Source organism: Chryseobacterium sp. CFS2 (assembly GCF_036543225.1).
Classification (GTDB): Bacteria; Bacteroidota; Bacteroidia; order Flavobacteriales; family Weeksellaceae; genus Chryseobacterium; species Chryseobacterium culicis_A.
Map to the genome: position 1 here is coordinate 1 of NZ_JAZHQU010000006.1, position 57,671 is coordinate 57,671.

Here is a 57,671-nt window from a genome sequence, read left to right on the forward strand (position 1 = left end):
TTCAAGAATTTAAAAACAACCCCTGCTGTTTCAAATGAAACAGCAGGGGTTTATCTATTTTAATTCCTGCTTAAAAGCGGGCTATTATTAAAATTTAAGATCTCCATTCTCCGCTGGCGCGAGCGTCCTCGCTCGTGTCCCTCATAATAATTTAATTCAAAATTCACTTAACATCCTCCCTCGTGAGCCCCTTAGATCTCTAAAAAATATATAACACAATAATGACAATGAGTTTTTAGTATTTTTATAATATGAGCAGAAAACACAAATTTCATGAAAAAGAAGGAGCTTATTTTATAAGCTTTGCCACAGTATTCTGGATAGATATTTTTACACGAATGGAATATTTTGATATTCTTATTGAAGCATTAAGATATTGTAGAAAAAACAAAGGAATGATTATTTTCGGATATTGTATCGTGCCTAGTCATGTACATCTGTTATTCCGGTCAGAGAAATGCCAACCTTCAGAATTAATAAGAGATTTTAAAGGTTTTACAGCTAAAAAACTACTACAAGCTATTGAAGACAATACTCAGGAAAGCAGAAAAGAGTGGTTATTGTGGATGTTTAAAAAAGCAGGAAGCCAAAATTCTAATATAAAAAAGTATCAGTTTTGGCAACAAAATAATATGCCCATAGAGATATGGTCATTAAAAGTATTTGAACAAAAACTAAATTATGTTCATCAGAATCCTGTAGAATCTGGATTCGTTATGGAACCTTGGGAATGGAAATACAGCAGTGCCAGAAATTATTGTGACGATTATGAGAGGATTCTTGAAATAGATGTTAATTTATAATGTGGACACGAGCGGGACGCTCGTGCCAGCGAATCCTCAAACGAAAGACCTAAATGAAGTCGTAATGCATAAAAAAACCGCACCAAAAGGTGCGGTTTTTTTTATATAAAATCCAGTAAATTAAAATTTAAGATCTCCATTCACTTCTCTAACTGCATTAGCAGCTTCAGCGAATTTCAATTGCTCTTCAGCAGTCAAAGTTACGTTTACAATTGATTCTACTCCGTTTGCTCCGATAATTGCTGGAACACCAAGGCAGATATCATTTTGTCCGTATTCTCCTTCAAGCATTAAAGAACAAGGGATCATTTTCTTCTGGTCACATGCAATAGCCTGAACCATTACAGAAACTGCTGCACCTGGAGCATACCAAGCTGAAGTTCCTAATAATTTAGTAAGAGTAGCTCCTCCTACTTTAGTTTCTTCGATTACATATTTTTGTTGCTCATCACTCAAGAATTCAGTTACAGGAACCCCATTTCTTGTCGCTTTGCTCAATAATGGAAGCATACCTGTATCACTGTGAGCAGCGATTACCATACCGTCAACATCAGAAATTGGAGCTTCCAATGCTTCAGCCAATCTGTATTTGAATCTTGCAGAGTCTAATGCACCACCCATTCCGATGATTTTGTGCTTAGGAAGACCTGAAGTTTTGTGAACAAGGTAAGCCATAGTATCCATTGGGTTAGAAACCACGATGATGATTACTTCCGGAGAATGTTTTACTAAGTTTTCAGTAACTTCTTTCACGATACCAGCGTTGATACCGATCAATTCTTCTCTTGTCATTCCAGGTTTTCTTGGAATCCCTGAAGTGATTACTGCTACATGAGAACCTGCAGTTTTGCTGTAATCTCCTGTTGTACCCGTAATTTTTGTATCAAATCCGTTAAGAGATGCTGTCTGCATCAAGTCCATTGCTTTTCCTTCAGCAAACCCTTCTTTAATGTCTACCAAAACTACTTCTGAACAGAAGTTCTTCATTGCGATGTATTCTGCACAGCTTGCTCCTACAGCGCCTGCACCTACTACAGTTACTTTCATATTGTTACTTTTTAAAAATTATTTTTTGTTAGTTAAGTTTAAATTTGAAACTCCCCAAATTTAACAATTCCTGAAAAATTGAGCAATTTTTCAGGAATTTAATTAGATTTAAAATAAATTAGTTGACGTTCAGTAAAAACGTATATAATTTTTTCGCGCCGGAAAGCACTTCATTGTAGTTTTCTTCAGTTACCTCTGTATCCAGAACTTCTTTAAAATTCTTCCACATAGGCCCTGTATTTTCCTGATAACATCCGAAAAAGTTGAAGGTAACCTCATCAAATCCTTCCGTTTTAGAAAGCTGTTTTGCAATTACATTTCCACCAAGGGTAGAACCTTCAATCACATACATGGCTCCAAGTGCTTCATGCTCGTTATTGAAATCCAGAGGATGAGATACTTCCTGATTTTCCAGAGAAAGGCTTTTCAGGTCTTTTTCAATAAGGGAGAGTTTTTTTCTTGCATCCAGCTGAAGTTTCTCTGCATACTTACCGGAAAGGCTGTTGAATATTTTATCTTCACTGTGAAGAAGCATCAGGTAATTGGTGTGGATAATCTTTTTATAATCCTCTAAAGTGAAAGTTTTGTTAAAGATCTTTTCAGAATTAAAAAGTTTTTCTGCTGCATCGTGATAATCTGCTGTATTCTGTTTAAGATATTCTGATACCATACATAACGTTTTAAAAGTTTCTCAAATATAAGGCTTTTTGAACGTTAAAATAAAGGAAGTACCCTCACTGTTGCTTTCAAAATCCACATTTCCTCCCAATCTTTTCATAATGCGGTGTACAATAGACAGCCCTACTCCGTTTCCTTTAAACTTCTTGGCATTATCCATTCTGTTGAAGATTTTAAACATCTTATGTTTCTCCTCTTCAGGAATACCAATACCATTATCAGAAATCCTGTAAATAATAGTCTGGCCGTCTTCAATTCCTTCAATTTCCACTTGCGGAAGATCTTTATGGGACGAATACTTAACCGCATTATTGATGATATTCAAAAATACCTGATGAAGCATGGTTTTATCAGCCATGACATCCGGGCATTCCTTAATGATAATTTCACTGTTCGGACTGCCGTAGGTCATCTTGGCGTTTTCGGAAATTTTCTCAATTGTATGAGCCGTTTTAAGACTTTCAAGCTGAATTTCGCTATGTTTCGCACGGCTGAGCTGCAGTACATCATGCATCATTTCTGCCATATTGTCGATTTCCTCGATAATCGAATTAATCTTGGTCTTGTTTTTTCCAGAATCATCTCTAAGATTTCCCAAAAGCATTTGAGCATTCAGCTTCATTACAGTCAAAGGAGTTCCCAGATCATGGGAGATGGTATAAGAAAAACTGTCAAGCTCTTCATTTACTTTTTTAAGCTCATCATTAAGCCTTTTGATTGCATTATAATTTTTATGAGAAGTTTCTAAAATGAGGTCCCTTACAGCCTGTACAGCACTCACATTTCTGGAATTCCATCTTTTAGAATAGCCTTTGATATTTTCAGTAAAAATACGGAAGGAAGTTCTGGGTGATATCATCTGTCTTTCTTCGCCGTTCTGAGAAAACACACTTATTCTTTTCTCCGGATTTCCAGCCCAGTTGATGTGTTCATCAAACTCTTTCCGAAACCAGATCAGCATTTCATTTTTATCTCTTTCAATAAAGTAAATAACAATTCCTGCTGCATTTTCAGACAGATCCAGCTCTTTACCATGGTCTTTAAGGAAGTTTCGGCTCACATAAATCAGATCACTGGTATTTTCAAGTGCCCATTTTGCAATGGTACTGATACTTTCCAACCCTGGAGTATTTCCGTCTGTCACAATATTCTCATCGGAAACAATGGCAAGCCCGTCTGCTTCAGGTAAGTTTCGGATCTCTTTTTTGCATTCGATAAGAGAATCAAACAGGTTATGGTGCTTTAGAAATTCCGTTTTCATCTGAGACATTTTCTCATTCAGTTCCAAACGGTAGTTCAGCTCACTTTTAGATTTAAAAGATGAATAGGCATTCGCAGCCAGCGTGGTAAAAATTCCGGCCTGTACTCTATCCTCAAGGTCAATATGCTTGGGTTCTACATTCTGGCAGGTAACCAGCCCCCAAAGATGATCATCAATAATAATAGAAACACTGAAGCTTGAAGCCGCTCCCGAATTTTTAAGATACTGCCCATGAACAGGCGACATCCCTCTGGAAGCTGAAAAAGTAAGATCAATACTTTCCGCACTTTTGCTTAAAATAGGAACAGTATCAGCATATACATTACTGAAAATTCTTTTTCTTTTTTTCAGATAAAGATCCCGTGCCTGTTTCGGAATGTCAGACTCCGGATAATGAAGCCCCAGAAAACTTTCCATATTTTCATTTTTCCTTTCGGCAATTACCTTTCCGGAACCGTCCATCATGAATTTATAGACCATCATCCGGTCATAGTTTACCACCTTTGACAGCGTTTCCAGAAGATGATTCCAGAGTTCTTTTTCGTTATCAATGATGTAAAAATTGTCATACTTATTGGAAATCCTCTTGTCAGGATTGAGCAGGACTTCTTCGAATTCAAGAAAAATGGAAGATTCACTCCTGAAAACAGAAAAGTGATACTCTTTTTCGTTGATAAAAATTTTATCGAAATAGGTTTCGTTTTTACGTCTGGTAAACCTTTCCAGAGAAGTATATATTTCTGAATTGATAATACTCTGAAAGCTTTCGGGAAAGTCTGTAATCTTCTTTTCGAAAAGCTTTTCCGGGTTTTCGATGGTAAATATATCCGAGATATTCCTGCTAAAAAAAGTGATGGTGTGGGATTCCGCATCAATGCCAATCAAATAGCCAAAACTTTGTATAGAACCCGGAATATGGATAGGTTCTTCATGACATTCTACAAAATTCATATATCTCTTCAGTCTATTAATCAAATATAGCGTTTTTTTGAACAGTGTTTACTTTTGTGGTATATAATTTCAAAGTACACTCTACGACGCATTCATGGGAGATAACAGATAAAAATGTAGTAAAAATGCATTTAAATATTCTTCATTTTCACCCCTTTTTTATGCCATATCATTAAAATATACGAAAAAAAATCCAATAATAAGGTTATGCACTCTTTAATCATGATTCATAACATGGATTACAGATTATTAACTTTAATAATTGTTTTATTTAAACAATTTTCGCTAAATTTATATCACCAAATAATGAATATGATCAAAATTAATTGAATTATTCACAATAAATTCAATATAAAATTTAAATTCAAATAATACTATTATGAAAAAGTTCCCATTAATTTTATTTTCTCTGATCCTCTCTGTAGGATTGTGGAATCCATCAGAAGCATGTACAAGGGTAGTTTACAAAGGACCGCAGAACACCGTTATTACAGCCCGTTCTATGGACTGGCGTGATGAAATCCCGGCCAATTTATGGGTTTTGCCAAAAGGTATAGACCGTAACGGGCAGGTAGGTTCTAAATCAGTAAAATGGACTGCCAAATACGGAAGCCTCGTCAGTACGTCATGGGATATTGCATCATCAGACGGAATGAACGAAAAAGGATTGGTTGCTAATCTGCTTTGGCTGGGAGAATCCCAATACCCGAAATTCGATGGAAAAGGAAGTAAAAAGGGAATTGCCATCTCATTATGGGCACAATATTATCTTGATAATTTCGCCACCGTAAAAGAAGCGGTAGAGCATTCACAAAAAGAACCGTTCGTGATTGTAAGTGATTATATTCCGGGAACAGAGAGATTTACAACCGTTCACCTTTCCATTTCCGATGCTTCAGGAGACAGTGCCGTATTCGAATATATTAACGGAAAACTGGTGATCCACCATGATCCTTCTTACACTGTTATGACCAACTCTCCTATTTTTGAGGAACAGCTCGCTCTTAACAATTACTGGAAAGGGATTCCCGGAACAGTTATGCTTCCCGGAACCAACCGTGCTGCAGACCGCTTTGTGAGAGCTTCATACTACATCAATGCAATTCCGCAGACTGCCGATACCCGCACAGCAGTAGCCAGTGTTTTCAGTGTCATCAGAAACTGTTCTGTACCTTATGGAATCTCTTCCGCTACCGAACCCAATATTTCATCCACAAGATGGCGTTCTGTTTCGGATCAGAAAAACCTGGTATATTATTTTGAAACCGTTTTCACTCCCAACACATTCTGGGTAGATCTTAAAGATTTCGACCTAAGCGCTAAGGGAAAAGTGATGAAACTGGATTTGAGTAATAATAACACCTACAACGGTAAATCCAATGCAAGTTTTAAAGAATCTGCACCCTTCACATTCTTGGGATTAAAATAGATATTTCGCCACAAAAAATGCTTGCGCTTAGTAAACAATGCCCTAAGTATGCCCCATTATGATTTTATGAGATACTAAAACGGGCTGGATAAGCAGTTGTGGTAAAATAGAGTTCACAATAAAAAAACAAAAAATAGATATGGCCTTTTTTTCGATTAAAAAGAAAAGCCTGATCCTGTGCATGCTGGCTTGTGCGTTATCAGCCCATGCACAAAATCAGGATTCTCTGAAGACCACACCTCCTCCACAGGAAGAAGACAATGTAAAATATCCACAGCTGCAGATCAAAGGCCTTTTTCAGGCACGTTATCTGGTAGGAATGTCTAAAGATGTTGATGTAAACGGGCTTCATCATACCGATGGCTCCGGAACCGATAATAATTTCATGCTCAAATACATGAGGGTTCAGGTTCGGGCACAGATCAGTAAACGAACGGAAGTTGTTGTTTTGGCCAACCTTGCCGATTTTAAAAATGACCCCAAAAGCAGAGTTCTTGAAAATGCTTATCTGAAGTATACTTTCAATCCTAAATTAGCCATTACTGTAGGACAGTTCAGACCTTGGTTTGGTATTGAAGAGACTTACCCTATTGATATTATTAAATCTTTAGACTGGTCCAATCAATATACGGAATTTGGAAAACTGGGCTGGACAAGCTTCCAGATCGGGATGTCTGCTACTGGACAACTTCAACTGGGAGAAATACCCTTCCAATATGCAGTTTCCGTGGTGAACGGAAATGGAAAAAATCAGATTAACGATAATGACAACGGAAAGCAGTACTCTACCCGTCTTGTTTTCGGATTATCAAAAAAATATCATTTCAATGTAGGTCTGAATGGAGGTACCGGAGAAGTTTTCAGCAAAAAAGTGTATGCCTTAGGTATAGATCTAAGCTCACTGATCCAATTTGATCCAAAATGGAGCCTTGATATGCAGTTGGAAGCCAAACAGGCAACCAACCACGTTCTGTATAACTCCATTGCCCCGGAATTACGTCCTGACAATCCTGATCAGTATCTTATCCGTGGAGCCTACTTCCTGCCGAACCTGAGATATGAGATCAACCACAAAAATCTCAGTGCTTTCGAATTATCCTGCCGCTACGAATATCTTGACACCAATTTCAGAATGGCTTCTAACCCAAGACAAACCATTACCCCAATGTTCGGATTGGAATTCCTGAAAAATTACGGAGCAAGAATTCAGCTGGGAGTACAGTTTGACCGCTACAAATATCAGGTGGAAAACACCTCACAATACAACAACAATCTATTTATAGTGCAAGTTCAGAGTAGATTTTAACGATTAAATAGTTAGTATCATGAAAGAAATTAATATCAAAAACGTAGCGATCACATTTGTTGTTGCGTTAATCATATGGTTCATCCCTGCTCCAGAGGGTGTTGCAGAAAATGCCTGGCATCTTTTTGCCATCTTTGCGGCAACTATTTTAGGAATCATTCTTAAAGCTGCTCCAATGGGTACAATGTGTATGATGGCCATTGGTTTTACAGCCCTTACACAGGTAGTTGCTCCGGGAGATGCCGGAAAATCCATTACCAAAGCGCTTTCCGGTTTTGGAGACAAAGTAATCTGGCTGATCGGGATTTCATTCTTTATTGCCAGAGGATTTATCAAAACAGGATTGGGAAACCGTATCGCCTTTTTATTCATCAGGGTCTTTGGTAAAAGTTCACTGGGACTTGCGTACGGATTAGGGCTTGCTGATGTTTGTCTGGCTCCTGCTATTCCGAGTAATACAGCAAGAGGTGGTGGGATTATCTACCCTATTATGAAATCTATGGCAATAAGCTTCGATTCCGTTCCTGAAAAACCGGAAACCCATAGAAAACTGGGATCATTCCTGACTTTAAACAGCTACTATATGAACCTCATCGCTTCTTCCATGTTCCTTACCGGAACAGCAAGTAACCCGATGTGTCAGAAATTTGCAGCCAATCTTGGGATTGATATTACCTGGATGTCATGGGCTGCAGCAGGTTTCATTCCGGGTGCGGTAGCATTCTTTGTCGTTCCTTTGGTATTGTACAAATTATATCCGCCTGAACTGAAAAAAACGGGTGATGCTCCGAAAATGGCCGCTCAGAAATTAAAAGAAATGGGCCCTATTTCCAGAAACGAATGGCTAATGCTGCTGGCATTTTTTATTCTGTTAGCACTTTGGATATTTGGGGGAGCACTTTCTATTGATGCTACCACTACAGCATTCATCGGATTAACACTATTGCTGTTAACTTCAGTGCTAACCTGGGAAGATGTAAAAGGAGAGAAAGGAGCATGGGATACTATCGTTTGGTTCGCTGTACTGGTGATGATGGCAAGCTCTTTAAATGAATTAGGTTTCATTGGATGGTTCAGTAACCTTATCAAAGTACAAATTGGAGGTTTGAGCTGGCAGGTAGCTTTCCCGGTTATTATTATAGTCTATTTCTTCAGTCACTATATTTTTGCCAGTGCTACCGCTCACGTAGCGGCTATGTATGCAGCATTGCTGGGTGTTGGGGTTTCTTTAGGAATTCCTCCTATGCTGTTGGCAATGATGCTTGGTTTCATGGGTTCTATTTATGGAGTGCTTACCCATTATGGCCACGGTCCGGCTCCTGTATTCTTCGGAAGTGGATATGTAGATCTCAAAGCCTGGTGGGTAAGAGGTCTTGAAATAGGAATCGTCCTATTGATCATTTATATGGTTGTAGGAGGATTGTGGATGAAAGTCTTAGGATATTATTAATCAATAAATCAAAAATATGTTATCAACACTGTCAAGAAAAATGCTGATGTGTCTTACAGGACTCTTTTTGGGATTCTTCCTGTTGATTCATTTCCTTGGAAATCTTCAGCTTTTTCTTCCACAAGAACAGGCACACCTGCAATTTAATGCCTATTCGCATTTTTTATCAGGAAATATTATCATCAAAATAGTTTCTTACGTTTTGTATGCCAGTATTATTCTGCATGCTGTAGACGGACTGATCATTACGCTAAAAAATAAAAAGTCTGGTGGCGGTTATCAGACAGACAGACGTGGAAGAGCCAGTAAATGGGCTTCCAGAAATATGGGAATCCTCGGGACATTAATTCTGATTTTCCTGGTGATCCATTTCCAGAACTTCTGGTATATCTACAAATTCGGAAATCCGCCTTTGGATGAGAATGGAAATAAAGATCTCTACATTCTGGTAGTGAATGTCTTTAAAGAATGGTGGTATGTTATCATTTATGTTTTATCAATGATTGCTTTATGCTATCACCTGATTCATGGGATACACAGTGCAGTAAGAACGCTGGGACTGTATCATCCTAAGTTTGTACAATGGTTCAAAACGATTGGGATTGCCTATTCAATCATTATCTGTGTAGGTTTTGCATTGATGCCGGTGTATGTATTCTTTACTTATCATTAAACAGAACGGTCATGATTTTAGATTCAAAAATACCACAAGGCCCATTGGAACATAAATGGGAAAATTATAAAAAGAAAGCAAGACTCGTTAATCCTGCCAACCGTAAAAAACTGGATGTTATTGTTGTAGGAACAGGGCTGGCGGGAAGTTCTATTGCAGCTTCTTTGGGAGAGATGGGCTATAATGTCAAATCATTCTGTTTTCAGGACAGCCCGAGAAGAGCACACTCTGTGGCAGCGCAGGGAGGTGTAAATGCAGCAAAAAACTATAAAAACGATGGTGACAGCGTATACAGAATGTTTGTAGACACGCTGAAAGGCGGAGATTTCAGAGCCCGTGAAGCCAATGTATACCGTATGGCAGAATGTTCTCTGAACCTTATTGACCAGGCTGTAGCTCAAGGCGTACCTTTCGGTCGTGAATACGGAGGCTATCTGAATAACCGTTCTTTCGGTGGAGTTCAGGTGAGCCGTACTTTTTATGCCAGAGGACAAACCGGACAACAGCTTCTTCTAGGAGCTTATCAGGCTTTAATGCGACAGGTTGGAAAAGGCTCCGTACAATTATTTTCAAGACATGAAATGCTTGATCTGGTTACCGTTGACGGGAAAGCCAGAGGAATTATCGTTAGGAATTTAGACACAGGAGAAATTGAAAGACATGCAGCACATACTGTAATACTGGCAACAGGTGGTTACGGAAAAATCTATTACCTGTCTACCCTTGCCATGGGATGTAATGGCTCGGCCATATGGAGAGCCCATAAAAAAGGAGCTTTAATGGCTTCTCCAAGCTGGATTCAGGTACACCCTACTTCTCTTCCGCAATCCGGAGATTATCAGTCTAAACTGACCTTAATGTCTGAATCATTGCGTAATGACGGACGAATCTGGGTTCCGTTGAAAGAAGGTGAAAACAGACCACCCAATGATATTCCGGAAAATGAAAGAGATTATTATCTGGAAAGAAGATATCCGGCTTTCGGAAATCTTGCACCAAGGGATATTTCTTCCCGTGCGGCAAAGGAAAGAATTGATGCCGGTTTCGGAATCGGACCTTTGAAAAATGCAGTATATCTTGATTTTTCAAAAGCAATACAGGAACAGGGAAAAGATAAGATCAGCGAAAAATATGGAAACTTATTTGATATGTATCTTAAAATAACAGGATATGATGCCTATAAGGAACCTATGATGATCTCTCCTTCTGCACACTTTTCAATGGGCGGGCTTTGGGTAGATTATGAACTGATGACCACTGTGCCGGGACTTTTTGCTTTAGGTGAAGCTAATTTTGCAGATCATGGTGCCAACAGATTAGGCGCAAACTCTCTTTTACAGGCTTCAGTAGACGGATATTTCATTGCTCCCTATACGATTGCCAATTATCTGGCCGATGAAATTCATACCGGAAAAATTTCAACGGATACTCCGGAATTTGAACAGGCTGAACAAGCAGTGAAAGAACAGATCCAGGACTTTATGAACATCAAAGGAACCAAAACTGTTGATTATTTCCACAAAACATTGGGAAAACTCCTGTACGATTATTGCGGTCTGGCCAGAAACGAAGAAGGATTGAAATATGCCATTCAGGAGATCAGAAAACTGAAACAGGAATTCTACAAAGATGTAAGAGTTTCCGGACAGGGAGATAAAATGAATACCGAACTGGAAAAAGCAGGCCGTGTTGCCGATTATTTCGAAATCGGAGAACTGATGTGCTATGATGCATTAACCCGTAACGAATCCTGTGGAGCTCATTTCCGGGAAGAGTTCCAGACAACGGATGGAGAAGCGATGAGAAATGATACCGAATATCAGTTTATCTCTGCCTGGGCATGGACGGGTGAAAATGGCGAACCAGCATTGATTAAAGAGCCTTTAATCTTTGAAGAGATTCAGCCAACGGTAAGAAGTTACAAATAAAAAACAGAAAATTATGGATTTACATCTTAAGATATGGAGACAGAAAGACAGAAAAAGTGAAGGAAAACTCGTTGGTTATGACCTGAAAGGATTGAATTCCCATATGTCTTTCTTAGAAATGCTGGATACCCTGAATGAAAAACTGATCACTGAGGGAGATGAACCTGTAGAGTTTGATCACGACTGCCGTGAAGGAATCTGCGGACAATGTGGGATGATGATTAACGGTATTGCCCATGGTCCCCTGAAAAATACAACAACCTGCCAGCTTCATTTAAGGTCTTTTAAAGATGGGGAAACGATTCTGATAGAACCATTCCGGGCTGAAGCATTTCCTGTAAAGAAAGATTTAAAAGTAGACCGTTCTGCTTTTGACAGAATTATATCTTCAGGAGGTTTTGTATCTGTAAATACCGGCCAGGCTCCTGATGCAACGGCCATTCCGGTGACTCACCAAACGGCTGAAGAAGCTTTTGATTCTGCTGCATGTATCGGATGTGGAGCTTGTGTGGCTACCTGTAAAAATGGAAGTGCCGCCTTATTTACCTCTGCAAAGATTACCCACATGGCACTTCTTCCTCAGGGGAAAGAGGAACGAAGTAAAAGAGTGTTGGATATGATTGCACAAATGGATACGGAATTATTCGGGCACTGCTCCAATACGGAAGCCTGTGAAGTAGAATGCCCTCAGGGAATTTCCGTACTCAATATCGCCAGAATGAATTTTGAGTATAACAGAGCTTTGTTTTTCAGAAAGAAGAATTAAATGAGACCAAAGTCGAAATGATACTATTTAAAAGGACGAATTTGCTTATTGACAAATTCGTCCTTTTTGTTTTTCTATAAAATTCACATTCCTATGCTTCTATCATCGCTACTACTCTCGCCGGAGCTGCAGATCCTCCGACAATTTTAAGAGGAAATACACAGATCTTAAATCCGGACGGAGGCAATGCTCCAAGATTGGTAAGCTGCTCGATATGTAAATATTCTTTCTCAATTCCTACGCGGTGGCCTTCCCAGAAGAATTCGGGATCATTCAGTTCTTTGGCTTTTTGAGCCATATATTTTAGAGGAAGATCCCAGCCCCACTGATCAATTCCCATTACTTTCACGCCCTGGTCAATCAGCCACTCTGTAGCTTCTTTGCTCATTCCTGTTCCTTTTTCTACAAAATCAGGAGTTCCCATCATCTTATCACGATCCGTTCTGATCAGTACAATATTTCCTTCCTGGATAGTGATTCCGTTTTTATTCAGATCATTTTTCAGATCATCTACCGTGATGGCTACAAAATCTTCTTTATGAGTACAGTCGATCACAATTCCTTCTCCATAACACCACTCCAATGGAATCTGGTCTATTGTTTTAGCAGGTTTCCCTTCTACTACAGGGCCGTAATGCCATGGAGCATCAATATGGGTCGTAGCATGAAGTCCCATATTTTTGATGGTATCATCTGCCCAACCCGTCCAGTTTTTAGGAAAAAGTCTTGAAGGAAGTCTCAGTGCCAGACGAATCAGCCAATGTGATTTTCTGTGTGCTTTATGTTTGATTTTCACCCGCATGAACCATGGGTCGCCTGCATTATACTGAATAGGCTTTGTTAAATCGACAAGTGTTGTTTTCATATGATTTAGCTAAGGAAGCAAAGATAATGAATAAGGTAAAAAGTACGAATAGATATTAGCAAACGAAAAAAGATTAGCCTTTACTAATCTTTTTCCAATTCTATCGGGTTTTCATATTTTTTATTTTCTTCTCTTTCTTTTTGTCTCTGCCTTATCATTTCTTGGCCTTGTATAATAGTGGTTTCAGAACTTTGAAGTACACCCATTAAATTGGCATTAGCATCTTTTACCGCTTTTTCAAATTTCGGTCGAGTTGTTTCAAAAGCTTCATTATATCGATTTTCGTTCATCTTAATTAATTTACCTTTTAACTTAAATGCAGGTGTAGATTTTACAAGCTCAAAATCATACTCTTCTTTGTCATCTGTTATTTTAACAATCAATCCAGGCAATCCGCTAAATTTATATGGCCCACAGGGTAAAGGAATTTCGGGAGAATACCAGGCGGTCCAATTTCGCCCCTTAAAGGTAACTTCTGCTTTTTTACAATTTATTGTGTTTATTATTTTTGTATCATTACTTAATTTCCAATTCTTAATGACCGGTTCTTTATAGGTGAGTATTGACATTCCAACTAAGTTAAAATACTGTATATTTTCATTTGATTGTATTATGGTAAAGGCAAATTTTGTTTTTGGAACGGATACTCCCTTCGAACTTAACAGTTTTGCTCCATTTTCCAACGTTTTTATCGGAAGTGCTTGAAATACTGAATCTCTTTTCAGTGATTGAATACTTGCAAAAAAAGAACGTTTATCACCTACCTGTAATGAAAAAAGTTCTTCATGTCTATAATCAGGAGTTAATGTATTCAATTTGGCTTTTAATAAATAGGTAAACTCACCACGCAGAGTATCTTTTTTATGTAATTGAGAAAAAAATAAGACGCTAAAACATAAGCTTAATAATTGAAATATTTTTTTATAGTAATACATAGAATTATTTTGGATTACAAAAAAATTTGCACTTATAACTTTATTTTGCACTTATAACTTTATAAGGTCATAAGTGCAAGTAATTAAATATGAAACATTATTTACAGTAATTTGCTTCGAGATTAGCAAGCCACTGATTTGCTTGTTCAGCAGTCCAATCTTGAGTTGTAGTAGCAGTCTGACCACAAAATTCTGCAATCCACACCTGTTTAATACCTCCTTTTACAGTTTTAAGGTCTTCACGAGTCAATTTTTTTAATTTTTTCATAAAATATGTTTTTTGGTTAGATCATAAATATATATAACTAACTCTTATCCATAGCATGTCTTTTATTATGTTAAGTAGCTATTTATCTGAGTAAAACATATTTTTCACTTAAAGATTTTCCGTATAAAACTGAATGGGTTTTATCATATTAGTTAAACAAAAAAGCATTTATTAAAAAATACTTTTGGGTATTTTTTAATATGTTAAATAATTAATTTCAAACAGAGATTTTTAGAGGTAAAGTGTAAAGGTTCTTTAATTATTTTGATGCATCATTATCCTTTTGCTTTGTTCCTTTGTTCTTAAATTCCTTTAGGAATCATAATCTTCTTCGGATCGTTCTCATCATACATGATCTCAATGTTTCCATATTTAGGGACAGAAGAAAGATTTAAAAGGCTAACAACTTTCTTAAAGACTGCAATATGTTCAGTTCCTCTGAAATCTTTAAAACTCACCTGAAACATAATCTGCGGCTGATCATTTACCATAAGACCAGTCTGGCTTACACTAATGATATGGGCTTCCGCATTTCTTCCTGAGAAGAGGATCCGTTCTTCTTTTTTATTTTTAAAAAGCTTACTGATCAACAATTGGAAAACCAATATATAAATCAGAGTCATCACTCCACTGAAAATAATCGGGTGCATGAAGGTCAGAAACCTCCAGCCAAAATCGAAGGATTCCCGCATGTAGAAATAATAATATAATCCAGTCACATAAGCAAGTAAGAATACAATGAATGCAACTCTTAAAATGATTCCAAAGGAATTAAAACCAACTTTCTGATCGCTTAAAATAAAGTAAGGTTCCTGTGACACTTTGGGATTCAGCAATACTTTCACCTTATTTCCGACAGCAAATCTTTTTTCCTGTGGTTTGGAATCGTGAAACATCATTTGATGTTCAATTAATGTATTTCTAAGATTAGGAAATGAAAGAACGATCTGAATGACATTCATATTGGTTTTCGGAATGTATTTCAGAAGTTTATAATCAATGATTTTTCCTTCTCTCGGAATTCCATTCCTTAGTATAGACTGGATGGTACTTTTCTCCTTAAAGGTTTTGATGAAAAGAATATTAATAAAGAAGGCAATCACATACATCCATATGAGCAAAGAAAAACCGAGATACCCATAGCTCACGGCTAATGAATTTCTCGGTTCTGTTGCGAGTTCCTCCCCCATCATATAAATGAAAATCGGAAAAGGAGCGCAGAAAAAAAAGAAAAAAGCTCCCCAGAAAATGATCATGAATTTCATAACTGTTATTTTGTGTGGTCTGATAAAGTTATGATATTATTATGAAATGACTTCTTTTTATACCTCTTTTTCGAAATAAAGTCTGTAATATTTTCCTTTATCATCTTCACCCATTTCAATTTTTTGTCTGTCTCCGTGGATGTATATGTGGAAGTTCTTATCTAATTTAATGATACTCTTAAAGTGTCTCTGTGTCTTTTTTACCGCTGCTTCACTGATCGGGAATTCTTCAGCGATATTCACCTGCATATCCTGTTCGTAATCTGTTTTAAAGTTCACGAAACTTTCAATTACATGTTCGTCACCCAATACTTCACTGGCAAATTCATCCAGTTTAAACTCTTCTTTTTCTTTGAAGAAATTGATAGATTTATTAAGGAAATCTGCCTGATCCGCTTTGGAAACTTCAAATTCCTGAGGAAGCTGTTTTGTGATATAATCTTTATAAACCATCAAAGCTTCCTGCGTGTGGAAATATTCGTCATCACGCTGTTTTACTTTCAGGAAATCTTCGAACCAGTAGTACATATCTCCGTTTTTGTTGTTGTCAACTACAGAAAGTATGTATCCGGTTTCTTTATTATTGTTATAAATCAAAGCGGCTTTATCAATTTTGGATAAACCAATTCCCTGATCTTTTTCAATGTCAAATGTTTCTTCTGCAGGATTTATTTTCAGGAAAGATTCTCTCTTCTCTGTTTTAAAGATCCCGATTTTATCTACCTTGTCCGGACGGTCACTTTCATCTTCAAAAAGAACGATAAAAAGCTCTCCACTCTGAACTCTTGGGTTTTCTGCGGCTTCAAAAAGATGCTTTGCAATATTCTCAGATTCCCAGATGAACTTGGACTTGTCATCAAAAATCTCAGATACAGCACTGTACACCGGATTATTGACCAGGTAAGTATCACTATAAAAATGGAAGGTTTCTTCCGATTTAAAAGAACCTAAAAAGTAGTCTTCAAGCATTTCTGCCATTCCTTCTTCCAGTTTCAATTCCTCCTGGGAAATCGTCAGGGAATCCCCATTGATCTTATTTCCTACTCTGTGTACTATTATTTTTGAAAACATTTTTCTGAATATTTGGACTGCAAAGATATTCATTCTTATCCTTATTGCGAAACTTAAAAAATGTCATTTTAGAGAGAGCTGAGTTTTTAACCACCCCGTCAAATCTTCAATTTGCCACCCCTCCAAGGGAGGGGAATTATCAGTCAGTCATTTGTAATAGGTTTGTGGAAGAAGTTTTGGTGACTTTTATTTTCCAAATTGATAAAAACCTTATCATTTTGACATACTTTATTGTTTAAAAAATTCAACAATAAAGACACAACGCACTTAATATCAACACATTAATTCTATTTCTTTTCTAACGGAATATCATTGGTATCATCATTTGAAAACATAGAAAAATGGACTTAAAAACTTTAAACAGAATAGACAAGCTCAGAAGATTAAAAAGCAAAGGACCTGAAACTCCAAAATGGCTGAAACCTTATCATATGCTCTTTTTTGCTTTTTTAACCATTTTCATCTTTGGTGCGATCATTAAACTATTAGAACACAATCCAAATTAAAATATAATATTATGAATTATCTGCAAGCCGTAAAGGAAATCACAGACGTGGTTCCCGACTTTGAAAAAGAAGTAAAAGAAATTAAAATTCAAAATTCATACAGCATCATCAGAACTTTTACGGAACGTATTAAAAATATGATCCGCCAGAATGACAGAAATCTGCTGTTCAGAAGTTTACAGAAAATGGACAAAATATACACTGACGGAGATACGGTATTAAAGAACGCTATTGAAACTACTTTTATCTATTCTCTGGACAATTGTACTGCTTTCTGCAGTGAGGAATACAAAAAAGTGATTTTTAGTCACATTTCTGCCAACCTTCAGAAGGTGTATTCAAGACAAATTTACAGTCATGGCATATAACGGGTTTGTTACATTTTTCATCCGTTTCATTACAAAGTGTTTAAATTAAACAAAAATTAAAATAACTCACAATCAATAGATTATGAAAAATAAAATAAGAAGAATTTCAGACTGGAAAACCTGGAAAACTACGTCAAACAGACACAATACAGAGATATTACTCACTCACATAGCAGTGATCCTAGGAGTTTTTATTTTTGCAGCCTGTCTTTAGATTTTGGTATACATTTCGCTGCACTAAAAAGTGTTTGAAAAATTCTTAATTATGATGAAAGTAAAAATGCAAACTATTAATAAAAAAATAGCTGTTGAATACTTAAAATTTTTCTATCCGCCACTTCGCAATGAAATCACCCAGTTGTCTGTTCAGGACAATTTCGCTGGAATCATGCAGGCTACCGTGAATTATCTGAAGAATCTTTTACAGGAATCTAAAATCAGCATTATTGCCCATCACCTTAAACTGATGGACTCAATCTATAAAAACGGTGATTCTTATGTAAGAATCATGATTGAAAATCTGTTTGTAAGATCTTTTGAAAGTTTCAAAAAACACGCAAAGATTCAACATTGGAAACTCCTTTATCAATATATGCCTGTAAGCTTCCAGATCATTTATAATGAGCAACAGAAGCAGGATATGATATATTTTGGAAAATAAATTAAAGCAAAAGGCGAAAGGGTAAATCGAATATTTACCTTTTCACCTTTTTATTTTTTCCCTATTAAATATAGCTTCCATTTTATTTTGTTTCACTGTTACGTGTGAAACCTCTATATTTTTGTAACAATATACCCATGAAATACTCTTTTTATGCCCTGATGATGGCACTCTCATTGATCTCTTGTGAAAATAATGACACTACGATTGATGATCCAAGACCTGTTGATAAAAGTCTTTACCAGTTTCAATTTAAAAGCTATGCTGTAAAAAATACAGTTTTGTACAAAGGATCAAATGGAGAAAAATCTACACCGGATGAATCTTACCTCAACAATTATTGGAGCTTATATCAGGAACCTGCCTGGAAAAAAATAAGCCTTGATCTTAAAAACAAAACCATTAAATTGTTTTCCGAAACCTCATCTACGGATTTCACTTATAGTTTTACGATCGTCAATGACTCTGTACTGATCAAAGAGAATAACAATAATAAGCCAAGTTACATTGGCGATTTCAATAAAAACACCTCTTCATTCACGTTAAAAAGAACGTACAGATACGTTAAAAAAGTACCCCGAAACGACCAGGACGCACTATTAATTACTAAAAGTGCCCATTTTGGGACCACCCAATTCGAAAATATTTTTGGAAATATATTTACGACTCCCTCCGAAATGATAAAAGCAGGAGATCAGGTTTTGTGGACTAATATTGAATATTCTTATAAAGAATTGTAGTTACCCTCTCATTCCTTAATTATTAAACTCTAAAAAACTTCCCGCTTATTAAGATCCGGGAAGTTTTAATTGATGAACTTTCTATAATAATATATTTCAAAGATCGTTTATTGGTAAACCATACCATGAAAATAAGATTTTCACTATTCCTTCTGTTACAAATATACTTACTCAATGCCCAGACTTCTGACCAGCTAAAACAACTTATTGACCCTATTGATAAAGGATATTTCGACTTAACACTTAAAGAGGATTATAATACAGAAGAGTATTCCAAATTATCCGAAATGTATAATGAGATTGATAAAACAGCAACCAATGATGAACTATTTTATTTGGCATTTAACGGAAGTACTTTTATAAGAATCAATGCAATATCTTCTCTTATAGATAGAAATGACAAAAGGATTGTTGATTTATATCGTTATTATTCCAAGTTTACATTAATCTATTATCAAAAAATGGGATGTATTATTATGCCTCAGGATATGGCATTAAGCAACATACGGGGAAATGTTATGTCTAAAATCAAATATTATGAAGACTATGAGTATATGAAGGAACAAAAAGATTTGGAACTGTTTTTTTCCAATGAAGACATTGAATACTATAAAAAATTCAAGGTGAATGATTTTAAATCGTACTTGAAAATATTTGATGAAATTGACAAAAAATTTATTCCGTTAAGAATAGAAAATAATGATTCTATTAAAGAAATATGGAAAGATAATAAACTTCAGATGACCTCATTCTAAAAAGTAAATCCCGGGTAATATTCCCGGGATTTTATTTCTTATTTCTTCACAAATACTTTCTCTATGGTCTGTGATTCTTCATTGGTAAGTTTTGAGGTTTTTCCCAACTTGGCAATGAAAGACTTTACTTCTTCAGGGGTTGCCGGCGATCCCAGATTTTCTCCTTTATCATCAAAGGAATCTGCCAGTACTTCTCCTTTTGGATTGAGAACCAGCCAGAAAGGAAGTCCTGCATTTCCGCCTTTATATTTATTCATAAGTTCCTGTCCGCCTGGATTTTCAAGGCTCTTCTTATCTCCCCTTTCCTGAACGTCTACATACGCTGTGACAAATCTTTTATCAAAAATAGGTTTGGTTTCAGGAAGATCCATATTTTTTTCCATCATTTTACACCATTTGCACCATGAAGCATGGAACACCAATAAAACATTCTTCTTTCCTGCTTTAGCTTCCGTGAAAGCCTTATTTAATACAACATCTGCTTTTTCCTGTGCTGCTCCCAACTGAAACAGTAAAAGGCTGACAACGATAATAATTTTAGAGTATTTCATTCTGAATTTTCATTTAAAATCAACACGAATTTAGGTATTTAATCCTTCAATTATTTTATTTAACTTTAAATATTTATAAAATGATTGAAATAAGAAAATATTATAATCAGGCAGGACATACTGAGCCTAGACGGGTCATTAAATATACCTTGTTCTGGTGCCATCACGGAAGTGCTGAAATTTTGATTGATGAAAATATCTTCATCCTTAAGACAGGGCAGACTGTAACCATTACTTCGGGACAGTTTCATCAGTTAAAATCTGTGGAAGGAGAACTTACTGCATTAGAATTTACCCTGGACTTTTTCTGTAAAAGCGACAGTGATATTGAACTTATTTTTCACAACGGGCTTTTTTGTCATTTCGGAATGAATGAAATCATTACCATACAACATCCTGCATTTTTCTATGAAACGCTGAATACTATTGAAAAAGAAATTCAGGAGCAGCCTTATCAGTATCTGATCTCCACCCATTCTCTGGTGGAACTGCTACTGGTAGAAATCAACCGCAGTAAGATTGCCAATGGTGATGAAATTTGGAAACCGGATGCTTTATTTTTAAAATTCCTGGAAAGTGTGAGGGATAACTTTAAAAACAATTATCAGGTCTTTCATTTTGCAGATCTTCTTGGAACCACTGAAGCCAAACTGAATGAGGTTTCAAAACTTCACACCAACAAAACCGCTCAGAATGTGATCTACAGTCTTATTATTTCTGAAGCGAAGAGACTTTTACTTTATGAAAAACTAACCGTAAAAGAAATTGCTTACCTTCTTGGTTTCAATGATCCTTTCTACTTTTCCAATTTCTTTAAAAAACATACTTCCCGTTCTCCAAAAGATTATCAGAAGATCGTAAAGGAAATTTAAAAGAAGCCAGATAGAAATCAGGTGCAAAGTTGGGGCTAGGCAAAAAAATGTAGTAATCACCTTATGAAGCAATATAAATATCCTGTTGCTTAGAAAGAATCAATGAAATTGATTCCGCCTTTGCCTCCTTAAAAGTATAATATCAACTTCTTAAAACTTTGAATCAGTCTTAAAAGTTGGAGAGGTCTGTAATTCTGGATTTTTATAACACGCAAAGATTTATTTTCAATTCCGTTTTATCTTAAGTGAGCAAAGAAATGAATCGATATTCAATCGATTCTGATGAAGCATGTGTTTAAAGCTATACTATAATTTATAACTAAATGTCAATATACTGAATTCTCCACAGCATTTGAGACTCGTCCAGAATTTTTATACATCATCACTTCCAGCTTCCAGCTTCCAGCCTCCAACTTCCATCCTTCTGCTTCCCTCTTCCATACAAATATTACATTCTTTTCCCGGAATTGTCTATTCTTTAGATAACGGCTTTCGCTGAACTTTGTACTGTAATTAAGACCTAAAAATTATACGTATGAAAACTCAACAGGATGCCGCTATTTTTTTATTAAGAATTACCTTGGCTTTCGGATTTTTATCTGCTGTGGCAAGCAGGCTGAATCTTTGGGGAAATCAGTCTTCCGGCTGGAACAATTTTGTTAAATATACTGCTGAAATAAATTCATTTTTACCACAGTCGTGGGCAGCTGGTATTGCCGTAATATCTACCACCGCTGAATTGTCAATTGGAGTGCTGCTTCTTTTGGGATTTCAAATAAAAAAGACAGCATGGTCTGCCTCTATTCTCACCCTATTTTTTGCGGTTGCGATGAGCATTTCTTCGGGTATTAAAGAGCCTTTGGATTATTCTGTCTTTGTTTTCAGTGCCGCAGCATTTCTCCTGAGTACTTTTTCCCGTTACGCCTGGAGTTTAGACCATTTTTATAACAATAACAATTAAAATTTACATAGTATGAACACCAACATCCACGATTACATCGTAAAAACAGAACAGAAAGAATGGCAGCCTTTAATTGAAAAAGGGATTCATTATGAAGGTATTTTTGTAAAATCTTTAAAATTTGATCCTGAAAACAATCGCTCAACCAGTATTCTTTTAAAATTTGAACCGGGAGCCAGCTACCCTTATCACAACCATCCTGCAGGTGAGGAACTGTTTATCATGGAAGGCGATGCCACTATTGCAGGAGCCACACTTGAAAAAGGAGATTATTTATACACTCCACCTAGCTTTAAACATTCCGTGAAATCGGAACATGGATGCACCATTCTTTTTGTGATCCCTGAAGAAGTGGAAATTCTTTAACCCGTTATTAAAAACAAAACCACCGTAAAAGATTTACTGTGGTTTTGCTATAAAATATTTTTGGTCTTGAGCTGAAATATTTATTTCAACACTGTTTTGTTTGATGATATGGGTGTGAAATCAAATAAAGTTTTTTTCTTTCTTATGATATCCAACAAAGTCTGCACTGAAAAGGTGAGAATAATATACAGTACGATGAGCACCGAAACATAACCAATTTCATGCTGTCTATACCCAAAAATACCTTTTCCCCAAGAGATCAGTATCCATTGAATCATATACATTGAGGTTAAATTTTTGCTGCAGTATTTTAGAACACGCATGAAGCCATTTTCTTTACTATTTGTCGTTATTGTATTGATCAGCCATAAAAATAGTAATGTCCAGCCTGCAAAATAAATAACTCCTCCAGGTCCCATATGATAAAAACCGTTGTAATTATAATCACCATACAGAAAAACCAGCGGTGCTCCTATGGCAATGAACAACAGCCCCACATACAGCATATTTTTAAATATCTGTTGGATATTGTAGTTTAATTCCTGAAACCATTTACCGAAAAACATTCCGATGATAATAAAAGCCATCCATGGGAAAACAGGAAAATAGACATATGCCGGATAATCCGTATTGAAAAGAAGATCCAGAACATAATTGATCACGGGATAGTCCAGATTAATTCCGCTCACTTCTCTGGATATCAGGGCTACAAATAAGCCTATAGCCAGCATAATATATTTATTTTTCACATATTCTCTGATAAACCCAACGAATAATAAAGACATCCCTGCAAGCTGTAAAATATCACCCAGCTGTACCAAATATACATACTGTTGTTCTATAGGAGCATGCCATCCGTATTTTTGGATAAAATTATCGGGAGCAAAATTAAAAATAACAGGGACCATAAACTTCATAAAATTCATGAACAGACCTGCAAACACTAATAAGACACCTCTTTTTAATGCACTCTTAAGGCTTTGATGGCTGGAAGTCATAAAGGTGATTCCCATACAGATCAGGAAGATGGAGGTTCCTCTTCCGAGAAAAACAATAAAACTGCCAATGGCTGTTTCATATTGTGATTTGACATTGGCATACACCAATAAGGTATGTATAATGATCATTCCGAGAACACTTATACCTTTTATTAAATCCAGAGTCAGGATTCTTTTGTTTTGTTGTTCCATAGTTTTTAGTGGAAATTGTGGATTAGATGGATAAAATTGTAGTCATTATTATTTCTTTACACTATATTTTTATTTATTCTAAATAAAAATCAAATATACAAATTAAAATCACTTTTTATAATCCATTATGTAATTTTCATAAACAATTAATAATTAAACACTTAACCCAACAGTAAAGAACAATAATGATCTAATATTCATCCCTATTCTATCTTATAATTATCCATTAAATCTGTACAAAAATGAAATGATTAAAGCACTTTAAATAAAAAAACTCTTCCAAGCGGAAGAGTTTTTTTATTACAGTTATGATTTAGGCAATTCCGGCGGACGCATTTTGTATTTGTAACTGTTCAGTGTTTTCAAAAATGCTACGATATCAAAAACTTCGTCATCTGTCAGATTCAGTGTTTGCTTTAATCGTTACAAAATCATTGGCAGAAAACATTTATTTCAGAGTATAAAGCAATAGGATGTAAATAACATGTCATTTACTAAAGTTTCAATAAAAAAAATAAACCGCACAATAGAGTAATTACTCCACACAAGAATGATAAAAACACAGAAACCGTAATCAAATAACATATGATGTATATGTGATGTACGTATGATGTATATCAAAACATGCAACAACCTGGAGTATATCCTTACTTTTATTTGAAGAAATACGATTCAACAAAACGCAAGGATATACTATTCTTTTTATGAAATACTCACAGAAAAAGAGATATTAATTTATTTTAATTCTAAATTCTTATATATTATGAAAAAAAAATTATTACTAGCAGGCTTGCTTACCACCTTTTCCCTGGTGGCTAAATCACAAGTGGGGATCAATACAACTAATCCTCAGGGAGTATTTAACATTGATGGAGTAAAAAATAATCCAACAACAGGAACCCCGACAGCAGCTCAGGCTACAGATGACCTGGTAATGACTTCTAATGGTAATCTGGGACTGGGGCTTACCACTCCCGGCACCACCCTGGATGTGAACGGAGCCATTACCAACCGTGAAACAACACTGGTTGTTACTGGTAACGCAGCTACTATTCCAGCTAATATAAGCCAGGTACAGCTTACCGGTGCTGCTACTGCAACAATTGCTATTACGGCGCCTGCTGCCCCCAATGCAGGTCAGCGAATCGTTGTTTTTAATAATACAACGGGAGGCTTTGGTGCTGCATTAGGTGGTGTTACCATTCCCAATGGTAAGGCTTTGGAATATGTATACAGTAACTCTGGCTGGAGATCTACGGATGGTGGTGCTGTAGGAGCTACTTCCATTAATATTTATAATACAGATGGTACACTTACCAGTAATAGAACGGTAACACAGGGTGCCAATACTCTGGCATTTACCGGAACCCAGACCAATGCATTTTCCGTGGATGGAAATACCTTATCAGTAGATGCTGCCAATGACCGCGTAGGGCTTGGTACCAATACACCTGATACTAAACTTACCATCAGTACACCCGATAATAGTTTCGGTTTGAATCATACCAATGGTACAATCAATCTGAAAACGTATATTGGGGGAGGATCCGCCTACTTTGGAACTACCACACCCAACAACCTGCATCTAGTAACCAGTAATAGTATAAAGATGACAATTACTCCTTCTGGCAATGTGGGGGTAGGAACAAGCATTCCGGATAATTCAGCTTTACTGGATCTCAATTCGGCTACTAAAGGATTTTTGCTGCCAAGAGTATCGTTAACATCAATGACAGATGGAGCAACAGTTCCTTCACCTGCAAAAGGATTGATGGTTTACAATTCTAACACAGCATTAACTCCTTATGGAGAGGGACTTTATTATAATTCAGGAACTTCCGGAGCACCCAACTGGAATAAACTATCCCCTCAGAAAAGTGATTATATCTTATCACAGGTAGTAGCGGTTGCAGCAACAGTTCCTGTAGATCAGGCTGCTGTGGGAGCAGGCAACATTATAGATAATATAGATCTTGGCTTAAGCGCTACCGTAGTGGTTCCTGCCAATTCTACCGCCAAAATATTAATGACCTACACTGTTCCTATGGGCACTTTTCCTATAAATAACAGTAATACAGTTGTTAATGGATACTTTGGGATTCGTTTTGTTAAAGACGGAGTAGAAGCACCGGAGGGTTCCCGAAAATATTCTGTTCCCTATTCTTCTTCCGGTTCGCATATGATAAGTGTTTCAGGGAGTTTTTCTGAAACCGTTGTTAATAATGGATCATCGCCTCTGAATATAGTATATACATTGAATGGCTATGTGGAAGGGACTGCAACTGGTACCAGGTTTAATATGTTCGCTTCATCCGGATCAAACTTCAACTGGGGTAAGGGATCTTTAAGCGGGACCATATTTGCTAAAGGGAACTAATACAAAGATTACCTATAAATTCTATTTTCACAATGGAATTCTACAAAAAAACTCTTCCGCTTGGAAGAGTTTTTTATTACAGTTATGATTTAGGCAATTCCGGCGGGCGCATTTTGTACTTGTAACTGTTCAGTGTTTTCAAAAATGTTACAATATCAAAAACTTCGTCATCTGTCAGATTCAGTTTTTCTACCATTCCTGATTTGTGAGGAAATTTCGGATCATTGAGCTGATCTGCTTTGGGTATTTCTCTGCCCATTCCGGCGTTATACATCATGACGATATTGGCCAGTTCAGGGAAAAGTCCGTTATGCATATAAGGTTTATTTTCAGAAACCTCTCTCAGTGTAGGGGTTTTGAATTTTCCTACATCTTCATTTTTTTTAGTAACGATATATCTTCCCAGATCTTCATATTTCCTTCCGTAGTAGGTGAGTCCAAGATTATGGAACTTCTGGTCAGAAAAATAAGGGGTGTTATGACAGTTGATACAGTTTGCTTTTGTTCGGAATAAATGAAGCCCGTTAATTTCAGAATCCGTTAAAGCATCTTTTTTTCCGGAAACGAATTTATCAAACTTTGATGGCGGACTGATGAGCGAACGTTCAAAAGTAGCAACAGCCTTTGCAATTTTCTCTTCAGTCACTTCCCCATTTCCAAAAGCTTTGACAAAGAAAGGTTTATAATCTTTAATTTTTCGGATATTTTTTGTTGCCATTGACATATGAAGATTCATTTCTACAGGATTTTCAATGGGAGCTTTTACTTGCTCTTCCAAAGTTGATGAACGACCGTCCCAGAAGAATGTTTTGGCATATCCTATATTCACCAGAGTAGGTGCATTTCTGGTTCCAGTCTGCCTGTCATGACCAAAAGAAACTCTGCTTCCGTCTGACCAGCCTATTTCGGGATTGTGGCAGTTGGCACAGGAAATCTGTCCGCTTTTAGAAAGTCTCGGATCAAAGAACAACATTTTCCCCAGTTCCATTTTATCTTCGGAATAGGGATTATCTTCAGGAAAATTCATTTTAGACAAAGGTCCGATATCCTGAAAACCTTCTTTAGCTTCATCAAATAAGTGAGCAGCCGGCCATTTGCTCTGGTCTCCACTGCTGTATAGTGTACGAAGTTCTTCCACGGTATATCCCGTAGGGTCATTAGAACTATAACTTAGTAAACATATTATCCCGGCAATTGCCAGAAAAGCAATATATCTGTCTTTCATTATTTTTTAATAATAAACATTCAATCCTACCAGGGCAACATGATTAGCTCTGCCATTGTAGTCAACTTGATTTTTATAAGTACTGTTCATCAGCCAGATCTGGGAAAAACTTGCAAACAATTCATACCTTATTTTGTTCTGATCAAAAATATAATTTGCATTAAAATTAAGACCAATTTTAGGTGTTGCATCATACGCAAAGTCCGGCTGTGCTATTTTAGTTGCAAAGATATTCTCTTTTGTGCTTTGATAAGGCTGATAATTGAATTCTTTTTCCAAAGGAACATAAAGATTTTGAGAAAGACCAATAGCCAGTTTATGAGAAGATTTTAAAGCAAATTCCTTTTCAGCTCCGAGTCTGTAATTGAAAAAAGACAGTTTTCTATCCATTACTACAGACAAATCTTTTACACGATTTTTCCCATAGGCTGCATCGAAAAGAACCTTGAACGCCTCATTTTTATGATTAAACCAGATCAGGCTATTCTGCCAGGAAAGATTCTTCTGCTCCAGACGGTATGATGTGTAATCCAAAGGATAATTGTAATTGGTATTCAGCTGATCCTGATACGTCATCATAGAAGCCCATTTTTTCCCATTATAATTTTCTAAAAAGTTAAGGTAGAAGCTATGCAGCTTTGTTTTCAGCCCGGAATATTTTGTATAGTCTTTCTGCCAGTTATAGTTTGCATCCTGATATTCAAAAACTCTGTAGAAGCGTTCAATAAGGTTTTTGTAATCATATCCGGCAGAAAAATGAGTATTATTACTATTAAAGGCATATTCTCCGCCCCAGATATAGCCTCCCATTTTATATTCAGAAGTTTTATATTGGGTAATTCCGATATACTGATTACCGTAGCCTTCGTTATAACGGATATAAATACTGTCATTCGCAGGTACATTTCCTTTCATATTCACAAACATGATATCATTTCCTTTGTAATGATGCACATAGCTCAGTTTTCCAAATAGAACGTGCTGCTTCCAGTTCAACCCTAATTTTGCAAAAGCTTTGTATTTATAATCATCTACTTTGGGTCTCGGATCTGCATTCTGACGATAAGATTTAGCATACATTCCTTCTCCTCCCATCTGAAGAATGACTGGTTTTACCGGATTATAGGCAAACTGTCCGTTGATAAGATAACTCTGTTTCTGCCATTTTGCCGAACGGGAAACCCAATAATAAGAGGGATTGTAAATAAAGGAAGAATTGTTCGTTCTTTCATCACTGAGGATATAAGGAACATTGTCTTCGGTTGTTTTGTCTGCTTTAAGTCTTCCTGATAAAGCGATCTTATGATTAAGCTTATATACTCCTTCAGACAGAAAAGTAAAACTTCCGGTCTCTTCAGGAGTCTGAACTCTTTTAAAATTTTGCTTTGTTGAAGAATATTGAAAAGTTGTCCTGGAAAAATCCAAGGGCTGAAAAAATGAAATATAGGGATCATTGATTCTGATATTCTTTTCTACAGCACTTATATTAATACTGTCTAACTGAGTTGCCTGAGCATGAAAGAACTGAGTGCCTGCTACAACCAATCCCAATATACTGTATTGAAAAACTTTAATTGTCTTATTTTTATTATTGTGCATATCCTCTAGGGTTTGCTTTAATCGTTACAAAATCATTGGCAGAATTATTCGTATCCTGCAATACTACACGTCCATTGGTAATTTCCTTTGTTTTTCGGATTACAGAAAATCCGGTAAAAGTAGCTTCAGCCTGTCCCGCAGCATTAACAATAAATGTTCTTGAGGCATCTATATCTGCCGGAAAGTCTTTTGGTGCTTTTTGTTCTTTGTCTGTAATATCAATTCCGTCTATGATATAGTTCTTAGGAATTTGCAGAAATAAAGTTCCGGTTGGAGCTTTAGGTGACGCCACTTTTTTCCAGCTTGCCACTTCTGCATCGGTTGCTCTCAGAATTCCCAGCCCCAGCATTGAAGTTACATTAAGGATTAAATCATTGGATGCAATACTCCAGTATGATACCAGCATATCCGGCACCAAAATATTCTGGATATCCCATGCAAAAGGTTTCTTACCAATACTTGTATTATAATCACCCATATAGGTTTCAAAATCTGCATGGCTCAGGTCTACTGTTCTGTCAGGTTCCTGTATCGCTACACCAGTACCGTTGATATCATCAAAAGGCATTTTATGGTTGATAGCGGTTTGAGCAACCACAATACTTTTCCCAGGCAAAATAGGATACTGATTTCCGTTTCCTGGTATTTTAATGAATATATTGGAATATACATATGCTGTGTTTGCCTCAGATCCGCCGCCGGCAGTTTTGCTCCAGTCGTACTGGCCATTCGATAAAGTATAAGTAGTTGGATTATTATTCGTATTCCCCTCCAGAAATACCAGATATAAACCGTCAGCATAAATAGTCTGATCAGAATTGTTGTGAATTTCAATAAACTGATCTCTGAAATTGGCTCCTAATTTCGTATCCGAGCCTGCATAATAGTACTGTTTGATTACAAGATCTCCTAAGTTTCCACTGGTGATTCGGACCAATTTTGAAGAAGTATTGGCATTAATGGTTACTTTTTCATCAAAACCTCCGAAGTGTACAATTTCATAGCTGGTTTCTTCTCCAATCTGTTGCTCATATTCATTCTGCTTCAGTTGCAGTTCAGCCTGAACACTATAAGTTCCCGGTAGAACAGCATCCAAAATCAATTCACCGTCTGCATTTGTCTTTCCTATAATCTGATCTTCTGTTGCAGAGTTTTTCAGAATCACGGTTACATTGGCAACTCCTTTATCGGAAACGGAAGGATATTTTGAAGCATCATATTTTATATTTATGGTAAACGGAACAGGTTTAATCTCATTATTACCAAAGTCATCATCTCTGTTGCATCCTGTCAGAACAAGGACAGGAAATAGGAGTAATAGTATGAATTGTTTCATTATGTTCAAGTTTATTTTTAGTAGTATTAAAATCGGTATGAAATATTTCCTCCAAACGAGGTAGATGTAAAGTTGCCGTATACAGCTCCTCTTTCGTCGTATGCTTTTAAGTTGAAAACATTACTCACATAGATTGAAAGTCTGAAGCCGCTCAGGAAATCCTTGGTAACTCTTAAATGAATATTATGCAGGGTTTTGTTATATAAACCTGAAAGTTTTTCATCGGAAGGTTTCAGGAAGAGTCCCTGATATTTTGGATTAGTACGGTCATTTTCCGGAATCATCTGTGTCTCTCCGTCATGTTTGATATACCCTATCGGATAAATATCATTAACACCATTGAGGGTTCTGTCTGAAAGGAAATGATCTGTTCTCAAACCAATAATCAATCCTGATGAGGCCAGGTGATAGTCAAAACTGAAACTTGCTCTGGCCATAGAACTTTTGTTTCGGGAATCGTTATAAATTCCATATTCATAGTCTTTATCTGCAATCTTAGGAGCAGTGATCTTGTAAAGACCTTCATCTTTATGACCGGAAGTTTCTACATAACTGGCATTGAAACCTATAACAAGATTTAAAGCTTCAATCTTTTTGAAACTTGCCATCAGCTCCAGTCCTTTATCTACGGACTGATATCCGTTAACGATTCTGTTTTGGAGATAATTAAATTTTTCTGTTCCTATCACTTCAAAAGTAGGTACTTCTGTTCCTGAGACATTGACATTTACTTTCGCTTTATCCATAATTTTATGAACACTTGCTGTGGTAAATCCATCAAATAATCGGTTGTAATAAGCTGTAAGGTTAACTGTTGCAAAAGGAAATCTGTAATCCATTCCTACTTCAGTTTTCCAGCTTCGTGACGGTTTCAGATTGGCATTATCTCCCGGCGTAACAACAGTTTGCATGATCGCAGCTGAATAATATCCCGGCAGACGATAATCACCAAGAAGGAAGTCAAAATATCTTGGGGCTGTGTAAATCTGATTCAAAGAAGGAGCTTTAGAAGTGAGCCCAAATCCTCCTCTTACAGAAAATTTTCCCATTTGATACGAAGTATTTACCCTTGGGGAATAGGTAGAATATGAATTCTGCAGATCGTAACGAAGTCCCAGATTGGTTCTTAAGATATGTTTATTCGCAAAAGCTTTCGTAATATTATCCTGGATATAGAATGCATATTGTTTGGATGCAAAAACATGATCACGATAATTAAAGTCTCTCATTCCGTTTGATCCCTGACCTGCAGCATTAAATGTTGTAAACTGTCCTGCAGTTCCGTAACGGCCTTTTCCGAAGTTGTTTCCATATCTGAAGTTTGCTCCGATGCTGTACATATGAACCCATTTGGAAGCTGTCACTTTACTTCCGTTCACACTTAAATCAGTGAAAATAGTAAGTGGTTTACCGTCTGAGAAGGCCTGATTTTCATAACTTGGGGGTGTATAAGGAGCGTAATAAACACCATCAGTGGTTGAATTTCCATAAGGACGGGCTCCCTGGTTAAGCCAGAATCTTCTCTCCGTAAGCTGCGTTGAATAGCTGACCCCTACATCTGCACTGACCGTTCTGAAAAATGGTTTGCTTCCGTTTCGATTAAAGTTATAACTTATATTATTTCCTAATGAAAAACTCTTGTTATCTACATTGATAATCATTCCGTCCAGATCATCGGGATCTCTTTTCCCCTTGCTGGTATTGGTAGAAAACGAAGCGGAGAATTTATTACTGAAACCGTTTTTATTTTTTGATGACCAAAGGAAATTGACATTTGTTCTGTCATATCCTACCAGACTGGTTCTTGGATCAGAAAGTGAATTCATATAGCCCACAGATACATTCAGGGCATTGTTGTTTTTAAGCTTAAATCCTTTTGTAACCCCTACCTGGTAAGTTCCATCTCTGAGCGATGCATCCAAGCGGAGTGGGGATGCTTTGGCAATGGTTGTAACCTTGATAAGTCCTGAAGTTAAATCTCCATATTTAGCATCCGGAACCCCTTGTATTACTTCAATACTTTCAATATTTTCAGTCGAAATTTCTCTTAAATCGACCCCGTAATTCGGTTGGCCTGGTGTTAAATTTCCTCCATTGGTAGAAGTACTAAAACTTATCCCGAAGGGGCCGCTGTTTGCAGAATCATAGCTCTGCATATTTTCATTATTGGATAAGGCAATATCGTTGACCATCAACTGTACACCAAATGCTCTGTTTCCAAAATCATCTCCACCGGGAATATTACCGGATCCTGTTACAGATGATCCGCTTGCTGTTCTGAAAACGATATTTTTAAACTGGGTATTGTCAAATTGTTGTACATATTGACCTGGTAACTGTTGTAAAACATCTCCGATAGAAAATGATTGTAAATTTTGAAGGGCTTCCTGCTGGATAGCAATTTCAGAAAACTGTTTTTTTCTGGCGGTAAGCTGTACGCCTTCAATTCTAATCGCTGGTTTTTCTAAAAAATTTTCTTTGGATGAAATGAATTGTATTTTAAGCTCTTCTCCTTCTTTTAGAGTGATTTTTTCTTTTTTATTGTCGGCATTCAGAAGGGTTATCTGACAACTTCCTTTAAAAGTCAGAGTCTGATCTTTGTAGACCAAGCCTTTACATTTTTCCATTTCTCTGGTCAGAAGTTCTCCCTTTTTAAGTTGTCCATCATGATAGAACTCTACATTCTGTGCAGACAAGAAACCTCCTGCTGTTAAAAAAACAGCACCTGCTAATAACGATACTTTCACCCTTAAAATATTTAGGCCGCAAAATTAATTATAATTATTCTAAATAAAAAGTAGGTTATTGAAATTATTAAAGATATTTTAATGTAAAATAAAATAATATTCATCCGATCTATTTTTATGAGTATTTATATACGAAAAACCCCGCGGTAAACTTTGTTTACCGCGGGGTTGATTTATAATTAAATGTTAGTGTTTACATCTATTATTTTACTTCTTCGAAGTCTGCATCCTGTACATCCTCAGCTCCAGCGTTTCCACCAGCATTCTGAGCTCCAGCACCTGCATCAGCACCTGGCTGTTGACCCGATGCATATAATTCTTCAGAAGCGGCCATCCATGCTGCATCTAATGCTTCAGTTTTAGCTTTAACATCATCAGCGTTTTTAGCTTCGAAAGCTATTTTTAATTCTCCATGAGCTGCTTCGATTGCTGCTTTTTTGTCAGCAGAAAGTTTCTCACCGAATTCTTTCAATTGCTTTTCAGTCTGGAAGATCAATCCGTCAGCTTTGTTGAAGATTTCAACTTCTTCTTTTCTCTTAGCATCTGCTGCAGAGTTTTCCTGAGCTTCTTTCTTCATTCTTTCGATTTCTTCGTCAGAAAGACCTGAAGAAGCCTGAATTTTGATAGACTGTTCTTTACCTGTTCCTTTATCTTTAGCAGATACGCTTAGGATACCGTTAGCATCAATATCGAAAGTTACTTCAATTTGAGGAACTCCTCTTGGTGCTGGCGGAATATCCTGAAGATCGAATCTACCGATTTCCTTGTTATCGTTGAACATTGATCTTTCACCTTGTCCTACTCTGATGCTTACTGCTGGCTGGTTGTCAGATGCAGTAGAGAATACTTCAGATTTCTTAGTTGGAATGGTAGTATTCGCTTCAATTAATTTAGTGAATACAGAACCCATTGTTTCAATACCTAAAGAAAGCGGAGTAACGTCAAGTAGTAATACGTCCTTTACATCACCTGTCAATACACCTCCCTGGATAGCGGCACCAATTGCTACAACCTCATCCGGGTTAACTCCTTTAGATGGTTTTTTACCGAAGAATTTTTCTACTTCTTCCTGGATGATTGGGATTCTTGTAGAACCACCTACCAAGATTACTTCGTCAATATCAGAAGTTGATAAACCAGCATCTTTTAATGCTTTAGCAACAGGCTCCATAGATCTTCTTACAAGATCAGCAGATAATTGCTCGAATTTAGCTTTTGTTAAAGACTTCACTAAGTGCTTAGGGCCAGTAGCAGTAGCTGTGATATAGGGTAAGTTGATTTCAGTCTGAGGAGAAGAAGATAATTCAATTTTAGCTTTTTCTGCAGCTTCTTTCAATCTTTGAAGAGCAATGGCATCAGATTTTAAATCTACACCTTCTTCAGCTTTGAACTCGTCAGCCATCCAGTTGATGATCACATCATCAAAGTCATCACCTCCTAAGTGGGTATCACCGTTTGTAGACAATACTTCGAATACACCGTCTCCTAAATCAAGGATTGAGATATCGAAAGTACCACCTCCAAGGTCATATACTGCGATTTTCTGATCTTTATGGTTTTTATCAAGACCGTAAGCTAATGCTGCAGCTGTAGGCTCGTTGATAATTCTTTCTACTTTAAGACCAGCAATTTCACCAGCTTCTTTAGTAGCTTGTCTCTGTGCATCATTGAAGTATGCAGGAACAGTAATTACCGCTCTTGTTACTTCCTGTCCAAGATAATCTTCAGCAGTTTTCTTCATTTTCTGAAGAGTCATTGCAGAAATTTCCTGTGGAGTATATTCTCTATCGTCGATTTTTACTTTTACTGTATCGTTTGGTCCGGCAACTACTTTATATGGTACTCTTGTGATTTCAGAAGCATCATCTTTAAAATGAGTTCCGATAAATCTTTTAATAGAGTAAACAGTCTTTGTTGGATTCGTTACAGCCTGTCTTTTTGCAGGATCACCTACTTTTCTTTCTCCATCTTCCGTAAAAGCTACGATAGAAGGAGTAGTTCTCTTACCTTCTGCGTTAGGAATAACAACAGGGTCTTTTCCCTCCATTACAGCAACACAAGAGTTGGTTGTTCCTAAGTCAATTCCAATTATTTTACTCATAATATTTTATATTTTTTCTATTTTTAATTTAATTTACACTCTCAATTTCTCAATATCTGTACCATTCGAAGAATTATGACAAAATGACACAATAAAAATAAAAACCCCGATAAATTGAGGTTTTTATATGGTTTAATATGGAAATTTTTTCCTACAAGATTTTATCAGAATGCCATAAATAAGCTTTCCAGGATTTCAATAACTATTTTGAGATTTTTTCTGGTACGTTTCTATAGTACCACAATAAACTGTCATGACTGATCAGAGGTATTCTCTCATTTTTCTTCATAAAAATAAAATTTGATCCATATCAATCCCGTAAAAAAGTATTGATTATCAACATGATTATATTAGTCCAACAGAGTAATTCACCAATCTTTAAAAATTAATCAAAGTTTAACCTAAGAAATAAGGTGATAGTCTTTGTGAATTATTATTTTTGATAAAATATACACACATTTAGAATGTCAATACACTTTAATCCAAGAGATATTACATGGCTTGCCTTTAACGAAAGAGTTTTGCAGGAGGCTATGGATGAAAAAGTACCCTTACATTTAAGAATACGTTTCCTGGGAATTTTCTCCAACAATTTAGATGAATTTTTCAGAGTACGTGTTGCCGGATTAAAGCGTGCCATGGATTTTAAGGAAAAAGTGATTGCTGAATCTTTCTATCAGCCTCCTACCAAAATTCTTCAGAGAATTAACGAGGTCGTTATGAGACAGCAGCTGAATTTCGATAAAACCTGGAAAAAAATCCAGACTGAAATGGCTGATCATAAAGTTTCTATTAAAAACGCCAAAAACCTGACAGCAAAACAGAAAGAGTTTGTCCGACAATATTTTGACGAAGTGGTAGAATCCAATGTGATCCCGATTCTTCTTCATGAAAATACACCTATGCCCTACATGAGAGATAAAAGTCTTTATCTGGGCGTAGCCATGAGAAAAAAAGACTGGCAGTATTCCAGCAATTATGCAATTATTGAAATTCCTTCCCGTTTTGTGGGGCGATTCGTATTGCTGCCAACGGAAGATCCGGAAGAAAAAAATGTCATGTTACTGGAAGATGTGATTACTTTCAACCTTCCTCACATATTTTCTTATTTCGGATATGATGAGTTTGCTGCCAATGCCTTTAAAGTAACAAAAGATGCGGAACTGGATCTGGATAATGATATCAGAACCAACTTCGCAGAAAAGATAGAAAAAGGACTCAAAAACAGAAGAAAAGGAAAACCTACCCGTTTCGTTTTTGATAAAGATATGGATAAAGCTCTGCTGGAACTTCTTATCAGAAAACTGAATCTGACCAAGAAAGACAGTATCATTCCCGGAGGAAAAATTCATAATTTCAAGCATTTCATGGACTTTCCTGATGTTTTTGAAAAGTATGAAAGACCGGTGGAAAGAACCTCTTTTACCCATCAGGCATTTGAACATGGGGAAAGAGTAACGGATGTTATTTTAAAAGAAGATGTTCTCCTTACTTTCCCTTACCATAAGTATAATCCGGTGATTGACCTTCTTCGCGAAGCCGCCATGGATCCGGATGTGAAATCCATACAGATCACGGCTTACCGTCTGGCCAGCAGCTCAAAAATCATTAATGCATTAATCTATGCGGCACGAAATGGTAAGGAAGTGACAGTGATGCTGGAACTTCAGGCAAGATTTGATGAAGAATCCAATCTGGAATGGAAAGACATGCTGGAACCGGAAGGAATTACCGTTCTTGTTGGTATTCCCAATAAAAAAGTACATGCCAAGCTTTGTGTTATCAAAAAGAGAGCCCACAACAAAACAATTCAATATGGATTTGTAAGTACCGGAAACTTCAATGAAAAAACGGCAAGAATATATGGAGACCACCTGTTGTTAACTGCTGACCGTGGCATCATGGCAGATATCAATAAAGTCTTCAATGTATTGAAAAAACCGAAAGATGATTTTATTTCCATTTTGAAAACTTGTAAAAATTTATTAGTTTGCCCTCAGTTTATGCGTGAAAAAATTGTTCACCATATTGATAAAGAAATTGAAGAAGCTAAAGCAGGACGAAGAGCAGAGATCATTGTAAAAGTAAATTCTCTGAGCGACAGACTGCTGATAGAAAAATTATATGATGCCGCAAAAGCTGGCGTAGTAACCAGACTGATTGTAAGAGGAATCTATTGTGCCGTCAACCAAAAGGATTTTAAAGAAAAAATAAAAGCTATAAGTATTGTAGATGAATATCTGGAACATGCCAGAGTAATGTATTTCTACAATAAAGGATCAGAAGACATGTATATTTCTTCTGCCGACTGGATGACAAGGAATCTTGACTACAGAATTGAAGCAGCCGCTAAAATTACGGACAAGAACCTGAAGAAAGAATTAAAAGACATTCTTGACATTCAGCTTAGGGATAATGTAAAAGCCCGAATTCTGGATAAGAGACTGAGCAATGAATATGTAAGAAATGAAAAACAAGAATGCCGATCACAAATAGAAACCTATAAATATTTAAAAGCTAAAACAAGCAAAAAATGAAGATAGCAGCGATAGACATAGGGAGTAATGCAGCCCGCCTTCTTATCAATGAAGTAAAGATTAATAACAGAAAACCTGAATTCATCAAACTTAACCTTCTCAGAATTCCTCTGAGGCTGGGAATGGATGTTTTCACCATCGGAAAGATAGGCCCGGAAAGAGAAAAAATGGTCATTGACTCCATGAAAATCTTCAGTGACCTGATGAAAATATACAAAGTAGATCATTATAGAGCCTGTGCTACCAGTGCAATGCGTGATGCCACCAATGGTAATGAAATCATCAATCTGGTAAAAGAAACGTCAGGTATTAATATTGAGATCATTTCCGGTGATGAAGAAGCAACGCTCATCTATGAAAATCACGTAGCAGAAGGTCTTGACAAAGAATTTGCCTATCTATATATTGATGTAGGCGGAGGTTCTACAGAACTTACCTTTTACGAAAACGGTAAAATGGTTTACGAAAAATCCTTCAATATCGGAACAATCCGTCTTCTCAACAATCTTGTAACGATGGACAACTGGAAGGAAATGAAAGATGAAATCAAGAAAAATATCGTCAGCAAAAAACCAATTGTAGCCATCGGGTCTGGAGGAAATATCAACAAAGTATTCTCCATGAGCAAAACCAAAGACGGAAAACCAATGTCTTTGTCTCATCTGAAAAAGGTTTATAGAGAGTTCAATGAATTGTCCGTAGAAGAAAGAATGAGCAATTACAACCTGAGAGAAGACCGTGCAGACGTATTGGTACATGCTCTGGGAATTTTCAACAACGTAATGTCCTGGTCTGAGATCAACAGGATTTTTGTACCTAAAATCTCAGTAGCAGACGGATTGATCCATAATATTTACAGTCAACTGCAACATAAAAAATAACAACATACAAACAATATTGAAAGCCAGCCATTTTTGTGCTGGCTTTTTCTTTGAGAAGCTGTTTCGCACATTGTCATTGCGAGGAGCAACGCGACGAAGCAATCTCTATGCTCTCTCATATTATTAAGTTTTGGCTAAAGCCAATAAGAAGATTTACCATTTTTAAAGACGAGCTAAAGTCCACCCCTATTGAATTTTAACACAAACATCTTTTATCTTTTATCTTTTATCTTTTATCTTTTATCTTCTAATAAAAATTTTTCAGAATTTTAAAGTAAAACCTCATCTTCATCCGTCATACCAGTATCAATAGCAAAGCAATGAACCTAATCAAAATAATTCTTACCGGAGCTACAGGAATGGTAGGCGAAGGTGTTTTAATGGAATGTCTTGAAAATCCTAATGTTTCTGAAATCCTGAGCATAAGCCGAAAACCTTCCGGAAAAACACATCCCAAACTGAAAGAATATCTTATCCCTGACTTTCTATCCATAGATCTTCATGATGAAAACCTGAAAGGCTATGATGCCTGCTTTTTCTGCGCAGGAATAAGCAGTGTAGGGATGAATGAAGAAGACTACACCAAAATCACTTACGATACAACCCTCCATTTTGCAAAAGCTGTTTTAAACCAAAATCCGGACATGGTTTTCAGCTATGTCTCCGGAGCAAGCACAGACAGTACAGAGAGTGGTAAACTGATGTGGGCACGCGTAAAAGGGAAAACAGAGAATGATCTGAAAAGAATGAATTTCAAAGGAGCTTATAATTTCCGTCCCGGATTTATGAAACCCGTTGATGGTCAATTGAATGTAAAATGGTTTTTTAAACCTTTTATTTGGATTTTTCCTGTTTTTTTCCAATCAAAATCATTAACTTTACACGAAGTGGGTAGAGCAATGATCAAAGTGACACAAAATGGATACCCAACATCTACTTTAGAAATTAGAGATATTAAAAATTTAGCACTATGAGAGACATGTTAAAAAGAATTGTTCTGGTTATTTTTGTACTGTTGCTTGTGACTGCTGTTTCAGGATATTTTTATATGCAGAAACATCCGCTGGAAGGAAATAAATCAGGAACGATTTTAAATTTTTCCGGAAAATCAGGAAAATAATTTCATCTCAACTCTCTTATTCGAACAAAATTCTATCTTTTATCAGAAACAAACCTATTTTTTAAACATTTCTTAAGATTCCATTAAAATAGTTGCGAAACAGAAAGTTCATTTTTGCATATCTAATTGAAGTAAAAATGATCAACAACTACCTATTAAAAGGGTCTGTGATAGCTGCCTTCTTTTTTCAGAGCGGTCTTTTCGGACAGACACTGATTCATTACTGGAATTTCAACAATAACACTTCTGCTGCTGCAGTCACTACCCCATCGTCAACCATGGTGAATGGCTCTCTTGCAGCGATAGCAGGAGGAACAAGTATAATTGATTTTGCCGGTGGTACGGGACAGAATTTTGATTTGCAAAATTTAAATGCCAGAAATGGTGATGCATCCGGAACTCATTTAAGATTCAATAATCCGATTGGAGGAGCTTTACAATTTAATCTTCCTACAACAGGATACAAGAATGTCATTGTTAAGTTCACGACCAGAAGATCCGGACAGGGAGCCGGAACGCAGACATGGTCTTATTCCACAGACGGAACTGCCTTTGTACAACTTCAGACGGTGAATCCTCAGGATGCAGATCCACAATTGGCTACATTGGATTTTTCTGCTATTCAGGGAGCTAATAATAATCCTGATTTTAAATTAAAAGTTGAATTCTCTGCAACAGGAGGCGGAACAGGAGGAAACAACCGTTTTGATAATTTTACAGTAGATGCAACCTCTGTTGGAAGTGCAGACACAACTCCACCAGCGGTCACTTATCTTCCTGCTAATACTACCAATAACGCTTCAATTACCGTAAATCCTACTATTTCTTTTAATGAGAATGTAAGATTAACAGACAATTCAGCAATCAACGATTCTAATGCACAAAACCTTATAGATTTCCGTCTTGGAAATGCTTCAGGTACACAAGTTCCCTTTACTACCACTTTCAGTAATAATACCATCACCGTAATTCCGGCTTCCGGCTTGGTACCGGGACAAACGTATTATGTAGCCCTTAAGCCCAATACGGTAGAGGATTTCAGTGATAATGGCGTTACTGCCGTTACGTCCAGTACTTTTACGACTGCCGGAACTATTATTTCCTTAGAAAAGAATTTCATTAAAGTCAATGAAAATGCAGGAAACCTGGCGTTAAAAATTAATATCACGAATCCATCAACCTCTACAGTAAATCTTGTTGTTAAACCAGCACCATTCAGTACAGCTGATGCTAATGATTTTACTTTAGCCAACCAAACTATTTCTATTACACCTTCTACAACAAGCTACATCGTGAATATTCCGATTATTGATGACACAGTGGCAGAACAGCAGGCTGAATATTTTGTAGTAAGTCTTGAAAATCCTGTGGGAGCAACAATATCAGGAGATAATTCGGCAACCGTTTATATTGTAGATAATGATAAGCCGACACCTGTTCCTTCCCATCAGATTCAATTGAATTACCTCGGAAGTTTTGATCCTTCAGGAAATAATAGCAGCTCTACAGAAATTGTAGTTCATGATGCATCCACACAACGTTTGTTCACGATCAGCTCGATTACAGATGTTTTTGATATTATTGATTTCAGTACTCCGGCAGCTCCATCAGTTGTAAAAACAGTCAATATGGCTCCTTATGGAGGAATTACGAGTATTGCCGTAAAAAACGGAATCATCGCAGCCGCATCTCCGAATACTGATCCTCAGCAAAATGGTTCTGTAGTATTCTTTGATATTAACGGAAACTTCCTGAAACAGGTAACTGTAGGAGCTTTACCGGATATGATCACCTTCTCCCCTGACGGAACAAAAGTAGTGACCGCCAACGAAGGAGAACCTAATGACGCTTATACGGTAGATCCTGAAGGAACTATCAGCATCATTGATATTTCCGGAGGGATTGGAAATCTTACCCAAAGTAATGTAACAACACTCAATTTCAATAGTTTTGATTCTCAGGTAGCAGCTTTAACAGCTACCGGATTAAGAAAAGTAAGAACGAATAATACGCTTTCTCAGGATCTGGAACCAGAATATGTAACCATCAGTTCAGACAGTCAGAAAGCATGGGTAACCCTTCAGGAAAATAATGCCATCGCAGAGATTAACCTGGCAACCAAAACTATCACAGGAATTTGGGGATTAGGCAAAAAAGACATGAGTATTCCGGGGAACGGATTTGATGCTTCGGACAATAATGGAGAGGTTTTAATTGCCAACTGGCCGGTGAAAGCCTATTATACTCCGGATGCAGTACAGAATTATAAGGTAGGTAGCACGAATTATATTGTAACCGCCAATGAAGGTGATGAAAAAGATCTTTCCGGATATAGTGAGAGAACAACTGTAGGAGCTAATACTTATACTTTAGATTCTGTACTTTTCCCTCATTCAAATATTTTAAAGGCTTCTTATAATCTTGGAAGATTCAGGGTTTCATCTGCTACCGGAAATACAGACGGAGATACAGAATTTGAAGAAATCGCAGCTTTAGGGGCTCGTTCATTCTCCATTTTCAATGCAGATACCAAGCAGATTGTTTATGATAGTGGTGATCAGTTTGAAAGATATATTTCCGTGAAGCATCCATTGATTTTCAATGCAGATAATGAATCAAATGCTGTCAAAAACAGAAGCCGTGCTAAAGGTCCTGAACCAGAAGGAGTGGCATTAGGAAATATCAACGGGCAGACTTATGCTTTCATTACCTTAGAAAGAACAGGTGGTGTTATGGTTTACAATATTACAGATCCTAATAATCCTACCTTCACAGATTATAAACATTCACGATCAACTTCCGCATATGGAGGAGACAATGGCCCTGAAGGAATTATCTACATTGCTCCCCAAAATACAGCCGCCAATGGTTATGTGATCGTTGCCAATGAAATCAGTGGAACGCTCTCCATATTTGAAGTCGCTACACCAACAACACTTGGAACTGGTGAAATTAAAACTGAGCAGGCGACATTCAATATATTCCCTAATCCCGTAAACAAAGGAAACACTCTTTATTTCAACAGAAAACAGGATTACGAATTGTATGATATGTCCGGGAAATTAATCGGAAAAGAGAAAAATGCTTTAACAATAAGCACGTCCAATCTTTCTACAGGAGTTTACCTTGTAAAAACCTCAGAAGGACAGATAAAAAGAATTATTATAAAGTAAAATATAATATTTAGTTGATTGAAAAAGCTTCGGATTTCCGGAGCTTTTTTGTTGTTGATAAAATGACATCAGCCCTATTTCTTAAATCATTGAAAAAACAGTGTCTTAAAAGCTTTATATTTAAGATGATTTAACTTTTAAAATACCTGAAAAAATCATTTTATTTCTATATTTACTCCAATCAAAATCCAATCACAATGAAAAATATTAAAACAGCAGGAATTCTGGCTATCCTTTTACTCGGGACAGGAACAGCTTTTTCACAATCCAGGAAAACAGAATCTGCAAAAGGTGTAGAAAAAACGGACAATAAGAAGATTGTACATGTAGAAGGTGTAGGCCACCAACTCAATTATTCTCTCAACGGAGGAGTTGCTGAAGTAGAAGGTGGTGACAATACGGTAACGATCAAAGGAAGTGCAAAAAAGATTGCAGTTTCGGGAACGGGTAACAAAGTATATATTGATAAAGTGGATAAAGTTTCCATAGAAGGAGGTAATAACACAGTATACTACCGAACTTCAGGAACAAAATCAGGAAAACCTGATGTTTCTATTACAGGAGTGGGGAATAGAGTGGTAAAACAATAAAACATAAAAAAATGACTTAGATTGCATCTAGGTCATTTTTTATTAAGCTTCAACAACGCTTTTTCCTTTAAAATATAAACTTCCTCCATAATTCTATAACACTGCGGCAGATATTCACTTTAATTTTATCCCGCGAAATGAAAAAAGTCTTTCACATACTGTTTCTCCTCCTATACATCGTGGTTTCCTCAGGGTTTACAACCAGCAGGCATGTATGTAAAGGAAATTCAAGTGAGATCCATGTAGGACTGAAAAAACTTTCTGATCTGGATTGCTCCAAATGTAAAGCCAATAAACAGAAAAACCATAGTGGATGCTGTAAACTGGAAGTCAAAAAGATCTGTAAGGAAGACAATCTTCCGCATTCTTACAAAAATTCTCCGGTTAAGTTTTTATCAGCTTCCATTCCGTATTATACTTTAGGAACTGTATTTGAGCAGGCATCAGTTCTTGATCCTGAAAACCATACGTTCTATTTTGATCCTTCAAAATACCATCTCAATTATCCTTCCCTTTTCATCCTTCATTGCGTTTATAGAATTTAGAATAGATTGAATTATACGATAATCCCGATCGGGACAATTATTTTTCAATTTTTAATTCTAAATATATCCTATGAATTTATCATTCAGAGCACTCATCTTATGGCTGGGCTGCCCTGCCCTATCCTTTGCCCAAATTACGGGTTTAGAGGAAGTATTACTAAGGGCCGAAAAAAATTACCAGTCTATCAAAAAAAAGGAAATCAATATACAGGCGTCACATGAAAGGCTTAAACTTCAAAAGACGTATTATCTTCCGGAAGTTACAGTGATGGCTCAGCAAAACTTTGGAACCATCAACGCCCAAAATGGTCCGATGTACAGTCAAGGTGGCCTTGGAGCAGCCTCTACCTCTATGCCATTGGCAGAACAAAACTGGAATGCAGCATTCGGAAGTTTATATCTGGCCAACATCAACTGGAATGTCTATACTTTCGGAAAACTTAAATCCAAAGAAAATGTAGAAACAGCTGACATAGAACTTCAGAAAGCAGATCTGAATCAAGAGATTTTTCAGCATCAGATCAAAACAGCTGCAGTTTATTTCAATCTTTTGGTAAGCCAGCGCCTTGAAAATGTACAGCATGAAAATCACAAACGCTCCGAAGTTATCTATACCATTGCCAAAGCAAGAGCAGAAAGCGGTCTCATTCCTGAAGTAGATGCTTCCCTGGCAAAAGCAGAAATGTCCAGTGCACAGACTGCAATCATCAATGCCAACGATCATGTACTGGAATACAATAAAAAACTATCAGATCTCCTGGCAGAGAACTTTACAGAATATCAACTGGATCATTATTTCAGCAAAAGTATTCCTTCCTTTGTTCAGGAAAACTCATCTCTTGAAACTCATCCTAATATTCTTCTTATTAACGGACACCTTAATAAAAGTAAAAAACAGGAGGCTTATTTAACGACAACCGGACTTCCTTCTCTTTCTCTTTTTGGCGTATTTCAGGGACGTGGTTCCGGTTTCGGATGGAATTATGTTCAGGATAATTCTGCTTTTTCACAATCTTATTTAAAGGGAATCGGAGTAGACAGAATGAACTATGTGGTGGGTTTTAACCTCAGCTGGAATCTTACAGATTTTTACAGAAACCAATCCCGAGTGAATGAGCAGAAACTGATGACAAAAGCATTGGATTTTGACTATCAGCAGCTGCAACAGGAACTTAATAATCAACAAAGTCTTTCTGAACTGCAGTATAAAAATGCATTGGTAAAAGTAGCAGAAGCCAAAATTCAGATGGAAGCGGCAACGGAAGCCTTTCATCAGCAGAAAGCATTGTATGAAAATGGGTTGACAACCATTGTAGACTTCACGCAGGCTTTGTATCTTCTGAATCGGGCTGAAATCAATTATGAGATTGCCCAAAACAATTCCTGGCAGGCCATTGTACTCATTGCTGCTTCCCATGGAGATATTTCACTGATTACAAAAGCAATTACCCACTCACCAAAAATTTAAACATGAATCTTATAAAGTTTGCATTACGCAGACCGATATCTGTAATGGTATTGGTATTGGGTCTGCTGTTTTTTGGAATCAAAGCAGCAAAAGATGTTAAAGTAGATATTCTTCCGGATATGAATCTTCCTGTAGTCTATGTTGCCCATTCTTTCAATGGGTATACACCACAGCAGATGGAAGGATATTTTACTAAAATGTATGTGAATATGCTTTTGTTTACCAACGGAATCAAAAGTATTGAATCTAAAAACACTCAGGGACTTACCCTGATGAAAGTGAATTTCTACGAAGGAACCAACATGGGAGAAGCCATTGCACAGATTAATGCTCTTTCCACCCGCTCACAGGTATTTTTACCTCCCGGAGCACCGCCTCCGTTTATTATCCGGTTTGATTCTTCTTCACAGCCTGTAGGACAATTGGTTTTCCGCAGCAATACAAAAACCAATAACGAGCTTCAGGATATTGCTAATTTCAATGCACGTCCTTTTCTGATCGCTATTCCGGGGCTGACGACTGCTCCACCATTCGGAGGAAGCCCACGTACCATAGAAATAAATGTAGATCCTGTAAAACTCCGGGCTCATCATATGTCTCCGGAACAGGTAGTGGAAGCTATAAGCCGTAATAATATTACTTCTCCATCCGGAAATGTGTATATCGGTGAAACCAATTACCTCACACCTACCAATAATACGGTAAAAAAAGTGGAGGAGCTTGGAGATATTCCGCTTTTCAAAGGCACAGCAGACAATGTATATATCCGGGATGTAGCAACGGTAAAAGACGGAGCAGATATTGCCACCGGATATGCATTAATAGACGGCAAGCGTTCGGTTTACATCAATATCGCTAAAGCCAGCAATGCGTCTACCCTGGAAGTAGTTAATAAACTAAAAAAAGCATTACCTAAAATTCAAAGAAATATGCCGGATGATGTCCAGATTTCCTATGAATTTGATCAGTCTGTTTATATTTCAAATGCTTTAAAAAGTCTGGCTGTTGAAGGAATTCTTGGAGCTTTACTTACTGGTCTTATGGTGATGTTGTTCCTCAATGACCGCAGAGCTGCTCTTATTGTTATCATGACTATTCCTATTTCTATTATTTCCGGGGTATTATTCCTGAAATTATTCGGACAATCCATTAATATCATGTCTTTATCAGGACTCGCACTGGCAATTGGAATTCTGGTAGATGAAAGCACGGTGACTATTGAAAATATACATCAGCATTTTGCCATGGGTAAAACGCGTGCACAAGCCATATGGGATGCCTGCCAGGAGATTGCCTTTCCTAAATTATTGATTATGCTTTGTATTCTGGCAGTATTCGCGCCAGCCTTTATGATGAATGGTATTCCGGGATCATTGTTTATGCCTCTGGCTATGGCAATCGGTTTTTCTATGATTGTTTCTTTTGTTCTGTCACAGACTTTTGTTCCGGTAATGGCCAACTGGATGATAAAACATGAGCCTAAAACCTGTGAAATTCATAAACCTAACTGGTTTACCCATTTCCGTGACCGCTTCACTGGATTTTTATCTTCATTGATGAAACGTAAGAAGATGATGGTGAGTCTAAGTCTGGCATTCGTGTTATGTCTTGGTGCAGGGCTGTATCAGATCACAGGAAAAGATGTATTGCCTGCTGTTAATTCACGACAGTTTCAGGTTCGTATAAAAGCTGCGGAAGGAACTCGTATTGAAGTTACAGAAATAAAAGTCAAAAAGTTTCTGGACCACCTGAAAGTAAAGGTAGGAAAAGACAATATTGCCATTTCTTCAGTCTTTATCGGACAACATCCTTCCACCTTTGCAGTGAGTCCTATCTATCTGTACAATGCAGGGCCGCATGAGGCTTTGATGCAGGTTGCATTAAAAAAATTCGATGGTAATTCGGATGAACTTAAAGATGAGCTCCGCAAATATTATAAAGAGAAAATGCCGGATCTCCAAATCTCTTTTGAGCCTATTGAACTGACAGAGAAAATTTTGAGTCAGGGCACCAATACTCCAATAGAAATTAGGGTTTCAGGTATGATGAAAAAAATGAATCGTATGTATGCAGAAAAGCTTTTAACTAAGCTGAAAGAAATTGAATATATGCGTGACCAGCAGATTCCTCAATCGATGAGCTATCCTGCCCTTCAGATCAATATAGACAGAACACGGGCTGCCCAATTGGGACTGGATGCTCAGGATATTGCAAAATCATTGGTAACAGCCACCGCTTCTACCCGATATACCAATAAAAATTTCTGGGTAGGAGGAATGATGGGAATCGCCTATGATGTACAGGTTCAGACTCCTCAAAATATTCTGAACAGCAAAGAGGAACTTTCCAGCCTTCCATTATCTAAAAATTCTGACAGACCTGTTCTAGGAGATGTAGCTACAATTACTCCTTCAAAAGAATTGGGTGAAAGCTATAACCTGGGAACGATGGGCTATACTACAGTTACAGCCAATATTCACAAAACCGATCTGGAGAAGGCTTCTAAAGACGTGAAAAAAGCAATTGAATCACTAGGAGAACTTCCCAAAGGAGTCAATATTGAAGTTTCAGGAATGTCACCGGTATTGGAAGAAACGATGAACAGTCTTTCTTCAGGATTGCTTATTGCTGCGGCAGTTATTTTCCTGATGCTTGCAGCAACTTTTCAGTCTTTCAGAGTGTCTCTGGTTATTCTTACTACCGTTCCGTTCGTTGTTGTAGGATCTTTAGCCTTATTAAAAATTACAGGCTCAACCTTAAACCTGCAATCGTATATGGGACTTATTATGTCTGTCGGAGTGTCTATTGCCAATGCTGTTTTATTGATCAGTAATGCAGAGACGATCAGAAAATCGACGGGTAATGCTTCCGAAGCAGGTATTGAAGCTGCCAGACTGCGTATTCGTCCTATTATTATGACCACACTGGCCATGGCGGCCGGAATGCTTCCTATGGCTATCGGTTTTGGCGAAGGCGGAGATCAGGTATCTCCACTCGGCCGGGCAGTTATCGGAGGACTTATTTTCTCTACATTTTCTGTACTGGTTATCCTTCCGCTAGTTTTTGGATGGATTCAAAACAACGCAAGCATTATTTCTCCTTCATTAGATCCTGAAGATGAGGAAAGCATTCACTATTCTAATACCCACCCATAATTTTTACATTCAATGAAAAATATTTTATATACAGCCGCAATCTTAAGTTTTCTCGTTATCCAGGTTTCCTGTAATCAGGAAAAAGAGACTCCCAAACCGGAAACTAAACCTATGATGATGAACAGTATGGAAACTGTAATTATTAAGAAAAGCAATCCTAAAGTTGACCTGAAACTTCCTGGTGAACTCGTTCCGGATCAGGAGACGGCATTATTTGCCAAGGTTCAAAGCTATGTTAAGAAAATCAATGTTGATATTGGCTCTTACGTAAATGCCGGACAGGTTCTGATGATTCTTGAAGCTCCGGAAATACAATCACAGGCTGCCAGTGCAAAAGCAAAATGGGAGGCACAGGAAGCCATATACACTTCAACAAAATCGAGCTATGAAAGAATGTACAGAGCAAATGAAACGAGAGGAGCTATTGCAAAAGACGCACTCGATCAGATTACTGCAAGAAAATTATCTGATCAGGCACAGCTTAACGCTGCAAAGTCGGCATACCACGAATTGCAGGATATCAACCGCTATCTGATTATCCGTGCTCCTTTCAGCGGGGTCATTACGGAAAGAAATGTAGATTTAGGAGCTTATGTAGGACCCATGGGTGGAACTCCACTTTTGGTAGTGCAGAATACTTCAAAGCTTCGGCTCAGTTTATCCGTTCCTGAAGCCAATGTTCCTTACCTCAGTGTAGGAGATACTGTTTCATTCAGGGTCAATGCTCTTCCTGAAAAGAGTTTTAAAGCAAGGATATCCAGAAAATCAGGTTCTTTAGACCTAAAACTGCGTTCGGAAAAAATAGAAGCCGATTTTATCAATCATTCTAAAGAATTAAAACCTTTCATGATTGCTGAATCCACGATCCCTTTACAGAATACTGAGGCTACATTTTTTATTCCCCGATCTGCTTTGGTGGAAAGCAATATGGGAATTTATATCATTAAAAAAGAAAATGGAAAAGCCAGATTTGTCCCTGTAAAAAAAGGAAGAATACTGAATGATACCATTGAAGTCTTCGGCGATCTGTCAGAAGGTGACGCTATTATTAAGAAGGGAAATGAAGAGATTTTAGAAGGAAGTTTAATCAAATAATATCAACAATGACAATAGTAATCAGAAACGCATTCATGATTATTTTCAGTGCTGTTGCGCTATCTGCATGCACTCAGGAAAAATCTAAGAAAGTTAATGCGGAGCAGCCAACAATGGCTCAACAAATGAAGCCGGAAACTTCCGGAAAGTTTGCAAAAGGGGACAGAGTTCCCAATGAAACGGTATGTATGGTTAATAATGCCTACATGGGTAAAAAACAAATAGAGGTTCCTCATGCCGGAAAAATGTATTACGGCTGCTGTGAAATGTGTGTAGAAAGGATTCCCAAGGATAAAACAGCCAGAGAAGCCATAGATCCGTTCAGTGGAAAAACAATAGACAAAGCGGATGCCTATATTGTTATGATCAGTGACGAAGGTGAAGTAGCTTATTTTGAAAATGAAGAGAACTATAAGAGATTTTTAGCACAGCATTCATAGTTATATTTTCCTGATTATTGTTTTTAATAATCAGAACCCTCGCAGGCTTACAATCTGCGGGGGTTTGTTATTATCATTTCTTTCAACAAAAAAAGACAGGCTTTAAAAAACCTGTCTTTTAAAAATATCTCAGATATAATTTTACTCTACGTTGATTACCTTTTCGATTTCCGGAGCATGTTGCTTGATGGTATTTTCAACGCCTAGCTTTAAGGTTGAAAAATTCAATGAGCACCCGGAACAGTTACCTAAAAGTTTCACAAACACCTGATTATCTTTCACATCAATAAGCTCAATATCACCACCGTCTTTATTCAAAAACGGTCTGATGCTTTCCAGAGCTTCCATTACTCTTGTTACTGTATCTTCGTGCGTTATGTTTGTTTCCATATTTTTCAGTTCAATTTGGTACTTTCAAGTATATTGAAAGCTATTATTATTTTGCTTTTGGTGAACATCCAGCCATTGTTGAAATCTTCACGGCTTCGGTAGGAGGAAGACTTTTATTCCTTTCCACTAAGCTTTCTACCATTTTTCTGGCAGTTTCTGTATAGATATCTGCAATTTTAGATCCATCCTGAAGCGCTGCCGGTCTCCCTACATCTCCTGCTTCTCTGATGCTTTGGATCAACGGAATCTCTCCCAATACAGGAATTCCAAGATCTTCAGCTAAATATTGTGCTCCCTGGTTCCCAAAGATATAATATTTATTGTCAGGAAGTTCTTCCGGTGTAAAATATGCCATATTTTCGATCAATCCCAGAACCGGAATATTGATGCTTTCCATCTGGAACATGGCAATTCCTTTTCTTACGTCTGCCAATGCAACATGCTGAGGTGTACTTACAATCACCGCACCAGTTACCGGTACTTCCTGAATAATTGACAAGTGAATATCACCTGTTCCCGGAGGAAGATCGATTAATAAGAAATCCAGTTCTCCCCATGCAGCATCTCTGATCATCTGGTTCAAAGCTTTTGAAGCCATAGGACCTCTCCATACTACAGCCTGGTTAGCTCCTGAGAAATATCCTATTGAAAGCATTTTCACGCCATAATTCTCAACAGGTTTCATCATACTCTTTCCATTTACTTCTACAGAAATAGGTTTTTCACCTTCTGTATCAAACATGGTAGGAACTGAAGGACCATAGATATCAGCATCTAATAATCCTACTTTAAAGCCCATTTTAGCTAGTGTTACTGCCATATTTGCAGAAACTGTAGATTTCCCAACCCCTCCTTTACCGGAAGCAATAGCGATAATATTTTGAATTCCCGGAATTTGTTTTCCTTTGATCTGACTTTGCTGAATTTCACTAGGCTCCGGAGAAACGATTTTAAGTTTTAAATGAACCTCTTCTCCAAACTCACTGGCAAAAGCCTGTTTCATTGCTGCCTCCAGTTTTTTCTTTTCGTGCATTGCAGGCGAATGAGCGGTCATGTCAATATAAACATCGTTACCCATAATCTGAAGATTATTCACCAAATCGTCTACTTCTATTTCTTTAAGGAAATCCTGAACCTTTTCTTTCGTCAACATATAAATATAAATTGTTTACAAATTTACGCATTTTTTCGGTAATTTAGAATCAATAAAATCTATAATATCAGGTGATAAATCAGATCGTTAAAAATTTCTTATTTCTGTTTTTTTATCCTGACAATACACCGAAGCCCAGAAAACAATTGATATGAAAACAACTTCTTATCCTTCTAAATATGCACAGCCAAAAGGAATTTTCACTGTCGGAAAAACAAAATTCAAATGGTATAATCTGGCAAATGACCCCACACAAGTTTCTTCAAAGGACATTGAGCATGCCCGGAAGTGTATAGAAAATGCTGAAGAAAACTTTAAAAATATTCATGATCTGGGATTCGTTATCATGCACCGCTGCGGAGATCATTATCTTCTGTTAGTGTGTACGTGGCGAAGTGAAAACGAATTATGGGAAAGCGTATACTATGACGGTTCCGGAAAATTTGAAATATGGGACAGGAACAAAACCCACCTTCCGACTTACTGTGTTTGGGAAATGGGTATTGTATATCATGAATCTCAGTCCTGGAAAAAATTTCTTGGTTCCGGACGGGAAGAAAAAGACAAAGAGGAATATCTCAATGATTTCTTTGAGGGAGAAGTTTAAATATTTTGCTCTGTCATTAACTATGTCGGATCTTCGATTTCTGACGAAGGAAGAATCTCATAAAAAGAAGAGATTCTTCATTCCACTTCGTTTTATTCAGAATGACGTGCATCAAATAATTTAAAGTAGATAATCAATTAGCCCTGTTTTTTTCATCAAATTTCACATTACGGTCAGTTCCTTTTACTTTTTTATTTCCAAAAGTATAGGTTGCAGATACAGTAAGTCTTCGGGCATCGTAATAATTATTGAAAGAATGAGTTCCTGTAGTATAATAAATCTGTCCTAAACTTTTTGACTCTTTAAAAATATCAGAAACCAACACATTAATCTGTAAATTTTTCTCCATGAAATTCATCTTCATTCCGGCAGTCAAGTTCCCCAGATACTCCCAATGTATCATTCCAAAATTGGAAGGCAGACGAAACCAGTAATTAAGAATAAACTGAATGGTTTTATTTTTATCGAGTGACAGATTGTTCTGAAGATTGAAATCATAGCCCAGCCCCTTTCTGGAAGCAACATCTGTAGCAAAAACCTGTGTCTTCATATAAGAAAGATCTGCAGAATAATTGGCTTCCCATTTCTTGAAAAATGTATCAGAATAGTTCAGGGTAATTCCCATACTGTTTTGAGTATAAAAATTGGCAAAAGTACTGATCCTGTTTTCTCCATCAAGATTCATAATCTGTCCAAAACCGTCTAATGTTCTCTGAAAGTACGTTGAAGCAGATAATTTTCCTTTATACACATAAGAGAATTCAAAATTATGGTTGAAAGAAGGCTTCAGAAAAGGATTTCCGGTAAAATAAGAATTGATATTGTTATACCATCGGTATGGATTGATCGCACGGAATCCGGGTCTTTCGATTCTTTTGGAATAACTCAGGTTGAAAGTATGATTTTCATTGCTTTTATAACTGATATAAGCCGTTGGAAAAAATTTCCCGTAGGAATTTTCGGTCTGCTGTCCGGAAGTTAAAGAGTTTCCGTTGACCACAGAATATTCATAGCGTAAACCTGCTTTTGCCGACCATTTTTCACTGAATGATTTTTCAAAACTGATATAAGTGGCATAATTTTTCTCGTTATACTCAAACTCATTGCTTTTCAATGGATCTGTGATATAGTGCCCATTCGTCAAGTTCTGATAAAATATACTGGAATTATTATCAAAATTGGTGAATTTCACCCCAGCTTCTGTCTTTGCAAACTGATAAGGTAATATAAGATCCGCCTGCCCGGAATAAATTGTATAATCCACCATAGAAGGTGATTTTACAACAAATTGATCACCCGAACTCTCTGTAGTGGTAAAATCAATAGTTGTTTCCGGCGTATTGGAAAAATAATTTCCTGTGATACTCAGTTTGTGATCCTGCTTCCCGAATTTCAGGTCATAATAAGCGCTGGCAGTATGTTGTCTTCCCGTGGCTCTGTGCTCTGCATCGGTAAGGAGTGTATTCGTATAATTACCATTCTGGAAATAGTTTGAAGTATTCCTGATATCCATATTGGAATGCCCGAATCCGAAATCATAAATAAATCCGATATTTGATTTTCCTCCCAACTGATAATCAAGACTTACATTTGCACCAAGCCCATCTCCGAAATCTCTTCTGTTGTCATTGCTTTTAAGACCGTCTGCTCCTTCTATCCAATAATTTTCATAGGAATGTTTTTCATTTTTATTTTGTCTTAGTTTTATTGAAGTACGTAGTTTTTCATTCTGATAATTTATCGTTATGCTGTTTGAATTTCCGGTATAGGTCTGTTGCTGAAGGCTGGAGGTTAAACTTCCACTCCACCCGAAATTCTGGTTTTTCTTTAAAACAATATTGATTAAACCACTGTTTCCCTGTGCTTCATATTTGGCTGGAGGCGCTGTAATGACTTCAATTTTTTCAATATTTTCGGATCTGAGACTTTTCAGATAAACAACCAGTTCAGCATCTGACAAATTCAGAATTCTGTCGTTAATCATTACTGCTACTCTACTCTTCCCAACAATGGAAACTCCTGAGTTATCATCTACTTTTACCAGAGGAGTTGTCGCCAGTGCATCAGCTCCATCCATTCCCTGTGAAGCAACAGAATTGGAAACATTAAAAACAAGTCTGTCTGCTTTTCTCTCAATCAGTTTTTTTCTGGCAGTAAGCGTAACGCCTTCTAGTTGTTTTTCTTTTCTTCTTTCAACAAAAAAATCCTGTTTCACTGCTCCGTTTATAACAATATCTTTATTGGATATTTCTATACCATCCTGGATAAGTTTAATATTATAGTTCCCGTTTTCTGAAAGCTTCAGTGAGTAATTTCCTTTTTCGTCTGAAATAGCGGTCTGCTTCTTCTGATCCTTTATTGCAATAACTTCTACGTCAGGAACACCATTTCCGGGTTGGGTAATCTTCCCTGCTATACTTTGGGCGAATACAGCTATGGGCGACAGCATGATCACAGCAAATAATGTCTTCTTCATGAATTATATCGTTTTTAATAAGACAAACCGTAATTATCTTTTATTACATCACTTTTACTGTTTTTCAATATCTTCGCTTCATAAAATCAGAACATGAAAAAAGGGCTTATTGCATTTTCCATATGTATTACTCAGATCATTTCGGCACAGAATTATTCACAATATGTCAATCCATTTATAGGAACCGGAGGCCATGGCCACACTTTTCCGGGGGCCATTGTTCCTTTTGGAATGGTACAGCTTTCTCCGGATACAAGAATTGACGGAAGCTGGGACGGATGCAGCGGATATCATTATTCGGATTCCGTGATCTATGGTTTTTCTCATACCCACCTGAACGGCACCGGAGTTTCGGATTATGGAGATATTATGCTCATGCCCACCATGGGAAATCCAAGTCTGAACAGCAAAGATTATTCTTCAAAATTTTCTCATAAAAATGAAAGGGCAACCGCAGGATTCTATGCTGTCAAATTAGACAAAAACAATATTGATGTTCGTCTTACCACTACCAAAAGAGTGGGCTACCACGAATATACTTTCAACAATGCAGGGAATGCGAATATTATTTTAGACCTCAACCATAGAGACAAACTTCTGGAAGGCGAAGTAAAAATCATTGATGACAAAACCATTGAAGTATTCAGAAGAAGTGAAGCCTGGGCAACCAACCAATATATTTATGCCAGAATTGAGTTTTCAAAACCAATGAAAATTTCAAAAAAAGAGGCCAACGGAAAACAGGAAAACAATCTTTTTACCGGAACAAAGCTTGCGTTGGCATTTTCCACCAGTGTTAAAAAAGGAGAAAAGATTAATGTAAAAGTATCCCTTTCTCCCACAGGTTATGAAGGTGCAGGAAAAAACATGTTGGCAGAAGGACAACCGAAGGATTTTGAACTCGTAAAAAAACAGGCAGAAGCTGATTGGAACAAAGAACTTTCAAAAATTGAAGTAAAGTCTGATGATAAAGACAAATTAGCCGTTTTTTATACCGCTTTGTATCATGTTTTCACCCAACCCAACATCAATATGGATGTTGACGGAAAATACCGGGGCAGAGATAATAAGCTTTATAACACCAGTGGTTTTGATTATTATACCGTATTCTCACTTTGGGATACCTTCAGAGGAGCTCATCCGCTAATGACTTTAATTGACAGAAAAAGAACCGCAGATTTCATCAATACCTTCATCAAACAATACGAACAGGGAGGAAAACTTCCGGTGTGGGAACTGGCTTCCAATGAAACGGAATGTATGATTGGTTATCACTCTGTTTCTGTCATTGCAGATGCTATGGCTAAAGGAATTCAGGGGTTTGATTATGAAAAAGCTTTTCAGGCTGCCAAAGGTTCTGCCATCCAGGATATTTTTGGATTGAATGCTTACAAACAGAATAATTATATCAGTATAGATGATGAGCATGAAAGTGTTTCCAAAACCGTAGAATATGCCTATGACGACTGGTGTATTGCTCAAATGGCAAAGATTTTAGGCAAAAAAGAAGAGTATCAGGAGTTCATGAAACGTTCTCAAAACTGGAAAAATCTTTACAATCCTAAAACAGGTTTCATGCAGCCAAGAAAGAATGGAAACTGGTATGAACCTTTTGATCCAAGAGAAGTCAACAACAATTATACAGAAGGGAATTCGTGGCATTATTCTTATTCCGTACAGCAGGATATTCCGGGACTGATTGCCGCTCACGGCGGAAAAGAAAAATTCGAGCAGTTCATTGATGCCATCTTTACCGCTCCTGATAAAACAACAGGTAGAGAACAGGTAGACATTACAGGATTAATGGGACAGTATGCTCAGGGAAATGAACCGAGCCATCATATTGCTTACCTGTATAATTTCGTAGACAAACCTGAAAAAACAGATGCCAAAATCAAATACATTCTTGATCATTTTTATAAAAATACACCTGACGGATTGATTGGAAATGAAGACTGCGGCCAGATGAGTGCCTGGTATATCCTAAGTTCTATGGGAATTTATTCTGTAACTCCAGGATTACCGGAATGGGAAACTACCACTCCTTATTTTGATGAAATTAAAATTCATCTTGAAGATGGAACCTCAAGAACCATTACTAAAAATACAGGCAGAGCTGAACTTAAAAAATTAGGGTTTGAAAACGTAAAACCGACTAAAGATTTTAAATATACTGAACAAACAGCCTCTCCGGTAATTGCTGCGGACAGAATCTTTGATTTTTCTACCAAGGTGGAAATCAACCCATTGAATCCGAATGACAAAGTATATTACATGACGATGGATGAAAGTGACAGCAACAAAAGAAAGACTTTCAGTACTTACAAAGGTCCATTCTCCATCACCAAAACCACTCAGGTAATGGCTTATGCTGAAAGAAACGGTGAAAAAAGTTCTGTTACCACCGCCAGCTTCAACAGAAGACCTAATTATTGGGATATTAATATTCTGTCAAAAGTTACTCCGCAGTATAGTGCTACCGGAAACCTGGCTCTTATTGATGGAATCAGAGGGGATGTCAATTGGAGAAAAGGAGAATGGCATGGATATCAGGGGCAGAATTTTGAAACAATTATTGATTTCAAATCTCCTCAACATATTAAATCATTATCTTCCACCTATCTTCAGGACAGCAGAGCCTGGATTCTGATGCCTAAAAAAGTAGAATACTATGCTTCTATGAACGGGAAAGATTTTATTCTTCTAAAAACCGTTGAGAATGACATTGATGCTAAAGATGAGAAGGTACAGGTCAAAGATTTTTCTACAGAAATTCTTCCTACTGAAGCCAGATACCTCAAAGTAAAAGCTTACTATTTCGGAAAACTTCCGGAATGGCACCAGGGCGCTGGAGGTGATGCTTATATTTTTATTGATGAGATTGGTATAAAGTAAGGAAGATGGAAGAGTGAAGATGGAAGTTTCTATTTGACGAATTACTTCTTGAAGTCGTTTGTTAGAGAATTTGATTTTCAAAAATTTAATAAATA

The 57,671-nt window shown here is 37.0% G+C and carries 48 protein-coding genes; 30 read left to right on the top strand and 18 right to left on the bottom strand.

Features of this window, described 5'->3' with window-relative positions; all coding sequences use genetic code 11:
• The first annotated feature begins 251 nt into the window (after window positions 1-251).
• Window positions 252-803 carry an REP-associated tyrosine transposase gene (locus ODR02_RS14735; RefSeq protein ID WP_309512651.1) on the top strand — a complete coding sequence of 184 codons (552 nt, stop codon included), beginning with the start codon at window positions 252-254 and terminating at the stop codon, window positions 801-803.
• Window positions 804-923: 120 nt separating this feature from the next.
• Here the strand turns inward: ODR02_RS14735 and ODR02_RS14740 are convergent, their stop codons facing one another.
• The 3 genes from ODR02_RS14740 to ODR02_RS14750 all read right to left on the bottom strand — a co-directional run bounded on the left by ODR02_RS14740 (window position 924) and on the right by ODR02_RS14750 (window position 4,740).
• Complete coding sequence (locus ODR02_RS14740; protein ID WP_034699354.1) at window positions 924-1,850, bottom strand: malate dehydrogenase; 927 nt, start codon at window positions 1,848-1,850, stop codon at window positions 924-926.
• Between the two features lie 118 nt (window positions 1,851-1,968).
• Window positions 1,969-2,520, bottom strand: a complete 552-nt coding sequence (locus ODR02_RS14745) for a biliverdin-producing heme oxygenase (protein WP_105681154.1) — start codon at window positions 2,518-2,520, stop codon at window positions 1,969-1,971.
• Window positions 2,521-2,541: 21 nt separating this feature from the next.
• Window positions 2,542-4,740 carry an ATP-binding protein gene (locus tag ODR02_RS14750; protein WP_209787983.1) on the bottom strand — a complete coding sequence of 733 codons (2,199 nt, stop codon included), beginning with the start codon at window positions 4,738-4,740 and terminating at the stop codon, window positions 2,542-2,544.
• A gap of 379 nt (window positions 4,741-5,119) precedes the next feature.
• Here ODR02_RS14750 and ODR02_RS14755 point away from each other — a divergent pair, with 379 nt between their 5' ends.
• The 6 genes from ODR02_RS14755 (at window position 5,120) to ODR02_RS14780 (ending at window position 12,292) form a co-directional block, all read left to right on the top strand.
• On the top strand, window positions 5,120-6,169 hold the full coding sequence (locus ODR02_RS14755) for a linear amide C-N hydrolase (RefSeq protein WP_309512652.1): 1,050 nt from the start codon (window positions 5,120-5,122) through the stop codon (window positions 6,167-6,169).
• A 139-nt stretch (window positions 6,170-6,308) separates the two neighbouring features.
• Window positions 6,309-7,475 (top strand): porin, encoded by a 1,167-nt coding sequence (locus tag ODR02_RS14760; protein ID WP_209787977.1) that lies wholly within the window; start codon window positions 6,309-6,311, stop codon window positions 7,473-7,475.
• 19 nt (window positions 7,476-7,494) lie between these two features.
• Complete coding sequence (locus tag ODR02_RS14765) at window positions 7,495-8,925, top strand: anion permease (RefSeq protein WP_079242846.1); 1,431 nt, start codon at window positions 7,495-7,497, stop codon at window positions 8,923-8,925.
• Window positions 8,926-8,941: 16 nt separating this feature from the next.
• The gene (locus tag ODR02_RS14770) at window positions 8,942-9,598 is read left to right on the top strand and encodes a succinate dehydrogenase cytochrome b subunit (RefSeq protein WP_309512653.1); all 657 of its coding nucleotides are present in this window, start codon (window positions 8,942-8,944) and stop codon (window positions 9,596-9,598) included.
• A gap of 11 nt (window positions 9,599-9,609) precedes the next feature.
• The gene (locus ODR02_RS14775; protein ID WP_309512654.1) at window positions 9,610-11,526 is read left to right on the top strand and encodes a fumarate reductase/succinate dehydrogenase flavoprotein subunit; all 1,917 of its coding nucleotides are present in this window, start codon (window positions 9,610-9,612) and stop codon (window positions 11,524-11,526) included.
• 13 nt (window positions 11,527-11,539) lie between these two features.
• A complete protein-coding gene (locus ODR02_RS14780) occupies window positions 11,540-12,292 on the top strand; it encodes a succinate dehydrogenase/fumarate reductase iron-sulfur subunit (RefSeq protein ID WP_079242849.1) in 753 nt (250 codons plus the stop codon).
• 91 nt (window positions 12,293-12,383) lie between these two features.
• On the opposite strand, the gene ODR02_RS14785 is transcribed toward ODR02_RS14780, so the two are convergent.
• The 5 genes from ODR02_RS14785 to ODR02_RS14805 all read right to left on the bottom strand — a co-directional run bounded on the left by ODR02_RS14785 (window position 12,384) and on the right by ODR02_RS14805 (window position 16,696).
• Complete coding sequence (locus ODR02_RS14785) at window positions 12,384-13,157, bottom strand: cyclase family protein (RefSeq protein ID WP_209787969.1); 774 nt, start codon at window positions 13,155-13,157, stop codon at window positions 12,384-12,386.
• Window positions 13,158-13,240: 83 nt separating this feature from the next.
• On the bottom strand, window positions 13,241-14,143 hold the full coding sequence (locus ODR02_RS14790) for a GLPGLI family protein (RefSeq protein WP_309512655.1): 903 nt from the start codon (window positions 14,141-14,143) through the stop codon (window positions 13,241-13,243).
• A gap of 46 nt (window positions 14,144-14,189) precedes the next feature.
• Window positions 14,190-14,360 (bottom strand): bacteriocin-like protein, encoded by a 171-nt coding sequence (locus ODR02_RS14795; protein WP_209787962.1) that lies wholly within the window; start codon window positions 14,358-14,360, stop codon window positions 14,190-14,192.
• A gap of 302 nt (window positions 14,361-14,662) precedes the next feature.
• On the bottom strand, window positions 14,663-15,625 hold the full coding sequence (locus tag ODR02_RS14800; RefSeq protein ID WP_209787959.1) for a hypothetical protein: 963 nt from the start codon (window positions 15,623-15,625) through the stop codon (window positions 14,663-14,665).
• Window positions 15,626-15,682: 57 nt separating this feature from the next.
• Complete coding sequence (locus tag ODR02_RS14805; RefSeq protein WP_105681800.1) at window positions 15,683-16,696, bottom strand: nucleoid-associated protein; 1,014 nt, start codon at window positions 16,694-16,696, stop codon at window positions 15,683-15,685.
• A gap of 341 nt (window positions 16,697-17,037) precedes the next feature.
• Between ODR02_RS14805 and ODR02_RS14810 the strand changes: the two genes are divergently transcribed.
• From ODR02_RS14810 to ODR02_RS14835, 6 genes are all read left to right on the top strand, one after another.
• A complete protein-coding gene (locus ODR02_RS14810) occupies window positions 17,038-17,202 on the top strand; it encodes a hypothetical protein (RefSeq protein WP_245169846.1) in 165 nt (54 codons plus the stop codon).
• Window positions 17,203-17,213: 11 nt separating this feature from the next.
• On the top strand, window positions 17,214-17,570 hold the full coding sequence (locus tag ODR02_RS14815; RefSeq protein WP_209787956.1) for a DUF7674 family protein: 357 nt from the start codon (window positions 17,214-17,216) through the stop codon (window positions 17,568-17,570).
• An 82-nt stretch (window positions 17,571-17,652) separates the two neighbouring features.
• Entirely contained in the window at window positions 17,653-17,784 is a 132-nt protein-coding gene (locus tag ODR02_RS14820; protein ID WP_262497573.1) for a hypothetical protein, read from the top strand.
• Between the two features lie 51 nt (window positions 17,785-17,835).
• A complete protein-coding gene (locus tag ODR02_RS14825; protein ID WP_309512656.1) occupies window positions 17,836-18,231 on the top strand; it encodes a DUF7674 family protein in 396 nt (131 codons plus the stop codon).
• Between the two features lie 137 nt (window positions 18,232-18,368).
• Window positions 18,369-18,971, top strand: a complete 603-nt coding sequence (locus ODR02_RS14830) for a hypothetical protein (RefSeq protein WP_209787951.1) — start codon at window positions 18,369-18,371, stop codon at window positions 18,969-18,971.
• Window positions 18,972-19,096: 125 nt separating this feature from the next.
• Complete coding sequence (locus ODR02_RS14835; protein ID WP_209787947.1) at window positions 19,097-19,726, top strand: hypothetical protein; 630 nt, start codon at window positions 19,097-19,099, stop codon at window positions 19,724-19,726.
• A gap of 38 nt (window positions 19,727-19,764) precedes the next feature.
• Here the strand turns inward: ODR02_RS14835 and ODR02_RS14840 are convergent, their stop codons facing one another.
• A complete protein-coding gene (locus tag ODR02_RS14840) occupies window positions 19,765-20,277 on the bottom strand; it encodes a thioredoxin family protein (protein WP_309512657.1) in 513 nt (170 codons plus the stop codon).
• A gap of 80 nt (window positions 20,278-20,357) precedes the next feature.
• Here ODR02_RS14840 and ODR02_RS14845 point away from each other — a divergent pair, with 80 nt between their 5' ends.
• The 3 genes from ODR02_RS14845 (at window position 20,358) to ODR02_RS14855 (ending at window position 22,476) form a co-directional block, all read left to right on the top strand.
• Window positions 20,358-21,149 carry a helix-turn-helix domain-containing protein gene (locus ODR02_RS14845; RefSeq protein WP_309512658.1) on the top strand — a complete coding sequence of 264 codons (792 nt, stop codon included), beginning with the start codon at window positions 20,358-20,360 and terminating at the stop codon, window positions 21,147-21,149.
• A gap of 535 nt (window positions 21,150-21,684) precedes the next feature.
• Window positions 21,685-22,110, top strand: coding sequence for a DoxX family membrane protein (locus tag ODR02_RS14850; protein WP_309512659.1), 426 nt, complete (start codon window positions 21,685-21,687; stop codon window positions 22,108-22,110).
• 12 nt (window positions 22,111-22,122) lie between these two features.
• Window positions 22,123-22,476, top strand: coding sequence for a cupin domain-containing protein (locus tag ODR02_RS14855; RefSeq protein ID WP_209787936.1), 354 nt, complete (start codon window positions 22,123-22,125; stop codon window positions 22,474-22,476).
• Between the two features lie 80 nt (window positions 22,477-22,556).
• On the opposite strand, the gene ODR02_RS14860 is transcribed toward ODR02_RS14855, so the two are convergent.
• The gene (locus ODR02_RS14860) at window positions 22,557-23,666 is read right to left on the bottom strand and encodes a heparan-alpha-glucosaminide N-acetyltransferase domain-containing protein (RefSeq protein WP_309512660.1); all 1,110 of its coding nucleotides are present in this window, start codon (window positions 23,664-23,666) and stop codon (window positions 22,557-22,559) included.
• 763 nt (window positions 23,667-24,429) lie between these two features.
• Between ODR02_RS14860 and ODR02_RS14865 the strand changes: the two genes are divergently transcribed.
• Complete coding sequence (locus tag ODR02_RS14865; RefSeq protein WP_309512661.1) at window positions 24,430-26,043, top strand: hypothetical protein; 1,614 nt, start codon at window positions 24,430-24,432, stop codon at window positions 26,041-26,043.
• 82 nt (window positions 26,044-26,125) lie between these two features.
• On the opposite strand, the gene ODR02_RS14870 is transcribed toward ODR02_RS14865, so the two are convergent.
• The 5 genes from ODR02_RS14870 to dnaK all read right to left on the bottom strand — a co-directional run bounded on the left by ODR02_RS14870 (window position 26,126) and on the right by dnaK (window position 35,051).
• Window positions 26,126-27,268 (bottom strand): cytochrome-c peroxidase, encoded by a 1,143-nt coding sequence (locus ODR02_RS14870; RefSeq protein WP_309512662.1) that lies wholly within the window; start codon window positions 27,266-27,268, stop codon window positions 26,126-26,128.
• 6 nt (window positions 27,269-27,274) lie between these two features.
• Window positions 27,275-28,867 carry a DUF6850 family outer membrane beta-barrel protein gene (locus ODR02_RS14875; protein ID WP_309512663.1) on the bottom strand — a complete coding sequence of 531 codons (1,593 nt, stop codon included), beginning with the start codon at window positions 28,865-28,867 and terminating at the stop codon, window positions 27,275-27,277.
• Window positions 28,857-30,203 (bottom strand): DUF4876 domain-containing protein, encoded by a 1,347-nt coding sequence (locus ODR02_RS14880; RefSeq protein WP_309512664.1) that lies wholly within the window; start codon window positions 30,201-30,203, stop codon window positions 28,857-28,859. The genes ODR02_RS14875 and ODR02_RS14880 overlap by 11 nt, the downstream gene beginning before the upstream one ends.
• A 26-nt stretch (window positions 30,204-30,229) precedes the next feature.
• On the bottom strand, window positions 30,230-32,950 hold the full coding sequence (locus ODR02_RS14885; protein WP_309512665.1) for a TonB-dependent receptor plug domain-containing protein: 2,721 nt from the start codon (window positions 32,948-32,950) through the stop codon (window positions 30,230-30,232).
• Between the two features lie 202 nt (window positions 32,951-33,152).
• Window positions 33,153-35,051 (bottom strand): molecular chaperone DnaK, encoded by a 1,899-nt coding sequence (dnaK, locus tag ODR02_RS14890; protein ID WP_209787870.1) that lies wholly within the window; start codon window positions 35,049-35,051, stop codon window positions 33,153-33,155.
• 464 nt (window positions 35,052-35,515) lie between these two features.
• On the opposite strand from dnaK, the gene ppk1 reads away from it, so the two are divergent.
• The 11 genes from ppk1 (at window position 35,516) to ODR02_RS14945 (ending at window position 50,055) form a co-directional block, all read left to right on the top strand.
• On the top strand, window positions 35,516-37,588 hold the full coding sequence (gene ppk1 / locus ODR02_RS14895) for a polyphosphate kinase 1 (RefSeq protein ID WP_209787867.1): 2,073 nt from the start codon (window positions 35,516-35,518) through the stop codon (window positions 37,586-37,588).
• Window positions 37,585-38,469, top strand: coding sequence for a Ppx/GppA phosphatase family protein (locus ODR02_RS14900; protein ID WP_309512666.1), 885 nt, complete (start codon window positions 37,585-37,587; stop codon window positions 38,467-38,469). Before ppk1 ends, ODR02_RS14900 begins: the two co-directional genes overlap by 4 nt.
• A 320-nt stretch (window positions 38,470-38,789) precedes the next feature.
• On the top strand, window positions 38,790-39,443 hold the full coding sequence (locus ODR02_RS14905; RefSeq protein ID WP_309512667.1) for an NAD-dependent epimerase/dehydratase family protein: 654 nt from the start codon (window positions 38,790-38,792) through the stop codon (window positions 39,441-39,443).
• Window positions 39,440-39,589 (top strand): hypothetical protein, encoded by a 150-nt coding sequence (locus tag ODR02_RS14910; RefSeq protein ID WP_156106575.1) that lies wholly within the window; start codon window positions 39,440-39,442, stop codon window positions 39,587-39,589. The genes ODR02_RS14905 and ODR02_RS14910 overlap by 4 nt, the downstream gene beginning before the upstream one ends.
• Before the next feature lie 137 nt (window positions 39,590-39,726).
• Entirely contained in the window at window positions 39,727-42,762 is a 3,036-nt protein-coding gene (locus tag ODR02_RS14915) for a choice-of-anchor I family protein (protein ID WP_309512668.1), read from the top strand.
• Between the two features lie 197 nt (window positions 42,763-42,959).
• Window positions 42,960-43,352, top strand: coding sequence for a DUF3060 domain-containing protein (locus ODR02_RS14920; RefSeq protein WP_209787857.1), 393 nt, complete (start codon window positions 42,960-42,962; stop codon window positions 43,350-43,352).
• Window positions 43,353-43,489: 137 nt separating this feature from the next.
• Complete coding sequence (locus tag ODR02_RS14925; RefSeq protein WP_309512669.1) at window positions 43,490-43,897, top strand: HYC_CC_PP family protein; 408 nt, start codon at window positions 43,490-43,492, stop codon at window positions 43,895-43,897.
• Between the two features lie 70 nt (window positions 43,898-43,967).
• On the top strand, window positions 43,968-45,365 hold the full coding sequence (locus tag ODR02_RS14930; protein ID WP_209787854.1) for a TolC family protein: 1,398 nt from the start codon (window positions 43,968-43,970) through the stop codon (window positions 45,363-45,365).
• A 2-nt stretch (window positions 45,366-45,367) separates the two neighbouring features.
• A complete protein-coding gene (locus tag ODR02_RS14935) occupies window positions 45,368-48,520 on the top strand; it encodes an efflux RND transporter permease subunit (RefSeq protein ID WP_309512670.1) in 3,153 nt (1,050 codons plus the stop codon).
• A 12-nt stretch (window positions 48,521-48,532) separates the two neighbouring features.
• Entirely contained in the window at window positions 48,533-49,615 is a 1,083-nt protein-coding gene (locus tag ODR02_RS14940; protein WP_209787851.1) for an efflux RND transporter periplasmic adaptor subunit, read from the top strand.
• An 8-nt stretch (window positions 49,616-49,623) separates the two neighbouring features.
• Window positions 49,624-50,055 carry a hypothetical protein gene (locus ODR02_RS14945; protein ID WP_209787849.1) on the top strand — a complete coding sequence of 144 codons (432 nt, stop codon included), beginning with the start codon at window positions 49,624-49,626 and terminating at the stop codon, window positions 50,053-50,055.
• A 141-nt stretch (window positions 50,056-50,196) separates the two neighbouring features.
• Here ODR02_RS14945 and ODR02_RS14950 read toward each other — a convergent pair whose 3' ends face one another.
• Both ODR02_RS14950 and ODR02_RS14955 read right to left on the bottom strand, forming a co-directional pair.
• A complete protein-coding gene (locus ODR02_RS14950; protein WP_002977212.1) occupies window positions 50,197-50,445 on the bottom strand; it encodes a NifU family protein in 249 nt (82 codons plus the stop codon).
• A gap of 46 nt (window positions 50,446-50,491) precedes the next feature.
• Entirely contained in the window at window positions 50,492-51,598 is a 1,107-nt protein-coding gene (locus ODR02_RS14955) for an Mrp/NBP35 family ATP-binding protein (protein ID WP_209787847.1), read from the bottom strand.
• A 151-nt stretch (window positions 51,599-51,749) separates the two neighbouring features.
• On the opposite strand from ODR02_RS14955, the gene ODR02_RS14960 reads away from it, so the two are divergent.
• A complete protein-coding gene (locus ODR02_RS14960) occupies window positions 51,750-52,205 on the top strand; it encodes a hypothetical protein (RefSeq protein ID WP_309512671.1) in 456 nt (151 codons plus the stop codon).
• A gap of 133 nt (window positions 52,206-52,338) precedes the next feature.
• Here the strand turns inward: ODR02_RS14960 and ODR02_RS14965 are convergent, their stop codons facing one another.
• Entirely contained in the window at window positions 52,339-54,681 is a 2,343-nt protein-coding gene (locus ODR02_RS14965) for a TonB-dependent receptor (RefSeq protein ID WP_309512672.1), read from the bottom strand.
• Between the two features lie 93 nt (window positions 54,682-54,774).
• On the opposite strand from ODR02_RS14965, the gene ODR02_RS14970 reads away from it, so the two are divergent.
• A complete protein-coding gene (locus ODR02_RS14970) occupies window positions 54,775-57,576 on the top strand; it encodes a GH92 family glycosyl hydrolase (protein ID WP_309512673.1) in 2,802 nt (933 codons plus the stop codon).
• The last annotated feature ends 95 nt before the right edge of the window (window positions 57,577-57,671 follow it).

Coding starts and splice junctions, on each gene's coding strand:
- ODR02_RS14915 (WP_309512668.1), top strand. CDS start 39,727: ATGATCAACAACTACCTATTAAAAGGGTCTGTGATAGCTGCCTTCTTT.
- ODR02_RS14865 (WP_309512661.1), top strand. CDS start 24,430: ATGAAAAAAAAATTATTACTAGCAGGCTTGCTTACCACCTTTTCCCTG.
- ODR02_RS14935 (WP_309512670.1), top strand. CDS start 45,368: ATGAATCTTATAAAGTTTGCATTACGCAGACCGATATCTGTAATGGTA.
- ODR02_RS14855 (WP_209787936.1), top strand. CDS start 22,123: ATGAACACCAACATCCACGATTACATCGTAAAAACAGAACAGAAAGAA.
- ODR02_RS14760 (WP_209787977.1), top strand. CDS start 6,309: ATGGCCTTTTTTTCGATTAAAAAGAAAAGCCTGATCCTGTGCATGCTG.
- ODR02_RS14810 (WP_245169846.1), top strand. CDS start 17,038: ATGGACTTAAAAACTTTAAACAGAATAGACAAGCTCAGAAGATTAAAA.
- ODR02_RS14775 (WP_309512654.1), top strand. CDS start 9,610: ATGATTTTAGATTCAAAAATACCACAAGGCCCATTGGAACATAAATGG.
- ODR02_RS14785 (WP_209787969.1), bottom strand. CDS start 13,157: ATGAAAACAACACTTGTCGATTTAACAAAGCCTATTCAGTATAATGCA.
- ODR02_RS14870 (WP_309512662.1), bottom strand. CDS start 27,268: ATGAAAGACAGATATATTGCTTTTCTGGCAATTGCCGGGATAATATGT.
- ODR02_RS14780 (WP_079242849.1), top strand. CDS start 11,540: ATGGATTTACATCTTAAGATATGGAGACAGAAAGACAGAAAAAGTGAA.
- ODR02_RS14800 (WP_209787959.1), bottom strand. CDS start 15,625: ATGAAATTCATGATCATTTTCTGGGGAGCTTTTTTCTTTTTTTTCTGC.
- ODR02_RS14765 (WP_079242846.1), top strand. CDS start 7,495: ATGAAAGAAATTAATATCAAAAACGTAGCGATCACATTTGTTGTTGCG.
- ODR02_RS14965 (WP_309512672.1), bottom strand. CDS start 54,681: ATGAAGAAGACATTATTTGCTGTGATCATGCTGTCGCCCATAGCTGTA.
- ODR02_RS14850 (WP_309512659.1), top strand. CDS start 21,685: ATGAAAACTCAACAGGATGCCGCTATTTTTTTATTAAGAATTACCTTG.
- ppk1 (WP_209787867.1), top strand. CDS start 35,516: ATGTCAATACACTTTAATCCAAGAGATATTACATGGCTTGCCTTTAAC.
- ODR02_RS14925 (WP_309512669.1), top strand. CDS start 43,490: ATGAAAAAAGTCTTTCACATACTGTTTCTCCTCCTATACATCGTGGTT.
- ODR02_RS14930 (WP_209787854.1), top strand. CDS start 43,968: ATGAATTTATCATTCAGAGCACTCATCTTATGGCTGGGCTGCCCTGCC.
- ODR02_RS14770 (WP_309512653.1), top strand. CDS start 8,942: ATGTTATCAACACTGTCAAGAAAAATGCTGATGTGTCTTACAGGACTC.
- ODR02_RS14960 (WP_309512671.1), top strand. CDS start 51,750: ATGAAAACAACTTCTTATCCTTCTAAATATGCACAGCCAAAAGGAATT.
- ODR02_RS14845 (WP_309512658.1), top strand. CDS start 20,358: ATGATTGAAATAAGAAAATATTATAATCAGGCAGGACATACTGAGCCT.
- ODR02_RS14920 (WP_209787857.1), top strand. CDS start 42,960: ATGAAAAATATTAAAACAGCAGGAATTCTGGCTATCCTTTTACTCGGG.
- ODR02_RS14830 (WP_209787951.1), top strand. CDS start 18,369: ATGAAATACTCTTTTTATGCCCTGATGATGGCACTCTCATTGATCTCT.
- ODR02_RS14825 (WP_309512656.1), top strand. CDS start 17,836: ATGATGAAAGTAAAAATGCAAACTATTAATAAAAAAATAGCTGTTGAA.
- ODR02_RS14880 (WP_309512664.1), bottom strand. CDS start 30,203: ATGAAACAATTCATACTATTACTCCTATTTCCTGTCCTTGTTCTGACA.
- ODR02_RS14905 (WP_309512667.1), top strand. CDS start 38,790: ATGAACCTAATCAAAATAATTCTTACCGGAGCTACAGGAATGGTAGGC.
- ODR02_RS14805 (WP_105681800.1), bottom strand. CDS start 16,696: ATGTTTTCAAAAATAATAGTACACAGAGTAGGAAATAAGATCAATGGG.
- ODR02_RS14955 (WP_209787847.1), bottom strand. CDS start 51,598: ATGTTGACGAAAGAAAAGGTTCAGGATTTCCTTAAAGAAATAGAAGTA.
- ODR02_RS14940 (WP_209787851.1), top strand. CDS start 48,533: ATGAAAAATATTTTATATACAGCCGCAATCTTAAGTTTTCTCGTTATC.
- ODR02_RS14970 (WP_309512673.1), top strand. CDS start 54,775: ATGAAAAAAGGGCTTATTGCATTTTCCATATGTATTACTCAGATCATT.
- ODR02_RS14755 (WP_309512652.1), top strand. CDS start 5,120: ATGAAAAAGTTCCCATTAATTTTATTTTCTCTGATCCTCTCTGTAGGA.
- ODR02_RS14840 (WP_309512657.1), bottom strand. CDS start 20,277: ATGAAATACTCTAAAATTATTATCGTTGTCAGCCTTTTACTGTTTCAG.
- ODR02_RS14900 (WP_309512666.1), top strand. CDS start 37,585: ATGAAGATAGCAGCGATAGACATAGGGAGTAATGCAGCCCGCCTTCTT.
- ODR02_RS14745 (WP_105681154.1), bottom strand. CDS start 2,520: ATGGTATCAGAATATCTTAAACAGAATACAGCAGATTATCACGATGCA.
- ODR02_RS14735 (WP_309512651.1), top strand. CDS start 252: ATGAGCAGAAAACACAAATTTCATGAAAAAGAAGGAGCTTATTTTATA.
- ODR02_RS14835 (WP_209787947.1), top strand. CDS start 19,097: ATGAAAATAAGATTTTCACTATTCCTTCTGTTACAAATATACTTACTC.
- ODR02_RS14815 (WP_209787956.1), top strand. CDS start 17,214: ATGAATTATCTGCAAGCCGTAAAGGAAATCACAGACGTGGTTCCCGAC.
- ODR02_RS14950 (WP_002977212.1), bottom strand. CDS start 50,445: ATGGAAACAAACATAACGCACGAAGATACAGTAACAAGAGTAATGGAA.
- dnaK (WP_209787870.1), bottom strand. CDS start 35,051: ATGAGTAAAATAATTGGAATTGACTTAGGAACAACCAACTCTTGTGTT.
- ODR02_RS14875 (WP_309512663.1), bottom strand. CDS start 28,867: ATGCACAATAATAAAAATAAGACAATTAAAGTTTTTCAATACAGTATA.
- ODR02_RS14740 (WP_034699354.1), bottom strand. CDS start 1,850: ATGAAAGTAACTGTAGTAGGTGCAGGCGCTGTAGGAGCAAGCTGTGCA.
- ODR02_RS14860 (WP_309512660.1), bottom strand. CDS start 23,666: ATGGAACAACAAAACAAAAGAATCCTGACTCTGGATTTAATAAAAGGT.
- ODR02_RS14910 (WP_156106575.1), top strand. CDS start 39,440: ATGAGAGACATGTTAAAAAGAATTGTTCTGGTTATTTTTGTACTGTTG.
- ODR02_RS14795 (WP_209787962.1), bottom strand. CDS start 14,360: ATGAAAAAATTAAAAAAATTGACTCGTGAAGACCTTAAAACTGTAAAA.
- ODR02_RS14820 (WP_262497573.1), top strand. CDS start 17,653: ATGAAAAATAAAATAAGAAGAATTTCAGACTGGAAAACCTGGAAAACT.
- ODR02_RS14750 (WP_209787983.1), bottom strand. CDS start 4,740: ATGAATTTTGTAGAATGTCATGAAGAACCTATCCATATTCCGGGTTCT.
- ODR02_RS14945 (WP_209787849.1), top strand. CDS start 49,624: ATGACAATAGTAATCAGAAACGCATTCATGATTATTTTCAGTGCTGTT.